Origin of the sequence: Bacillus sp. EB600, assembly GCF_024494385.1 — a bacterium.
Taxonomy (GTDB): Bacteria; Bacillota; Bacilli; order Bacillales; family Cytobacillaceae; genus JAEVLT01.
Genome location: NZ_JAEVLT010000035.1, coordinates 1 through 48,369, shown reverse-complemented (window position 1 = coordinate 48,369; position 48,369 = coordinate 1). Strand labels below are relative to the sequence as shown.

The 48,369-nt window shown below is 37.7% G+C and carries 41 protein-coding genes and 3 pseudogenes; 32 read left to right on the top strand and 12 right to left on the bottom strand.

Going from position 1 to position 48,369, the window contains the following annotated elements; genetic code table 11:
* Nucleotides 1–119 precede the first annotated feature (119 nt).
* Entirely contained in the window at nucleotides 120–713 is a 594-nt protein-coding gene (locus tag JN080_RS23160) for a prolipoprotein diacylglyceryl transferase (protein ID WP_256238346.1), read from the bottom strand.
* A 482-nt stretch (nucleotides 714–1,195) separates the two neighbouring features.
* Between JN080_RS23160 and JN080_RS23155 the strand changes: the two genes are divergently transcribed.
* The 3 genes and pseudogenes from JN080_RS23155 (at nucleotide 1,196) to JN080_RS23145 (ending at nucleotide 2,444) form a co-directional block, all read left to right on the top strand.
* Nucleotides 1,196–1,309 carry a YjcZ family sporulation protein gene (locus JN080_RS23155; protein WP_256238345.1) on the top strand — a complete coding sequence of 38 codons (114 nt, stop codon included), beginning with the start codon at nucleotides 1,196–1,198 and terminating at the stop codon, nucleotides 1,307–1,309.
* A 78-nt stretch (nucleotides 1,310–1,387) separates the two neighbouring features.
* Nucleotides 1,388–1,483, top strand: a pseudogene (locus JN080_RS23150) (YjcZ family sporulation protein); the annotation flags it as partial.
* A 562-nt stretch (nucleotides 1,484–2,045) separates the two neighbouring features.
* Complete coding sequence (locus JN080_RS23145) at nucleotides 2,046–2,444, top strand: hypothetical protein (RefSeq protein ID WP_256238343.1); 399 nt, start codon at nucleotides 2,046–2,048, stop codon at nucleotides 2,442–2,444.
* 840 nt (nucleotides 2,445–3,284) lie between these two features.
* Here the strand turns inward: JN080_RS23145 and JN080_RS23140 are convergent.
* Nucleotides 3,285–3,479, bottom strand: coding sequence for a hypothetical protein (locus JN080_RS23140; protein ID WP_256238341.1), 195 nt, complete (start codon nucleotides 3,477–3,479; stop codon nucleotides 3,285–3,287).
* Between the two features lie 686 nt (nucleotides 3,480–4,165).
* Nucleotides 4,166–4,411: a heterocycloanthracin/sonorensin family bacteriocin gene (locus JN080_RS23135; RefSeq protein WP_256238340.1), complete on the bottom strand. Its 246-nt coding sequence runs from the start codon at nucleotides 4,409–4,411 to the stop codon at nucleotides 4,166–4,168.
* Between the two features lie 540 nt (nucleotides 4,412–4,951).
* Here JN080_RS23135 and JN080_RS29525 point away from each other — a divergent pair.
* The 3 genes and pseudogenes from JN080_RS29525 to JN080_RS23125 all read left to right on the top strand — a co-directional run.
* Nucleotides 4,952–5,008 (top strand): annotated as a pseudogene (locus tag JN080_RS29525) (YjcZ family sporulation protein); the annotation flags it as partial.
* Between the two features lie 200 nt (nucleotides 5,009–5,208).
* Nucleotides 5,209–5,463, top strand: a complete 255-nt coding sequence (locus JN080_RS23130) for a hypothetical protein (protein ID WP_256238339.1) — start codon at nucleotides 5,209–5,211, stop codon at nucleotides 5,461–5,463.
* A gap of 346 nt (nucleotides 5,464–5,809) precedes the next feature.
* The gene (locus tag JN080_RS23125; RefSeq protein ID WP_256238338.1) at nucleotides 5,810–6,799 is read left to right on the top strand and encodes an FUSC family protein; all 990 of its coding nucleotides are present in this window, start codon (nucleotides 5,810–5,812) and stop codon (nucleotides 6,797–6,799) included.
* A gap of 569 nt (nucleotides 6,800–7,368) precedes the next feature.
* Here JN080_RS23125 and JN080_RS23120 read toward each other — a convergent pair.
* Entirely contained in the window at nucleotides 7,369–9,063 is a 1,695-nt protein-coding gene (locus JN080_RS23120) for a chloride channel protein (protein ID WP_256238337.1), read from the bottom strand.
* Between the two features lie 335 nt (nucleotides 9,064–9,398).
* Between JN080_RS23120 and JN080_RS23115 the strand changes: the two are divergent.
* Nucleotides 9,399–9,825: pseudogene (locus JN080_RS23115) on the top strand (MaoC family dehydratase).
* A 261-nt stretch (nucleotides 9,826–10,086) separates the two neighbouring features.
* Here the strand turns inward: JN080_RS23115 and JN080_RS23110 are convergent.
* The 3 genes from JN080_RS23110 to JN080_RS23100 form a co-directional block, all read right to left on the bottom strand.
* Nucleotides 10,087–10,539, bottom strand: a complete 453-nt coding sequence (locus tag JN080_RS23110; RefSeq protein WP_256238336.1) for an OsmC family protein — start codon at nucleotides 10,537–10,539, stop codon at nucleotides 10,087–10,089.
* 419 nt (nucleotides 10,540–10,958) lie between these two features.
* A complete protein-coding gene (locus JN080_RS23105) occupies nucleotides 10,959–11,933 on the bottom strand; it encodes a DMT family transporter (protein WP_256238335.1) in 975 nt (324 codons plus the stop codon).
* Nucleotides 11,934–12,311: 378 nt separating this feature from the next.
* Nucleotides 12,312–14,348 (bottom strand): molybdopterin-dependent oxidoreductase, encoded by a 2,037-nt coding sequence (locus JN080_RS23100; protein ID WP_256238334.1) that lies wholly within the window; start codon nucleotides 14,346–14,348, stop codon nucleotides 12,312–12,314.
* Nucleotides 14,349–14,527: 179 nt separating this feature from the next.
* On the opposite strand from JN080_RS23100, the gene JN080_RS23095 reads away from it, so the two are divergent.
* From JN080_RS23095 to pntB, 12 genes are all read left to right on the top strand, one after another.
* Nucleotides 14,528–15,082 (top strand): 4Fe-4S dicluster domain-containing protein, encoded by a 555-nt coding sequence (locus tag JN080_RS23095; RefSeq protein WP_256238333.1) that lies wholly within the window; start codon nucleotides 14,528–14,530, stop codon nucleotides 15,080–15,082.
* Nucleotides 15,083–15,091: 9 nt separating this feature from the next.
* Entirely contained in the window at nucleotides 15,092–16,588 is a 1,497-nt protein-coding gene (locus JN080_RS23090; RefSeq protein WP_256238332.1) for a PucR family transcriptional regulator, read from the top strand.
* Nucleotides 16,589–17,082: 494 nt separating this feature from the next.
* Nucleotides 17,083–19,449 carry a molybdopterin-dependent oxidoreductase gene (locus JN080_RS23085; RefSeq protein WP_256238331.1) on the top strand — a complete coding sequence of 789 codons (2,367 nt, stop codon included), beginning with the start codon at nucleotides 17,083–17,085 and terminating at the stop codon, nucleotides 19,447–19,449.
* Between the two features lie 11 nt (nucleotides 19,450–19,460).
* Complete coding sequence (gene dsrO, locus JN080_RS23080) at nucleotides 19,461–20,093, top strand: sulfate reduction electron transfer complex DsrMKJOP subunit DsrO (protein WP_256238330.1); 633 nt, start codon at nucleotides 19,461–19,463, stop codon at nucleotides 20,091–20,093.
* Between the two features lie 3 nt (nucleotides 20,094–20,096).
* Entirely contained in the window at nucleotides 20,097–21,323 is a 1,227-nt protein-coding gene (gene nrfD / locus JN080_RS23075) for an NrfD/PsrC family molybdoenzyme membrane anchor subunit (protein WP_256238329.1), read from the top strand.
* Between the two features lie 15 nt (nucleotides 21,324–21,338).
* Nucleotides 21,339–22,031 (top strand): TorD/DmsD family molecular chaperone, encoded by a 693-nt coding sequence (locus tag JN080_RS23070; RefSeq protein ID WP_256238328.1) that lies wholly within the window; start codon nucleotides 21,339–21,341, stop codon nucleotides 22,029–22,031.
* Between the two features lie 54 nt (nucleotides 22,032–22,085).
* The gene (locus JN080_RS23065) at nucleotides 22,086–22,997 is read left to right on the top strand and encodes a 4Fe-4S dicluster domain-containing protein (RefSeq protein ID WP_256238327.1); all 912 of its coding nucleotides are present in this window, start codon (nucleotides 22,086–22,088) and stop codon (nucleotides 22,995–22,997) included.
* Between the two features lie 2 nt (nucleotides 22,998–22,999).
* On the top strand, nucleotides 23,000–23,200 hold the full coding sequence (tatA, locus tag JN080_RS23060) for a twin-arginine translocase TatA/TatE family subunit (protein WP_256238326.1): 201 nt from the start codon (nucleotides 23,000–23,002) through the stop codon (nucleotides 23,198–23,200).
* A gap of 43 nt (nucleotides 23,201–23,243) precedes the next feature.
* Entirely contained in the window at nucleotides 23,244–23,450 is a 207-nt protein-coding gene (tatA, locus tag JN080_RS23055) for a twin-arginine translocase TatA/TatE family subunit (RefSeq protein ID WP_256238325.1), read from the top strand.
* 95 nt (nucleotides 23,451–23,545) lie between these two features.
* Nucleotides 23,546–24,265, top strand: a complete 720-nt coding sequence (tatC, locus tag JN080_RS23050; protein ID WP_256238324.1) for a twin-arginine translocase subunit TatC — start codon at nucleotides 23,546–23,548, stop codon at nucleotides 24,263–24,265.
* A gap of 436 nt (nucleotides 24,266–24,701) precedes the next feature.
* A complete protein-coding gene (locus tag JN080_RS23045) occupies nucleotides 24,702–26,243 on the top strand; it encodes a Re/Si-specific NAD(P)(+) transhydrogenase subunit alpha (RefSeq protein WP_256238323.1) in 1,542 nt (513 codons plus the stop codon).
* A gap of 14 nt (nucleotides 26,244–26,257) precedes the next feature.
* Nucleotides 26,258–27,652, top strand: coding sequence for a Re/Si-specific NAD(P)(+) transhydrogenase subunit beta (pntB, locus tag JN080_RS23040; protein WP_256238322.1), 1,395 nt, complete (start codon nucleotides 26,258–26,260; stop codon nucleotides 27,650–27,652).
* Between the two features lie 134 nt (nucleotides 27,653–27,786).
* Here pntB and JN080_RS23035 read toward each other — a convergent pair whose 3' ends face one another.
* A complete protein-coding gene (locus tag JN080_RS23035; protein WP_256238320.1) occupies nucleotides 27,787–28,314 on the bottom strand; it encodes a helix-turn-helix domain-containing protein in 528 nt (175 codons plus the stop codon).
* Nucleotides 28,315–28,539: 225 nt separating this feature from the next.
* Here JN080_RS23035 and JN080_RS23030 point away from each other — a divergent pair, with 225 nt between their 5' ends.
* From JN080_RS23030 to JN080_RS23005, 6 genes are all read left to right on the top strand, one after another.
* Nucleotides 28,540–29,184 carry an alpha/beta hydrolase gene (locus JN080_RS23030; protein WP_256238319.1) on the top strand — a complete coding sequence of 215 codons (645 nt, stop codon included), beginning with the start codon at nucleotides 28,540–28,542 and terminating at the stop codon, nucleotides 29,182–29,184.
* Between the two features lie 26 nt (nucleotides 29,185–29,210).
* Nucleotides 29,211–29,993 (top strand): DODA-type extradiol aromatic ring-opening family dioxygenase, encoded by a 783-nt coding sequence (locus JN080_RS23025; RefSeq protein WP_256238318.1) that lies wholly within the window; start codon nucleotides 29,211–29,213, stop codon nucleotides 29,991–29,993.
* 164 nt (nucleotides 29,994–30,157) lie between these two features.
* Nucleotides 30,158–30,574 carry a DoxX family protein gene (locus JN080_RS23020; RefSeq protein WP_256238317.1) on the top strand — a complete coding sequence of 139 codons (417 nt, stop codon included), beginning with the start codon at nucleotides 30,158–30,160 and terminating at the stop codon, nucleotides 30,572–30,574.
* A gap of 222 nt (nucleotides 30,575–30,796) precedes the next feature.
* Nucleotides 30,797–31,402 (top strand): DedA family protein, encoded by a 606-nt coding sequence (locus JN080_RS23015; RefSeq protein ID WP_256238316.1) that lies wholly within the window; start codon nucleotides 30,797–30,799, stop codon nucleotides 31,400–31,402.
* A gap of 275 nt (nucleotides 31,403–31,677) precedes the next feature.
* Nucleotides 31,678–32,187 carry a DoxX family protein gene (locus JN080_RS23010; protein WP_256238315.1) on the top strand — a complete coding sequence of 170 codons (510 nt, stop codon included), beginning with the start codon at nucleotides 31,678–31,680 and terminating at the stop codon, nucleotides 32,185–32,187.
* A 217-nt stretch (nucleotides 32,188–32,404) separates the two neighbouring features.
* Nucleotides 32,405–32,932, top strand: coding sequence for a hypothetical protein (locus JN080_RS23005; RefSeq protein WP_256238314.1), 528 nt, complete (start codon nucleotides 32,405–32,407; stop codon nucleotides 32,930–32,932).
* 107 nt (nucleotides 32,933–33,039) lie between these two features.
* On the opposite strand, the gene JN080_RS23000 is transcribed toward JN080_RS23005, so the two are convergent.
* Nucleotides 33,040–33,243 (bottom strand): hypothetical protein, encoded by a 204-nt coding sequence (locus JN080_RS23000; protein WP_256238313.1) that lies wholly within the window; start codon nucleotides 33,241–33,243, stop codon nucleotides 33,040–33,042.
* Between the two features lie 381 nt (nucleotides 33,244–33,624).
* Here JN080_RS23000 and tnpA point away from each other — a divergent pair, with 381 nt between their 5' ends.
* Nucleotides 33,625–34,080, top strand: a complete 456-nt coding sequence (tnpA, locus tag JN080_RS22995) for an IS200/IS605 family transposase (protein WP_256238312.1) — start codon at nucleotides 33,625–33,627, stop codon at nucleotides 34,078–34,080.
* A 172-nt stretch (nucleotides 34,081–34,252) separates the two neighbouring features.
* Here tnpA and JN080_RS22990 read toward each other — a convergent pair whose 3' ends face one another.
* Nucleotides 34,253–35,800 (bottom strand): DHA2 family efflux MFS transporter permease subunit, encoded by a 1,548-nt coding sequence (locus JN080_RS22990; RefSeq protein WP_256238311.1) that lies wholly within the window; start codon nucleotides 35,798–35,800, stop codon nucleotides 34,253–34,255.
* 371 nt (nucleotides 35,801–36,171) lie between these two features.
* On the bottom strand, nucleotides 36,172–37,698 hold the full coding sequence (locus JN080_RS22985) for a DHA2 family efflux MFS transporter permease subunit (RefSeq protein WP_256238310.1): 1,527 nt from the start codon (nucleotides 37,696–37,698) through the stop codon (nucleotides 36,172–36,174).
* 186 nt (nucleotides 37,699–37,884) lie between these two features.
* On the opposite strand from JN080_RS22985, the gene JN080_RS22980 reads away from it, so the two are divergent.
* Nucleotides 37,885–38,790, top strand: coding sequence for a TetR/AcrR family transcriptional regulator (locus tag JN080_RS22980; RefSeq protein WP_256238309.1), 906 nt, complete (start codon nucleotides 37,885–37,887; stop codon nucleotides 38,788–38,790).
* Nucleotides 38,791–38,917: 127 nt separating this feature from the next.
* Here the strand turns inward: JN080_RS22980 and serC are convergent, their stop codons facing one another.
* Nucleotides 38,918–40,012, bottom strand: a complete 1,095-nt coding sequence (gene serC / locus JN080_RS22975; protein WP_256238308.1) for a 3-phosphoserine/phosphohydroxythreonine transaminase — start codon at nucleotides 40,010–40,012, stop codon at nucleotides 38,918–38,920.
* A gap of 314 nt (nucleotides 40,013–40,326) precedes the next feature.
* Between serC and JN080_RS22970 the strand changes: the two genes are divergently transcribed.
* From JN080_RS22970 to purU, 5 genes are all read left to right on the top strand, one after another.
* Nucleotides 40,327–41,139, top strand: a complete 813-nt coding sequence (locus JN080_RS22970) for a LysR family transcriptional regulator (RefSeq protein ID WP_256238307.1) — start codon at nucleotides 40,327–40,329, stop codon at nucleotides 41,137–41,139.
* Between the two features lie 97 nt (nucleotides 41,140–41,236).
* Complete coding sequence (locus JN080_RS22965) at nucleotides 41,237–42,118, top strand: alkaline phosphatase family protein (protein ID WP_256238306.1); 882 nt, start codon at nucleotides 41,237–41,239, stop codon at nucleotides 42,116–42,118.
* 382 nt (nucleotides 42,119–42,500) lie between these two features.
* A complete protein-coding gene (locus JN080_RS22960) occupies nucleotides 42,501–43,967 on the top strand; it encodes a cadherin-like beta sandwich domain-containing protein (protein WP_256238305.1) in 1,467 nt (488 codons plus the stop codon).
* Nucleotides 43,968–44,425: 458 nt separating this feature from the next.
* Nucleotides 44,426–47,188 carry a phosphoenolpyruvate carboxylase gene (ppc, locus tag JN080_RS22955; RefSeq protein ID WP_256238304.1) on the top strand — a complete coding sequence of 921 codons (2,763 nt, stop codon included), beginning with the start codon at nucleotides 44,426–44,428 and terminating at the stop codon, nucleotides 47,186–47,188.
* Between the two features lie 193 nt (nucleotides 47,189–47,381).
* Complete coding sequence (gene purU / locus JN080_RS22950; RefSeq protein ID WP_256238303.1) at nucleotides 47,382–48,281, top strand: formyltetrahydrofolate deformylase; 900 nt, start codon at nucleotides 47,382–47,384, stop codon at nucleotides 48,279–48,281.
* The last annotated feature ends 88 nt before the right edge of the window (nucleotides 48,282–48,369 follow it).

Here is a 48,369-nt window from a genome sequence, read left to right as displayed (position 1 = left end):
CAGCATAAAATTTTTAAAAAAACATATCAAAAATTCTGCGAGTATGTGATTTTTTAAAATTAGGCATTATGAAATTGATTCAATTAAATAGATTATAATTTTATGAAAAGGTTCACTATTTATTTTTGTTTCAAAGTGTCTTCTTTTTGTTTATGTTTTATATCCCTTAATGTTAGATAAATCATAAATCCGAGGTCAATTATAATAATTGCAATAGCTGACCATTGGCCGCCTGTAAAATGGTAGAAACGAGGAGAGTCCCCACGGAAAAATTCTAGAATAAAACGTTCAAGGAAATAAAGAAAAACATAAAAAGAAACAATCCAACCCTTAGCAAATCGGTGGCCTGCCAGTACATGTAACATAAATAAAATGCAGAAAAGAATCATATCTCCTTGGCTTTCCCAAACTTCAGCCGGCCACAATGGTTGACTACCATAGTAATTGTAGGCATAAGAATCTTTTGGATACACAATCCCAAAATTCCCTCCTGTAGGACTTCCAAAGGCGTCCCCATTCATAAAACAAGCAATTCGACCAATACCCTGGGCCAATATCATAGCTGGTGAAAGAAAATCCGCAAATTCCAAAAAACTTATTTTATGATAACGTGAGTAAATAAATAATGTAAGAATCCCTCCTGCAATCGCCCCTTCAACTGAAATACCTCCTGTCCATATCTCAAAAATTTGAAGCGGATGATGCGAGTAGATAGTAAATGGTCTTTCTTGTTAAAGCCAGGCCAACACCAAAGCCGAGTATAATAGCTAGAAGCGAGATAACTGCATGTGTTTGAACCTCATAGCCAAAAAGGTTAAATAAATCCTTATACACTTTTATAAAACATCCCTTCAGCAAATCCTTTAATTTATTTTTATTATAAAGTGTAAACATTAAACTCAAAAGTTAGCATTCAAAAACTTTATTTATCGTATACTTTGCTCTTTTAAAGAGAAATCAGAATATGATGAAAAGGTGGGCAAACTTATGAATGAAAATAATATAACCTTGATCAAGTGAGTGCCGATTCAGGCGGTTACACCACACCTAAATGTTTTTTAAATGGGGTTTCCTGATGCTACTCCTTTAATAAAAAGCAAATAAAAAATGCAAACTCTTCGGAATTCTTAGAAAAGCCCTTACACCTTTTGAATTTAATCATATTTTGTATAGAAGATGAAAGGAGGTTTGTAATATGGATGGTGTAGGAGCTGGAGGAGGATTTGCTTTAGTGGTTGTATTGTTTATCCTTCTTATTATTATAGGAGCGTCCTTTATGGGCGGAGGATTTGGCGGGGGATTTTATTAAGAAATTAACATTTAATTGAAAAGGGGGATACACATGTACGGAGGATTTGGTGGTTTCGGTGGCTGTGGCTGCGGTGGCTATGGTTATGGAGGCGTAGGATTTGGCGGCGGTTTTGCTTTAATTGTAGTATTGTTCATTTTATTAATCATCATTGGAGCAACTTGCTTTTATTAATTAAAGGAAAAAACCCCTTAAAGGGGTTTTTTAAAGTATTTGTGCTGTATTGCAATCGAACGCAAATAAAGCAACTTAGGAGGTAATGTTTGATATATGGCTGATGGCTAACGGTTAATATTCAGCTTATGCATCAATTGATATAAAAAACCGAAAGATTAAGCCCTTATTTTTAAATATATTTTTATAAATAGGACATGGGTGTTTTTCTAATGAATAACCACCAAATATATACAAAAAGCAAAAAACTTTCTTGGGGAAAACTTTTTGAAAAAGGGATTGTCTTCATTTTTAGCAGCCAAAAGGATCGATATTTACTGTAGAAATAAGGATTTTATAGCTAATATGTAAAGAGCAGAATAGAACAACTAAGGTAGAACCACAACCGACCAAATCGCTTTGGTATTAAATATTCAATAACCATATCACCTTTGTTTTTGTCTTTGCATATAGTGAAGAGAATTTTCGCCTCCTGACGAAATTTATATTTACCTTTAAACTCTTCATTTATTGTTCAATGTGAAAATTCAATTCATACTTAAAAGAAAAGGTGAGCAAACTTATGAGTGAACATAATTTAGAAAGTAAAGACGAAATTATAAAAAGCATTGTAGATGAGGATTTAATACTAAATTTTGCTAACAATCTTATAGATAATGAAAATTACATCGATGAGAATGAAATTATTAATTGGTCAACCAATCTATTACCAAATGAACTACTTATGAATTTTGTAGAAAACCTCAGCCAATTTGTACAAAGCCCAATTATTGATTTACCTGAAAATCAGATCATGACCGAAATGACACTGTTAAAAGAACAACTGAAGGAATTGGATAATAAACTCAGTGTGGTAAAAAATGAACTAACGGATGTTAAAAAGAAAAATAATGATCTAAGTGAAATAATAGTTAATTTAGAGGGACGCCTTAAACTGAATGGAATTGAACAAGAAAAGTAGATACAGAGATTTAAAAAACGTTTATTGGAATTGGATTTGCTTTGCTTATAACTGGACTGTTATTGCTTTATTTCTTAACTTTTTAGTCTTCTGGGGTTCACTTTAATATGGATTCATAATTGTAGAAATATATAATAACAGATTACTCAAAAATTGAACTTAATTTATACGAATGTGTATATGGCCTAATGTATTAATACAGTAGCCGAATTACAAGCATATTATCTTGCCTTATTACTGCATAACTTTATATTTAGTGGAAACAATAAAGCTAAAAAACTTAACAAAAAAGCCCTTTTCAAGAGGGCTTTTTCTCCATTTATCCCTAAGGTTTTTTTCATGGATTATTCAAGGGGATTCAGACTTCAGTATCGGCAACAATTTTATCGAAGACTTTAAAACAGCAAAAACACAACCAATGCTTAGGTAAAATTCATGCTGATCGGAATAACCTTACCTATACAACAAATGCGTGATTTTAAAATGGAATAGTTTTATTATATAAGGGAAATGCTTAAGTGATTAAACATTTCCACTAACATTTGGTTTAATATCCTGATCCAAGATAGGCCCATCTACCATTTCAAAGCTATCTACAATATTATTTAGATTCCCTACATTAAGTACTAATACCATAAACACCCCCTGTATTTAAATTATATTTCCTGTTGGCATCCATTCCATTAATCATCGATTGACCTATAATGAAGACTGAACTGGGTTGGTAGAGTTTACAGTTAAAAATCCAAAATTAATGACTGAGGGCACATTGTTTTCCTCCTGTTCTTTGGTTTCCTGTAACCTATTTTATGCAATTTTGTACTTATTGTGATGAATCCTTTATTTATATCTATTCGGATTATGAATCACGGGGAACTCGTTTATCTCAGGTTTCATGGATTTTAAGCCTTCAATTGCTTTTGTGATAACTGGGTCATTTATCGAATATCCAAGCAAGAGCAATGCAAATACCATTAAAAAGGTTGAAATAAAGTTACTATAAAATGTCCCATCGGGTTCAATACGCTCTAGCATATATGTTTTTGCCCGATCTATAGCCAATGAATGAAGCTGGGTTGGTAATCCAACTAAGCTATTTATACCTTCTTCGATAGATGATAATAAAGATCACCATTCAAAGTGAATATCCCAGTCATCCTCACTATTTCTATTTGAGAATAAATCTCCAAGATCCGGACTCCGTTTCGTCTTCATATCAAATTATCTTTTCTGCCAAAATAAAAATCGGTGCCAGGTTTACTCTCCCATAAACAGAAAATTGATATTCCTAATGTTTGCATCAAAATGATCATGTAAGCATCTGTAGAAACGACTGTTTTAAATGGATATTTCCAAGATCCATTTGAAGACTGGTCCTTTATAAGCTTTTCGATTATCCACTTAATACCTGTATCAGTATTGATCGTTTAATCCGTTCCCATTAAGATCTCATCAGTTATAGATATTCATATTGTAGGTAGAGAAATCATATTGGAGGGGAAAACAATTTTATGGGGTTACTACATTACGGTGATCTCACATGGAAATGATTTTCGTACAATCGATTTGCAGATGACATCTGTGCAGTTTTTTTATTCACATCCTCCTGATTCCTAAAATCATACCTTTTCATCACTATTATTTTATGTTCTTTTATTTATCAATTATGATAGACTAAAAAAGAAATGCCCCTGGGTAGAACCATCAGGGGTGCATTCTTTTTATATAAAACCGAGACCAAATCCGAAACAACCAAATCCGAAACAGCCTCCGCATCCAAATCCGCCACATCCGAAACAACCAAATCCTAATCCAGCAAATCCGAAACAACCAAATCCGAATCCACCACATCTAAACAGGCGAGAATCTTTAAGGAATTGTCGACTATAAGGATGGATTGGAATTACCTCACCAACTTGGTAAGGGTCCATGCCCAACATTTGTAATTCATGATGAAAATTTTGCATATTTATCTCCCCATTTTCTCATTTTTAACTAAAAAACCCCATCACCCGATGTGAAAGTAGATAGAAGTAATTTGTCAGTTTTGAGTAGGCACACCAGATAAAATGTGTACTCTCTGCAACAAATTATGATTAAGATTAGGTAGCTGTTACTGATTGAGGTGCCTATTTCATCAACAGTATGCCTATTTTTCTATGAGAAACTTAGATTTGGTTTTAAAGTGAACAGGTGTAAGTGAACCCTGCCAAACATGTTAATAATCCTATTGAGAGGAAGGAGTCCGAAAATTCCTTCTTTCTTAATAATAAAAATGTCTAAAATTCAAAAGGGCTTTAAATCGTTTTGGAGGCTTACGGTGACGACTATATCTTAATAGTTGTATAACAATTCCTAATTTTTGAATCATCTAAAAATTGTTCTAATTTGCTTTAAAGACCTTTTACACCTCCGAAGAAGAAGGAACCGACCCCTTCCTTCTTCCTTCATAGTTTTCAATAATATTTCAAGGGCAACATGCCTTTTTTTACAGACATATTGTATAGCTAATCGTGGTATTGTTTATTCTTCTAATCATTGTTGGATCAAGCTATATTTATTAATATTGTAATTAGAAAAAGGCGATCGAGTCTAAGATCACTTTTTTGTGTTCAAAAGAACCAATTAAATTTTATATTAAAAACAATTTCATGCTTTAAAAGCAATTTTTTTAAATTCCTGTTCCAAAAATATTAAACTTTGCCTATACGTTAAAATTTCACAGGAATAGGATAAAGCACATATATTTGGAGGAGGTGTAAAAATGTCCGAAAAAAAGGGGAAAATAATTTATGTTGATAATTTAATTATTCATGCAAAAAACGTTGAAATTGTGGATTCAGAGAACATTAAAGTTAATCGAGATAGAAACATTGAAACTAATGAACAAGACCATGTTTCAAGGAGAGACCCTTGGGGATTTTTTTTAGGGCACCCGTCTAGAGAAGAAGGAAATGAACAAGAGAGAGAAAACAAGGAAATAAATCCTAACAATAGGTACGATCATGGACAAATTTAAGGTCTAAATCAACCATATTTACGAACAGACATTGAATCTTACCCAATGTCTGTTCCCAATCGTATAACATTAAAATAAAGTATAAGTCAATAAAGGATGGAAAGATATTAGAAACCCGTTACTTTAGTGATGGGATGTTCATATCACTGAGTTAACGACAGGTGAAATGAAATGGGTGCTGAAGAACACTTTGTTCCGAATGTGATTACAACCTTGCTTATGTTAGGTTACAGGACATGCTTGTAAGCGCGTTTGGATAAGAACTGATCTTTGAATTGCCTTTATGTATAAATAGTGGTAACAAAAAACAAACTAATCACTGATGTTTTTATCAGGAGGTAAGTTTGTGAATACAATAAAACTAACAATACAAGAAAAAATAAGCCTAATTCTCAAAATGGTCATTGGATCAGCCATTTCATGGGAATTAGCTATTTTATGTGGTTCAAAGTATCCGTATTTAGGTCCAATCTCACTTATTCTTTGTTTACAGGCGACGCTCATTAAATCCATCAGATTTGGAGTAGCCAGAATTATCGGTACGATCATTGGAGTAGCATCCGTCACCATTCTCGCATCTTCATTGCATGAGAACGGATGGTCAATCGCTGTGATTATGATGGTCAGTCTTATCATTCCGCTCCTTTTTGGGGCCAATACCACAAGCCTTCACCAAATTGCACTAAGTGTCGTGCTGGTTCTCGAATTTGAACATAAGTTGCACGGATATGGACTAGATCGAATCCGGGATTCAATTATTGGAGTAGCGGTAGCTTTGTTGCTGCATTTATTCATAAATCCGCCTAATTTCACAAAAAGAGCAATTGCACAAGTTGAAGTATTGCCCAACAAATTAGCGGATAAGCTGAAATCCATGGCAACTTGGCTGGGAGCAGGAGCACCTCAAAAAAATTATTTTATTGAAGATTTTAACCTATTACGTAAGAAGATGCTCGAAGTTGAAAAACAGATTCAAAAAGCTGAATTAAGCTTGAAATTTAACCCTGTATCCCAAAAAAGCAAAGCACTTCTAGATGAGGGAGAATTCCTTTTAAAAACCTTGCATCAAGTGAGTACGGATATTGATGGTTTGTTCAAAATAATGGACGAGTGGAACAAAACTGGATCGTTAACAAAAGAAAGCATTGATGCATGGGTACAAAATTTTTTCTTATTAGAGTCCTCACTTCGAAATTGGAATGAGGGGAAGGCAATATTAGAAGTTGTATTTAATGAAACCGGTTCAAACGAAAAATTTTACTTTCCAGCTATTTGGCATGCAAAGCATCTTATTTCTACTCTTAAACAGTATCCCAGAGTTTTCATATACTCGTAAGACATCTTAGTAAAAAAAGAAAATGTAAGAATTACTATTTAAAAACACCTTTGAAGAATTGAATCAGCACTTCAATTCTGTAGTTTTTATAATAAAACGGAATTGTTAACCTACTAGATCAATTGGGAGAGGATTTTTTTCTTGTTCTTTCTAATCATCAACCCAATGATTGGTTTGATGATTAGAAAGAACAATAAAGCTATTCTTGTATAGGTCACAGAGCTTTCGTCACTGCGGTTTTACCGAGCTGAATAACCACTTGGTTTAATTTTGTCCCATCAAGAGATCGATCATTAATATTAAGGAGATCGTGCAAGTAAGGTTATTCCGAAAAACCTTTTCAACGGCTTCACCTTCGTTTGTTTTTTTACCTATTTTTCCGTTCCTCAATTAGTTCTATAGTTACTGAAAAAGAACAAAACATATATTGAGTATAAAGATTTTAAGTCCATCTATTTAGGATGCCGTTTTGTGGGAAAGGCAGTCCAACTAAAAAAATACCATTGATAATGGTATTCTAATTTATAAATAAAATTACTTAAACCATATAAATATTTCTAGGGGATTTTCTATTCTTTATAACAACGAATAATATCCGAACTTCCAAGAACACCAATAGGTTTAAAATTATCATCAACCACCAATAGATAGTTAAGATCTAATTGATTCATCATTTTACTTGCTTCACTAAGTGTTGCTTTTGAAGGAATATGCCCAATTTTCTTTGGGAGAATACTAGTTATAATATAACTCCCATGTTTGTGTTGAAGTTCCTCCAGTACCTGGGCCCTAGAAACACTCCCTAATAAATTGCCCTCCATATCACGGACGGTTGCAAACCATTCCTCACTATTTTCAAAATTCTTATAAGCTTCATCAAGAGTCATTGTATCACGTAGACAAAGTTTTTCAGGGTGCATGACTTCTTCTACCAAAAATGAAGAAAGACGGTCCGATGCACGTTTGCGAATAATATCAAATCCTCTTTTTGCTAATTTCATGGTATAAATACTTTCTCTGTTAATTTTGGTAGAAACCGTTGTTGCTATAACGGTAGCAAGCATTAAAGGTAAAATTAGCTGATAATTTCCTGTCATTTCAAATAACATGATCATGGCTGTAATCGGGGCGTGAGCAGACCCAGCAAAAACTGTGGACATACCAACCGCTGCAAAAACGCCATCACTAATGTGCATTTGTGGTAACAATACTTTAAATACAATCCCAACAGCACCGCCAAGCATGGCCCCCTGATATAAACCTGGGGCAAAAACACCTCCAGATCCTCCCGAAGCAATCGTGATCGATGTCATTAATAATTTTAGTACCATTAAAATAAGAAGCATACTGAAATCAAAATGGGCTAACAGTGCTTTTTCTACAGAAGGATAGCCTACTCCAAGCACTTGTGGGAAAAGGTATCCAATTGCCCCAACAAAAATACCGCCAACTGCTGGTTTGAGCCATTCGGGCATGACTTTTATTTCATCCCATAAGTTTTCGAAGAATAGAAGGATCTTGCTATAGGCTACTCCATATAAACCACCGATAATACCAAGGACAGCAAATAAAAATAATATGGCTATACCAGATACCTGGTAGTGAGGAATAGGAAAAGACGCCATATTTCCAAAATAAATACGTCCTATTGCAGCAGATAGAACTGATGAAATTACAATTGCACTAACATTGGCAATAGCGAAATTCCCTAATATAACTTCAAAAGCAAAAAGTGCTCCACCAATAGGTGCGTTAAATGTGGCTGCTATTCCTGCTGCAGCTCCGCAAGCGACTAAAGTTTTTAAATGGTGCTCTCTTATTCGTAGGAGCCGTCCAAAAGTTGATCCCCAAGCAGCACCAATTTGAACAATTGGACCTTCTCTACCTACGGAACCTCCAGAACCAATACAAATAGCAGATGCAAGAGCTTTAAAAACAACTATTCGTGGACGGATTATCCCCTTTTTTTCGGTTACAGCATACATTACTTCAGGAACTCCATGTCCCTTGGCTTCCCTTGCAAAAAAATGCACCAACAGTCCTACCATTAACCCACCAATAACTGGTACAAAAAGAGTTCTAACACCATAGTAAGAAGCAAGTTCAGTTTGATTATGTTGAAAAAATAAAAAAGTAAATTCATTGATTAGAAAGCGGAAGCCAACTGCCCCATAACCACCCCCAATCCCTATAAATGCGGCATAAATAAGAAGTGTTGTTTGCTCTGAAAGGTTTTTACCTAAACGATGGTCTATTGACAACATTTGTTTAAATACCCCCAGGTATTGAGTCATTCATTTAACGTCATTATAACAATTAAAAAAATGCTTTTTGGTGAAGGTTGAATGGAGTTTTTATCAACGTTCTTTAAGAACATCGAAAGGATATGCTTATATTACTTTCCGTCTTTAAAACCAATGTTAAGAGTTTAGGGGAATGGTCCACCTTTTTGTGATGTATAGGCACATTGTATGTGAGACAAGCAGTAAATAGAACTTGTTGACCAATACGAATGGTCAGATTAGTGAAAGTAGGCTTGGACGATTATTCACCTGTTTAGTATGTGATGTTAATATAAACAAGTACTAGAGGTGTATGAATGAAGTTAGATGGGTTTACAATTGACAGGTGTTTAAAACTAAATCATACAAATTAACAAAAGAGGATATTATGAGGTTTGCAGGTGAATTTGACCCCCAATATATGCATTTGGATGAGAAAAAAGCAAATCAGGGAAGATTTAATGGAATTATTGCCTCCGGTATACAAACGTTAGCAATTTCTTTTAAGCTTTGGGTTGAAGAAGGTATCTATGGTGATGATGTCATTGCTGGAACACATATGAATAATATTAAATTTTTAAAGCCCGTATATCCTGGAGATGAATTGCATATTCCTGTTGAGGTTATTAATTAAGAAAGCAACAAAAAGTGAAACGGGTATCCTACTGTTTTGTTATCTACCTTCAATAATAGAGAAGAAAAAGTTTTTTTGAGGGTGACTTGTCCGTATTGATAAAGCGATGAAAGGTTATTGTAAAAGGTTAACTTCTTATTTACGTGGGCATTACTGGAGCAACGGTGATGCCTTTTTCTTCTTCAAGAACGAATCAGGTTAGTGTAACTACGTTATGAGCGAGATTGAAAGGGGAGAAGTCGGGGGGTCGAACCCATCACAGGTCATACTATTCGGGAGCATCCAACCCTTGGAGAACAAGGGTTGGATGCTTTTTTTATGTTTTAGGAAATTATAGATTCCCTTTAGTAAAAAACTTTACCCTTATTTTGTTAATTTGAAGCTACTTTAATAGTTGCATGTAATTCCATTTTTACATTTCCTTGAATGGCACGGCTGATCATACAGGAGCCTTCAGCTTTTTCGGCAAGTTTTTGAGCTAATTGAACGTCTTTATCTGTAGCATTTGATTTCAGTACAATCTCCGGTCGATGGATGATCTTTTTATAGGTAAATATGCCTCTTGTTACATCGACGATTCCTTCTGATTCCATGGATAACTGTTCTTTCTCCAAATGACTGCGCTCCATCATGGCAGCCAAAGTGATAATGTAGCAGGTGGCCGCGGCTCCAAGCAGCATTTCATCGGGATTGGTCCCAACACCAGGTCCATCCATTTCTGATGGAATAGAAATTTTCGTCACTAAATTTCCAACTTCTATATTACCTATATCATTCCGTAACCCAGGCCAGTTTGCTTTTAAATGAAAATGATGTTCTGCCATCTGCGATTCCTCCAACTGTTCATTTAATCTTTCGTGCAACTATCATTATATCTTAAATAAAAGATCAGATATAAAGGCAAGACGAAAATCATGTGGAAAAACTTAGGTAATGCTAGAACAGAGATAATTGGCATACAATACCGTAACAGATATCAATTGGACAAAAAAATAAACCCTGTGAAAACGAGGCCACTGAAAGACCTTCGGATTTTAAACGATATTTAAAGCAACACTTAAAATCATGGTGCTCACCCGTTTGTAATTGCTACTTTAATAAACAGAAAAAAAGAGTATAATTCCCCCAATAATAGGGTAATATACTTTTTTTCATAAACTATGTTAAAGCTCCAATTAATGATTTTGCCACCCTGTTGATTGGAGCGGAAGGTGCGAAGACTCCTGCCTCTTTACTATCAGTATTAATTAGCAGATATTTGAACTAGCTCTTTAAGATTTCCTGAAACAAAGAACGAACCTACTAATACGATTACTGTACCAATCATAAACTGGAAGCTGACTGGTATTTTGAATACGATTACACTAATGGCGAGTGCCCAAGCGGCATACGTATTGTTAAGTGCTGTACCTCTTGCCGCACCGACTATATGAATGGCTCTGTAGTATAATACGTAATTGGCGGATCCGAGAAAAGCAGCTATAAGGAACAACCAAACTGCGCCAGATCTTATGACTTGAAAGCTTAATGGGTATCCATGAATAATTGGTATGACAATTATTGCATATGCAAGTGCAGAAGCTGTTTGTCTTATGGCAACTGCAATCTCCGGATCAGCATTATCATCCTTCAATCCCCAGGCACAGATTACTCCTTCTAGTCCCCATCCTATGGTTGAACCTAAAGCAAGCAATACTCCAAATATAAAGTGATGGTTAGACCTTTCAGCAGATGGCATAAAGCTTACTATAATGACCCCGGTTATACTTAAAATAATACCTAGCCAAGTTCTAGGACCTATTCTTTCCTTTAAAAATATGAAAGCAAGAAGAGCTCCTATTCCGGGAAACAATGAACTAATACTTGCTGTAAAGGTTGCGCCAATATAATTGATACCAAGTAAGTAGCACGACATCCCAACGGGACCGCCGAATAACGCAGCTAGTGAAATAATCAATCCGTTTCTTGTTTTCATATATTTTAGTACTTCAATTATTTTACCCTTCATTGTCATTAATAAAATCATCCAAAGAGAGGAGAAAAAGTCATGAGCGAAGGAGCTTACAAATGGAGCTAATAAAATGGCTTCTTTTGTACCAATAAAAGGCGCTTTTGTTAGTATGACCCCAATGATCACTGTATTTATTCCCCAAGCGGCAGATGAGGCAACTCCTGCTGCAACCCCTTTTCTTGCCTCCAAAGTATTAGTTGCATGCATTTGCTGTGCCCCTTTTCAAATTAGTATGATCATTCAAGTACCTGCCACAAAATGCATTAAATAAATTTAAGTTTAACTGTTTAAAGTTCAAGTGATTGAGTACTAATTTGTATAGAGCAGGTTATAGAATTTCCATGTACTAATCTATTCAATTTAGTGAAGATATTTTATTATGCAACTGAAAAACTCAAAATGCTAATGTTATTCTGGTGAACAAATCCAGTGGGGAATAAAAAAAAGCTCAGAGGATAAGTTTCCGAGCCTTTTTTAGTTTCAATAAATTTCGGCAAATCAAAGTTTTAATGCTCTTTTTTAATTATGGAAGCAAAACCGCTCTATGTGTTGTTTTTTGAAATTATTGCCGGTGTCAGCTGTGAATTAAAATTTTCTAACATTCACAAACGTGTCATAGAATGGAATACTTCTCGAAGTGGATTCATTTTCCCCGATATCCGTTTGCAAGTTAGGTACTAAATCGTTACTGTTTACTTTGGAATTGGGATACCAAGCTTGATAAATCATGATAATATCTTTGGGAACTTGAGAACTATATACTGCTTTAATCTCAATGCAAGCCTGCTGATTAAATACTTTAACGACTTCTCCGTCAATAATTCCCAACTCTTTCGCCGCTTTAGGATGAATCCTTGCAACAGCTTCCTCATTATCGGATAAATGGATGAAATGAAATTGAGAATTAAGTGCGTATGGATGGTGAGGGGTAATAAGCCAAAAAGGATAATTGCTCGTTGGCCTTTTTCCCTCAACAAATGTCCCTGTCGGATAAGGTACAGTTTGTATCGCCGTATCTGAATAAAACTGGAATCTCCCCGTTTCCGTTGCAAATTGTTTGTCTTCCCACGCAATTTTCGTCTGCTTCGCACTCACTGACCTTTCTTTTAAATCAGAAACCGACTTGATCGAATAGCGTTTAAACACTCGATCGTTGAATTGGGCATTCAAATATTCCTCTTCCGACGAGTGAATTGGAAAAGAACAAAGGTTAGGAGAATGCTGATTAAGTCTTACAGCCAGCTCGTGCATAATGTTCCATTCACTTCTGCTCTCGTAATAAGGAGTAATAGCTTTTTCATTTAACGCAATTTCCTTATGCCAAAAACTCGTTACAATATCCATCTCTTCAAAATGAGTTGTAGTCGGTAAGACGAGATTAGACATAAGCGCTGTTGGTGTTAAAAATTGATCAACGGTGACAACAAAAGGAATCTCCTTGATAAGCTGCTCCAACCAAATTGAATTAGGCTCCTGTGTTAATGGATTTGCACACGACATCCACATCATTTCAACAGGTGGACTAACTTGTTTAGCAAGCTCATTGCCTTTCATGATCCGATTTTGACGATTAAAATTGAAAGGGCTTTGATTAGTAAAAATCATGGTGTCGTTACATCTCAAGAAAATGCCTCCACCTAATTTTCCGATATCCCCCCGGGCCGCAGCTAAGGCTTCAATCGAACGAATAGCTTGTCCACCGCTGGAGCCGTGTTTTTGCAGTCCTGACCCGATAACGTAAGAAACCGATTCAGCTGTCGTTAACCAATCCACTAATAAGTCTGCCGCCTCTTTCGCAACATCACAAGCAAGCAAACATTCTTCAATTGCTATCCCTTGAATTATCTGTAAAAATTCATTAAATCCAACTGTATATTTTTCCAAAAACTTATTATCTAAAGCATTCCTCGCTAACAGACCTTTTATTAAAAAGGCAGCTAACGATTCATCTGTACTTGGGCGCAGTTGAATATATAAGTCCGCAAGCTCCGCTGTTTGGGTATAAATAGGGTCGATGACGACAACTTTTGCACCTTTCATTTTTGCATCAATGATAAAAGGAATAAGATGAATGTTGGTTGCAGCGGGGTTGGCACCCCAGATTATGATGATCGAGGCTTCCTTTATAGTAGAAGGATCTGACATCCATACAGCACCAAAATCAGATTGAATCGCTTGAAATCCAATTGAAAAGGATGAAGATCCAACAATCCGTGTTGTTTCACCAATGCTTGAAAAAAACTCATCCGCTACATAATGATGCACACCTATATTTCCGGCACCTTTCCATAAAGCAAAAGGAAGAAAGCTTCCAAAGCGTTCATGAATAGTCAACATTTCATTAATTATAAGCTCAAAAGCCTTATCCCAAGTAATTTGAATAAATTTCCCCGAGCCTTTTACCTTTTGAAAGTAAGGGAATTTAAGGCGGTCACGATGACTATTTTTCTCTGGATAAGAAAATCCTTTCGCACACAGCTTTCCTCTCGTATAAGGATGTGTTGGGTTGCCAGAAAGATGAACAAGGCGATCATTTTCTACATAGGAAATCATCGTGCAGGAGCTAGGGCAGCTTCTAGGACAAACATGCTTAAATTTTCTTGTTGTGTATTGGTTATTCATGTTAGCTCACATCCAATTACTTTTCATTGAATAAAAGTGTTCACAAAATTGTAGATGAAAATTCATGAGTCTGTGATTTTGCCATCAAATTAATCTTATTAATATAGTATAAACTATTAATAGATTGTAAATTATTCTTTTTATGTGACACTTTTGGTCTGGAAGGAGGGAATTGCTTGATGGCTCAGCATTTAGTATTTTCCGTTGATTTTAATAGATGCATCAATTGCAAGACATGTGAGATGTCATGTAATGACTATTACGGTTTAATGGGTGTTCATCGCAGACATGTACTTACTTATGAGACACAGAAGGATGCACAGCCATTCCACATTTCTATGTCCTGTAACCATTGTCTGAATCCCGTTTGTGTTTATACTTGTCCGGAAAATAATTTTCAAAAACGCGGGGATGGCATTGTTGTCCACGATCCAAGTCACTGTAAGGCTTGCAGAAGATGTATTGAAGTCTGCCCTTTTCATGCTCCAAAATTAAACCCAAAAACAAATAGAGTAGATAAATGTAATTTTTGTGTAGATAGAATTGATCAAGGCCTGCGGCCCATTTGTGTTGAAAATTGCACGACAGGTGCTCTTAGCATGATTCTCGTCGATACAAATGAAATTAAATCCAGCAATTTTACTAATGCAGGTGTACCGATTGCTGGTTATACGAATCCATCTATGAAAGTCATAAAAAAACAAAAGGGACACGTCTTTTTAAGAGAAGGATGATCGGCAGCTATGAAAACTTCATTTCAGGACTTATTACTATCGATACCAATGTATCAGCTAACTTTTTTAACGCCTTTGCCAAAGGAGCGAGTGTATTACGAAACAATCGTTTCAGGCATTTCAGATCAATGGTTTCAAGATCCAACATTGCTCGTCATCCAAAATAATGAAGATTGCATGAAGTTGGACGAAAAAGACCGGATAAATCAATTGATTCAGGATTTGAATTTAATCGCAATCGTTATCTGTCTTCGAAATCATGCACCCATTCAAGAAGATAGTCTAGCACTTTACCAGCAATGTCAAGTACCGATTATTCAAGTTGATGATTCTTCTGCATTATCGGTGTTTCAAGAAAGGAATGACCCATTTTTTTTCTACAGTCAAATAAGCATGGAGCTTAATGGATTTATGAAAAAGGGGTTTATGAATATCGCTGCCAATCTATCAAAGGCTTTGGGAACACCCTTTCTCTACTTTGATGAAAATGACCAGCTTCTATGGCAAACTGAACCAGAAATAGACAAGCAACAGCTAGTGGCAGCGAAGCCCTTTGAAAAATATCCGATTAACATTGCCGGACATATTCATTTAACGCTTGCAGCCTCAGCACATCTAGTCGATTGGCAAAAGAATCTGGTCGATAAATTAATCGGATTAACGGCTCTGCTTTTTCAAACAGAGGAAATGTTTAGGGAGCAGCAAGAAAAGTTTAAAGAACATTTCGTTTACGATCTTCTCTATCATAAATTTGAATCAAAGAAGGTCATGATTACACAGGGAAAAGCTTGGGGATGGAACTTAGAAAATGCACACCATTTATTTATCATAAATGTCGACCAATTAGGCGAAATGTCAATGAATTTAGAGTGGATGGATGAGATGATCACTCATATAGAGGCTCTAATCGCACCCCTGCAGGAAACCATCATTATCTTTCCATTTCAAGATCAAATTGTTGTGATGGTGGAGGATGGAGAAAATTGCACCTTTAATGAAAGAAAAAAGTTTGTCACGAAAATAGCAAATCAGATAGAGCAAGAGCTAAAGCACAATTGGCCGCATTGTAAATTTAGTATCGGGATAGGGAAATGGTATCAGGATACGATTAATCTAAATAAAAGTTACCAGGAAGCGAAAATGGCTTTGCAATTTGGTCAAGTATGGTTTGAAAATAAACAAGTATTCCATATGAATGATCTGGGAATCCTCCACCTGCTTACCTCTATTCACAGAGAGATTCTATACGATTTTAGCCAGGAATATTTAGCATCATTAATTGATAGTGATCTCGAGCAGGGAACGGAATATGTTAAAACACTAAAGGCTTATATTCAGCATCAAGGAATTATTAGTGAAGTATCCGAAGCACTATATGTTCACCCAAATACATTAAGGAATCGGATTAAAAAAATCGAAGAAATTACGGGTATTAGTTTACAAAATTCAGTAGAATTTACGGATCTCGTGGTTGCAGTGAAAATCTATTTCTCTATGTTTCTATAATATTCTTAAAAACTGAATCAATTTCATAATTATGAGCCTGTCTTTTTCCAATAGAGGAAAATAAATTGTTTAGCTATACTATATATTCACTTTATTGTACCGTTTTCGATCGAGCTTTTTTCATTGTCATACATTATCCAAAACTTTTTTGCGAATTTGTGAAATAGTTAACAGATTACACCTCACTCGAGAAATGCAGATTATAATAACTACTTAAACAAGTTAATAACAAAGCTTTTATTAAAAAGGGGTCTTATTCATGTTCAATCATTTTTATCGTTCAAAAAATGTCCACTTTATTGGGAAACAATGAGATACCGACTGTTAAAACGGCACAATTACGATATGTAAAGTATGGAGAAACCCACACTCCTCAACACAGGTTTCTGGATTTAAAATATAACTGTAAAACAAAACAATCATCCTTCAAAAGGAATGATGAAATCCAATTCATCGTTTATAAAAGAAGAAGCTGAAATGGAAGGAGAGTCACAATGGGTATTTCTAGAAGAAATTTTATTAAGGCTGGTGCAGCCGGGACTGCAGCCATCGGATTGTCTAGTTCTCTATTTTCAAGTGAGAAATGGTTTCAGCCTGTTGAAGCAAAAGGCAACTCCCTGGAAAAGGTAGCTTTCACATATCATACAATGGATTGCGGCGGCCGCTGTGCTTTCAAATGTACCGTGCGCGACGGCAAGCTCGCTATGATTCAACCTAATATCTGGCCTGATAAGCGGTTTTCCACTGTTTGCTTAAAAGGGCTGAGCGAAATGGAACGCATCTATAGCCCGGATCGTCTGCAAACCCCTTTGAAGCGGGTTGGAAAAAGAGGAGAGGGCAAGTTTGTTCCTATTACTTGGAATGAGGCACTTACGACAATTGCTAATAAGTTAAAAGGGTATAAAGCAAAATATGGGGGCAAATCGATTTTATTCATTCTTAGCCCGTCAGTTGAATACGGATATCCATTTTTGCCAGCCTTGCTGGGAGCCCAATATGCCAATGGGAATGGCATCGATATTGGATTGGCAAATGGACTCGAAGAATGCCTCGGTACGGAAAATTATGGTTATATCCAAAATGAGCCTTCCGATTGGGTCAATTCCAGAACGATCATTTTCTTAGGCTGCAATATCCTGGAAACCACCCTTACCGATTCGAAATTCTTTTATAAAGCAAAGGAATCCGGAGCGAAAATTATTGTGATTGACCCGAACCATTCGACAACAGCGGCAAAATCCGATCAGTGGATCAGAATCAAACCGGGTACGGATGGCGCATTGCTGCTGGGAATGATCAGTACGATCCTTGATAACAATTGGTATGATCAGGATTATTTAGTTAAAAATACTTCTGCTCCATTTTTAATCAGAGCGGATAATCAAAAGTTACTCAGGAAAAATGCTTCCGAAGAGAGTGTCGAAAAGAATCCTTATCTGGTTTGGGATGAGAACAGCAATTCCCTCAAACCATTCAATGCTCCAGGTGTGAAAGCAAAATTAGAAGGTGAGTTTTCTGCCGAGGGAGTCAAGGTCAAAACCGTATTTTCGGCACTGAAAGAGAACCAGAAGCAGTATACGCTGAAATGGGCTGCAGGTAAAACAGAAATCGAAGAAAATATCATCCTCGAATTAACGAGAGACTATGCCACACGTGGTCCGGCTGTTCTTGGCTGGGGATTTGGCGGTGTCGATAAATGGGCGAATTCCGATGTTACCGGTCATGCCGGCGGGATTCTTGGCGCCTTAACCGGAAATATTGGACGGGTTGGCGGAGGAGTTGGCAATGCTTTATACCATGCTGCGTCATGGAGTGCCGAACTGGGCTCATGGGAGCTGCCATCGCAATTTGAAGTCGCCGAATCAGAAATGACAGCTCCGGATTTCCGTGACAAACCGAACTCTATAAAGGCAGTGGTTAACGTCGGAAACGGCTTGCAACAGCAATTTGCCAATTTGCATAAAACGGAAAAATGGATTGAGGAATTAGATTTCGTGGTAACGATTGACCCGTTCCATAATCCTAGTGTCGATTACTCCGACATTGTCCTGCCGGCATCTACAGCTTTTGAAAGCGAATATGATATTGTGAATCTGCAAATCAATCGATCGCATGTACTGCTTTCACAAAGAATCATTGAGCCGCTGCATCAAAGCAAGTCGGATTTTCAGATTGAAAAGGAATTGGCTGCAAAACTCGGGCTTGATCAATACCTACCGAAAACGCCTGAGGAGTATCAGAACGCACGCTTGAATTCACAAGATCCGGCATTAATAGGAATCAATGTAAAGACGCTGAAAGAACATAATTTCATTATGCGACTCAATGCACCGGAAGAACCTTATCGCAGCTTTATGGATCAAGTATATCCTACACCGTCCACTAAATTGGAGCTTTATCATGAAATCATGATTGAGGATCATCAAGCATTGCCGAACTTTGAAGCACCAAGCGAGGCATCGAAAGAGAACCCGTTAATGAAGAAATATCCGCTGAATTTCAGCTCGGCGCATACGAGGTATCGGGTCCACTCTCAATTTTCCAATGCCAAGTGGATCAATCAATATTACCCTGAGCCACGGGTGGAAATGAACCCGCAGGATGCGAAAAGCAGAGGTTTGCAAAATGACGATATTGTCGAGGTATTTAATGATCGCGGGAAATTTCGGGCCCGCTGCAGGTTCAATGAAGCTTATCGCCCTGGACAAATCAGGCTTCATGAAGGTTGGTGGCCAAAGATGATGGTTGCGGGCAATCTGCAAAATGTAACCAATGACTACCTGAACCCTCGTCAGTATAAACTCAGGTACGGTCCTGTTATTCCTTATAATGATACGTTAGTTGAAGTGAAGAAAGTTTAGGAGGTGGGCGTATGACAAAGTTAGGAATGGTTATTGATTTGAATAAATGCATCGGCTGTCAAACCTGTTCCAATGCATGTAAAATGCAAAACAACGTCCCGATGGGAATGCTGTGGAATCGGGTTTTGACGATGGATTCCGAAGAGCTGGACGGAGTCAATGGAGTGTATCCAAATGTTAAAAAGAAATATATTCCTGTTTCTTGCCAGCATTGCGAGAACGCTCCATGTGTAAAGGTTTGCCCGGTTGGTGCCACATACAAAGCAGAGGATGGACGAGTATTAATAAACTATGACCGCTGTATTGGCTGTCGATATTGTATGGCTGCTTGCCCTTATAATGTCCGCGTTTTCAATTGGGAGGAGGCCGTACGCTATCCAGGCTTTAACTACGGAGATAGTAAGGTGCCTGAACGCAAGGTGGGTGTCGTGGAAAAATGTTCGATGTGCAAAGAGAGAACAGATGATGGATTGAAGCCGATGTGTGTCGTCTGCTGTCCTGCCGAAGCGAGAACGTTTGGCGATTTGGATGACCCGAACAGTGATGTATCCCATTTGATTCGTGAGAAAAATGGCGAACAATTGTTGAAAGAAAAAGGGACTAAGCCGCAAGTCTATTATTTGGGCTTGAATGGAGGGAACTGATCGATGAATAAGAAGGCAAACCTCTATATTTGGATGGGCGCTTTAGGAATACTTACGCTAATGGGATTTGGAGCTTTAGGCTATCAGCTCGTCAAGGGTCTTGGTGTAACAGGTATGAACAACGCCGTCTCCTGGGGACTATATATTACGATGTTCATGTTCTTCGTTGGTCTATCAGCAGGTGGTCTAATCGTTTCATCATCAGCGACGGTGTTTAATATCAAATCTTTTAAAGTAGTAGCAAAGCCGGCCACAATTCTTTCCACTGCTTGTATTACGGTGGCAGGAATTTTCATCATGGTTGATATCGGGAGTCCTGAACGAGTCCTTAATCTGCTTCTGCACTCTCAATTTAAGTCGCCATTGATGTGGGATGTATGTGTTATCACACTCTATTTGTGTATTAACGTGCTTTATCTTTATTTAATGACCAGGCCAAATCCAAATCCGAAGACGATGAAAATCATGTCGAGTGTAGCCCTTCCGGTTGCGATTCTCGTTCACTCTGTTACGGCTTGGATTTTCGGTTTACAAATCGCCCGTGATGGCTGGCATAGTGCTTTAATGGCTCCTTTGTTCGTAGCTTCCGCTTTGGACTCGGGACTTGCACTGCTCATCATTGTGCTTGTTCTTTTAATAAAATACAAATTATTTATGGTTGAGAAAAAGCTCATTACCACTCTGGCAGGTCTTTTAGTCACTTGTGTGGCTGTGGATGCTTACTTTGTGTTCTCAGAAATCTTGACGATGGTTTATCCGCAGGAAGAATCAGAAATGCTGATCTTAAAAGAGATGGTGAAAGGTTCAACGGCGCCATTTTTCTGGGGTGAGATCATTTTAGGCTTTGTGATCCCGCTCGCTATTTTACTATTTAAGAAAAATAGAGAGAAAACAGGACTCGTTATCTTTTCATCTGTATTAATTGTCATCGGTGTATTCTTTAAACGGGTGTGGTTATTGTTCACCTCATTTATTTACCAGCATGCGGATGGAGCTCCTGGTATTACACTTGGAAAATATCTTCCTAATGACTCGGATGTTGTCCCGTATTTTTGGTTACGACACGGTCATTATGCACCAACACTTATTGAAATTATGATTGTCGTCGGAATGATTTCATTTGGTACACTGATCTTTATAGTACTGTCTCGCAAAATCCTTTTGGCAAAGTCCGAAAAAGCAACACCAACAAATCAACAACCGTTAGAAAAATCGGCAGCCGCGCATTGATAGGAGGAATTCATCATGGCTAATTCATGGAATGAAATATGGAATCTGCGCACATCATTGTATGGCTTTTTGGCGAACAGCTTGCTGGAGCCGATACAGGGCGAGCATGCAGTTGCTTTTTCTGAAGGTTTTTGGAAAGACTTTCCACTGGAAGCAGCTAATAGGCAAATGAAGGCAGGTTTAGAGCAATTGATAAAATGCTCATCTTACCTGGAGGGGCTTTCCAATGAAGCGGCAGTCGAGAATGTGATGGTAGAGTATACGTCTCTTTTTATCGGACCAGGGGTGCCAAAAGCCCCTCCTTGTGAATCCCTTTATCGGACGCAGGAACGAATTTTCTTTGGAAGTACGTCATTTGAGATGAAAGCTGCGCTTTACGTCCATGGTTTAGAGAGCAGACGAAAATATGAGCAGCCTGAAGACCATATAGGGCTCGAGCTCATGTTCCTTTCGATATTAAGCAACAAGCTGCCGGGCATTGAGATAAGCCAACAAATCTCGACGATAAAAGAACAGGCTGCTTTTATCGATCACCATTTACTTTCGTGGATTCCTGAGCTTTGCCAAGATGCTAAACTAAATGGAAGTGTTGGTTTTTACGGAGGATTCATTGAGCTAATTTGGGGAATTCTTCTATGGGACCGAGAACTAATCGAGGAGTTTGTGGCAAATAACGAGCAGGAAGCTGCTGTTCAAATTGTAGAGTGACTAGTTTTTAAAACGAATAGCAACTAATGTAATTTGACAAGAGGGGTGGCTTTGATGGGCTTATTAAGCAAGTGGGTAGAAAGCTTGGATTATGAATACGAAATATTACTTTCCTGCACCAGGCATCGAAGTCCTCATTCAACTTGTCAGAAATGCGTAGCTGCTTGTGAGGATCAAGCAATTTCCATTGTAAAGGGAAAGCCCGTTTTGGATCATAGCAAATGTGTCCAATGTGGAAGGTGCATGGCAGCTTGCCCTGTTCAAGCCATAGCGGGGATTTATCCACAGAGAAACATTATACAAAATCAACTTGTCATGTCAGATAAAAGTATTCCAACATCGAAGGAATTGCTTATACTCTATAAAAGGGGAATCAAGTCGATTATTTGTGAAGAGAAATCTACGATACAATTGTGGAAAGAGCCGATTGATGAAGCAAATACTAGCTTGAAAGAACTTGGAGAATCTCCTTTTTCGATTTCAAAAGTTAAGTCTGCCAGGGAAGAAGAATCCTATTCAAGAAGAGAAATTTTTTCTCTGTGGAAAACAGAAAGCAAGTCATTATTACACCAGTTTACGCCGGCCAAGTGGCGCTTTAATAACAATAGTTTTGATCTAACAAAATATTATTCGGACTATCAGTTTACAAAAGTATCGCTAAATAGTGTAAAATGTACGTTATGTGGTGTTTGTCAAAGGATATGTGAGAAAAAGTGTTTTGAAATTCAGAAAGAACATTTTGCTATTAACTTGAAAGGCTGTTCATCTTGTCAGCTTTGTGTGGATACTTGTCCCGAAAAGGCGATTAAGATCGAGGTTAAGATTTTAAAACTAGAAGAAACCTTATTCCCTGTTTACGAAAAAGTCTGTCATGTTTGCAATCATACATTTAATACGTTGCGTGAGCAGGATGATGAGTGTGTTGCTTGTAATAAGCTTAAAAGTTTTAAAAAAGGAGAGGAATGAAAATGCTATCAAATATTGGGGTTCCTGGATTAATACTAATCCTCGTTCTTGCACTAATCATTTTTGGACCTAAAAAACTTCCGGAACTTGGTCGTGCTGTCGGCCAATCATTGAAGGAATTTAAAACTTCAACGAAAGGTTTAATAGAGGATGAAAAAGAAACGATTGAAGAAATAGTAAAATCCACTGATGAGATTAAATAGCGGGAAGGATTTCTTTCCCAGTTTATTAGAGGAGTGAGTTCTTATGTTATCAAATATTGGAGTTCCTGGCTTAATTATGATTATCATTTTAGCCCTCATCATCTTTGGTCCTAAGAAGCTGCCAGAACTAGGCCGCGCTGCTGGGCAAACGCTGCGGGAATTTAAAAACTCCACGGCGGGCCTGATTGAAGAAGTAAAAGAAAATCCTTCCGAAACAGATAAATCAGAAAAAGAAACAAAATCTATTTAAAACAAGAATGAAAAAAAACCCATAAACGCAGCAAAGTTTATGAGTTTTTTTTTATTGGAAAACTGGCTTTTAATTCATAGATTGGGGGGTAAAAAATGGCTGACAAGGAACAAAATCTCGTAGGACATTTAGAGGAATTACGCAAAAGAATCATCATTGTTGGAGTAGCTTTTGTGATCTTTTTTGCGGTTGGGTTGATGTATGCAAAAGATATTTATTTATTTTTAATGACAAATTATCATGGTAAACTGCTAGTATTAGGGCCAAGTGACGTCATTAAAGTGTATTTTCAGCTTGCTTCCATTATTGCATTTGCGGGTACAATCCCAATCGCTGCCTGGCAAATCTGGTTATTTGTTAAACCGGCGTTGCACCCAAATGAAAGAAAGCTGGCATTAAGTTACATCCCTGCCTTATTTTTGCTTTTTATTGCCGGGATTACTTTTGGATACTATTTTATTTTTCCTAATATTTTACGTTTTCTCACCAACCTAGGAAAAGAAATTATGATCACGAACTTTACTGCTGATAACTACTTTAGCTTTTTAATAAATATTACGCTGCCATTTGGTATTGCTTTCGAACTGCCACTGGTCATGATGTTCCTGACATCTTTGGGAATCATCAATCCATATACCGTAGCGAGGTTAAGGAAATATGCTTATTTTATTTTGGTGATTATTGCAACACTGATTTCCCCGCCTGAATTTATTTCCCATCTTTCCGTTGCAGTGCCGCTTATTCTTATTTATGAAGTTAGCGTTTCGCTATCAAAAATTGTTTTTAAAAGAAAACAAAAATTGCTTATTGAATAAAAAAGCAAATTTACAAACATCCTTCAATTTTGCGGTTCGCTTTTTCAATTGAGTCATATTTCCTCGTATTTTGACAGGGGGGCCACTGGTTCGAGCTCTGGACAGGTCATCATAAAAAAGCCTTGGTAACGTTTAGTTATCAAGGCCTTTTCTATATATATAAGTGTTTTACAACCACTTACGTCATCCTTCCATTTACAAACTATACTTTATCTATCATATTTCCTCGGATTTTTACATTTCCTCCATATAATTACAAAACATTGCTATAAACGAAATAGTATTGTATACTTATACTAATTGGAATATTTAGATATTTCATTACTTTTTAGCCCTTGAATATGTGAATACCATCACATTGCAAATAGTACTTTTTGTTTCTATCTTGCGGATTGGGTTTTGTTGGAAAATACTACGAGGAGAAAGGGGCATAAAAATGAGAATAGGTATACCGAAAGAGAGTGTTGCTGGTGAAACTCGCGTTGCGGCAACTCCTAGCACTGTCGAGAAATTACGAAAACTCGGCTTTGATGTGGCAGTTGAGTCTGGCGCCGGTGAGAAGGCAAGCTTTACGGATGAGCTGTATCGTACGGCTGGAGCAGTTATTGTAAATGGTACAGACGTTTGGCAATCCGACATGATTTACAAAGTAAATCCTCCAAATGAGGAAGAAATCCCAAGGATTAAAGAAGGGGCAACCTTGGTTAGCTTCCTATATCCAGGGCAGAATCCTGAATTGGTTACTAAGCTTTCCGGAAAAAACATCAATGTATTGGCAATGGATATGGTGCCGAGAATTTCCCGCGCCCAGTCAATGGATGCACTGTCTTCAATGGCGAATATTGGCGGGTACCGGGCTGTCGTGGAGGCCGCGCATCATTTCGGACGTTTCTTTACAGGACAGATTACGGCAGCCGGTAAAGTACCGCCTGCGAAGGTTTTAGTTATTGGTGCAGGGGTAGCCGGGTTAGCTGCGATTGGAACCGGCAAATCGCTCGGAGCTATTGTTCGGGCATTTGACACCCGTCTTGAAGTGGCAGAACAAATCGAATCAATGGGCGGAGAATTTTTAAAGCTAAACTTCGATGGTGACGAAGATGGTTCTACTTCCGGCGGTTATGCAAAGGTTATGTCAGATGAGTTTATTAAAGCGGAAATGGCGTTATTTGCTGAGCAGGCAAAAGAGGTAGATATCATCATTACAACCGCACTTATTCCTGGGAAACCAGCACCTAAGCTAATTACCAAAGCCATGGTTGACAGCATGAAGCCGGGGTCAGTCATCGTGGATATGGCAGCTGCTACAGGTGGTAACTGCGAATATACAGTTCCAGGTGAATTGTATGTTACTGATTCTGGAGTGAAGGTTATCGGTTATACTGATCTTCCTGGTCGTTTGCCAGCCCAATCTTCTGAAATGTATGCTACCAATCTGGTAAACTTAGCGAAATTACTTTGTAAAGAAAAAGACGGCAATATTCATATTGATTTTGAAGATGTAGTCTTACGGAACATGAGTGTTATTCATGCTGGAAAAATCACTTTCCCGCCGCCAGCCATTAGTGTGTCTGCTGCTCCGGTAAAGAAGGAAGCCGATAAGACAGAAGCACAGGCTAAAGTGGAGAAAAAACCTTCAAAACTAAAATACGTGCTGGCCGCAGCCGCGGTCGTACTGTTCGGGTGGCTCGGTCATGTTTCACCTCCTGAGTTTTTATCGCACTTTACCGTTTTTGCCCTTGCTTGTGTCGTAGGCTATTATGTGGTTTGGAATGTTACCCACTCTTTACATACACCACTTATGTCGGTTACGAATGCGATTTCAGGTATTATTCTAGTAGGTGCATTATTACAGATCAGCAGTTCAATCACTGCGGTCAAGATACTATCATTTCTTGGTATATTAATAGCCACTATTAATATTGTAGGTGGTTTTACGGTTACACAACGGATGTTAAAAATGTTTAATAAAGAGCAGTAGGGAGGTGCAGCTATATGTCTAACGGTTTAATTACAGCAGCATACATTGTTGCAGCAATCATGTTTATTTTAAGTTTAGCTGGTTTATCAAAACAAGAGACGGCTAAAAATGGGAACAAGTTCGGTATTATTGGGATGATCATAGCGTTGGTAGCTACGATTGTCAAAGTGGACGTTCAAAGTATCGTCTATATTTTAGTTGCCATGCTGATCGGAAGCTTAATTGGCTCTCGCTTGGCATTAAAGGTACAAATGACAGAGATGCCGGAATTAGTTGCCATCCTGCATAGCTTTGTCGGCTTGGCCGCTGTTTTGGTTGGCTATAATAGCTTTATTTCTATATACAATGGAGTTCATGTGCCTGAAAGCAGTACACTCTTAAATATTGAATTGACAGAAATATTCCTTGGTATTTTTATCGGTGCCATTACCTTTACGGGTTCGATTGTGGCATATGGAAAGCTTCATGGCCTAATTAAATCAAAGGCACTTTCATTGCCATTCAAGAATGGACTTAATTTATTGGCTCTTATTGCAGTAGTTGTGCTAATGTTTTTATTTATCTTTGCCGGTGGTTCACTGCTTTATCTTGCGATTATGACTGCAATTGCCTTGCTTTTTGGTTGGCACCTAGTTGCGTCAATCGGCGGAGCAGATATGCCGGTCGTTATCTCGATGTTAAACTCTTATTCAGGATGGGCAGCAGCAGCAGCTGGGTTTATGCTTTCAAATGACTTATTAATTGTAACAGGGGCTTTAGTCGGATCATCCGGTGCGATTTTGTCCTACATCATGTGTAAAGCGATGAACCGATCCTTCATTTCCGTTATTGCCGGTGGCTTTGGCAATAAAGTAGCAAGTGCGGGAGATGATTCAGAAGAAATGGGTGAATACCGGGAAATGAGTCCCGAGGATGTCGCCGGTCTATTAAAACAATCAAGCTCGGTCATCATTACACCAGGCTATGGGATGGCTGTGGCTCAGGCTCAATACCCAGTAGCAGAGATTACCAAGAAACTCCGTGACAAGGGTGTCAATGTCCGCTTTGGTATTCACCCCGTGGCAGGCCGTCTGCCGGGTCATATGAATGTCCTTTTAGCTGAAGCAAAAGTACCCTATGACATTGTTTTAGAAATGGATGAAATCAACGATGATTTTTCGGAAACGGATACCGTCCTTGTCATTGGGGCGAATGATACAGTGAATCCTTCCGCACAGGAAAATCCATCCAGTCCAATTGCTGGGATGCCGGTACTTGAAGTATGGAAGGCACAAAATGTCATCGCCTTTAAACGCTCCATGAGCACTGGTTATGCCGGCGTGCAAAACCCGTTGTTTTTTAAAGAAAATACCCATATGTGCTTCGGGGATGCTAAAGCTACAGTACAGGCGATCCTTAATTCACTATAGTACGTAATGGATGATAAAAAAACAGTACTGAATTTTTTAGCATAAAAATTCAGTACTGTTTTTATTTTTAGTGTTAAATATATAATCGTCACCGGAGCTCGTCCCAATTATTATAATGAAAATTGGAATGACTACTATATTTCGGTGTATATTGCAATTAAAACAACAGCAGTCTCATTCCCAATATTTTTTACAAAGTGGGGAACACTGGCACACCAACTAAACGTATCACCCTCTTCAAGAATAAACGAGTCTTCTCCTTGTTCGGCGAGAATTTTCCCTTTAAGGACTAAATGGCACTCCTCACCTTCATGAGCTTTTCTCTCTCCTGTAGAAGCTCCTGGTGGAAATTCAACTGTTCTCAGGCTTAAACCGCCTCTTGCTGCTAAATGCTCTACCTTTAAATCTGCGCCTTTTGAGACGGTATACTCTCTTTCATTTTTTCTGATGACACTCATCTGCTGATCTTTTTCTAACAATAAATAAGGTAAAGGAACTTTTAAAAAGCTGGCAATCGTATGCAATGTACTGATTGATGGAGAGGTGTTGTTGTTTTCGACATTGCTGATAAATCCCTTTGAAAGACCAGTTCCTTCACACATTTGTGCAATCGTTATTTTTTTTCTATTTCTAATTGCTCGAATTTTGGAGCCAATATTCATGCTTTTCACCTCAAAAGTTTACTAATAGAAAACTTAATTATATATTAGCATTAAAACAGTTGACTTGCTATTCCCTAATTGATATTATATAGAAAACAAATATTCATATTGAAATACAAAATTTTTTGCCGACGTGTTTCTAAATATGAAACATTTGTTTTTATAAATAAAAAATTATATTTTAGCTAAAAATACATTTGTTGAATAGTAAAGGAGGATTATATTATGGAAGCCCCAATGATTTTTGAACTTCGCCGTCCAAAGAATGTTGTACCTGATAAGAAATACCCTGCGTTGTTTGTTATGCATGGCATTGGCAGTAATGAACAAAATATGCTCTCATTGGTAGAAGGATTAGAGGAATCTTTTTATATCTTTAGTATTAGAGGACATATTTCCCAAGGACCTGGGTTTGCCTTCTTTACGATTGAAGGCTATGGCAAACCACATCGGGATGTATTTGATGATGGAATTCAGCGCTTAACGAACACTATTGATTATGCATGTGAAGAGTATCCGCTGGATTTAAGCAAATTATACCTGCTGGGATTTAGTCAGGGAGCGATTCTTTCGATGACATTAGCGCTGACACTTGGAAGTAAAATAAAGGGGATAGTAGCACTTAGCGGCTATATTCCTATGTTTGTTAAAGAAGAATACACGATTAATCCTGGCAATGATTTAGCTGCGTTTATATCACATGGCGAATACGATCAAGTTCTCCCATTTGAATGGGGCAAAGAAAACGTCGAATATTTTACGAAGTTAGGTATTCCGGTTACCTTTAAAACCTATCCGGAGGGGCATTCTGTTTCATTAACCAATTTTCAAGATTTCCGTAAGTGGATTGAGAATGATTTACAAAGATAAATACAAGAAAAAGGGAGGAAGCTAAGATGATGCCGTCTTTATTTATTGCTCATGGCGCACCGCTAATTGCCATTGAGAATAATGAATATACACAGTTTTTAACGCAGCTTGGGCAGACTTTACCTCGGCCAAAAGCAGTTGTCATATTTTCGGCTCATTGGGAGTCCAACACCCAAAAGGTAAGTGAAGTCGATCAATATAGTACGATTTATGATTTTGGCGGATTTGATCCCGAGCTATATAGGATTCAATATCCGGCTCAAGGCAAACTAGAAATTTCACAGGAAATAGAGGATCTTTTCACAAAAAGTGGAATCCCATTTGGAGTTGAAACACAACGCGGTTTGGATCATGGTGCATGGGTTGTCCTCCGCCTGCTTTATCCAGATGCCGATATTCCGGTCATTGCGATGTCGGTCAATTCACAACTGGCTCCAGAAGAGCATTATAAAATCGGCAAAGCTTTATCGGTGTTAAGGGCTAATGACATTTTAGTTATTGGAAGCGGTGGAACAGTTCATAACCTTAGAGCAGTAAAATGGGAAGACAATGGAGAGGTTGATCCATGGGCGCTTGAATTTGACGACTGGTTGGCCCATCATTTAACTAATTGGGATTTACCATCACTATTTAAATACGAAACTCTGGCACCAAATGCACAATATGCAGTACCCCCTTATGGGAAAGAGCATTTTATTCCCATCTTTTACGCGATGGGTGCGGCAGATGATCGGCAAAAAGCAACGTTACTTCACCGCAGTTTTCGCTATGGAAACCTGAGTCACAGTGTATGGCAGTTCGGCTCATAACAAATAAGCGGTTAGAAATGTTCATATGAATACAAAATTGACATTCGAACGAGGTCGTTCCATATAAAACGATCTCGCCTAATTATACTGAATCACAAATAATTAAAATCAAGATTAAATTAGTGGAAAACGAAATCATACTAAATTTATAGGAGGAAAAATTAATGCAAATTAAAAACGATATTGGAACAGTTATTTTACGCGTCATCCTAGGAGCAATCTTTTTTATTCATGGATTTGTGAAATTTCAAGGTGGAATTGAAAATATAGCAGGTTGGTTTGGCAGTCTTGGATTGCCAGGCTTTATGGCTTACGTGGTTGCAACTATTGAATTAGTTGGCGGTTTTGCTTTAATTATTGGATTAGGAACTCGGATTGTATCAGCATTATTTGTTTTATTAATGATTGGATCAATCGTGAAGGTGAAGCTTGCTGTTGGTTTCTTAGGTAATGGTCAAATGGCTGGATATGAATTAGACCTTGCGTACATGGCAATGGCATTATTCCTTGCAATTAATGGAAGCAAGCAGTTCTCAGTTGGACAAATGTTTGGAAAAAACGAATCATCTCAGTCTTTGTAATTAATAAGTGATAGTTATAAAACAACGAAAAAACAACGACTAACCTCGTTGTTTTTTTGTATATATTGTGGGTGGATTTCTTGAGTATTATTTACAGTTCATAAAAGTATCTTCTTTTGAAAAAGCTACAATTAAGAACCTAGTACAATTAGCGGATTGTACTTTTTAATAAAAATAATATTTAGTAAAAGGTTGCTTATAATTTTAAGGTGGAATGAATAAGTGCAAAATCATATTGATTTTCTATTAGGACATTTTGGGTACTTAGGAATAATAATAGCGTTAATCGGTGGTATTATTGGACTCCCCATACCTGACGAGGTTCTTCTTACCTATGTTGGCTATAATGTGTTTCAAGGTAAATTATCATACATATTTTCTTTAATAAGTGCTTTTATTGGGGCAATGGGAGGAATTACCTTTAGCTATTTTATTGGGAATAAATTCGGGTTACCCTTATTAAAGAAGATAGGACCTAAAATTCACTTAACTGAAGAAAAAGTCAATCGAACAGAAAAACTATTTTCAAAATTTGGACCTTCACTTTTGTTAATCGGCTATTTTATTCCTGGCGTACGCCATCTTGCCGCTTATTTAGCTTCGATCAATCGCTATCCATTTAGGAAATTTACTATATATGCATATACGGGTGCATTAATATGGAGTTTTACCTTTATTACGTTAGGCAGAATGCTTGGAGAAGACTGGGTTTATGTTGAAAGGTATTTCTCAAAATACAGTATTTATCTTATTTTGGTCGCCTTTTTACTAGGCATATTTATTTATCTTTTTTGGAAAAAGAAAAGGCAGGTCAGAAAAGTAATGTAAGCTTGATCATCTAATTAGGAAAAGGGCTCAGGTATTGAGTCCTTTTTTCGATTTGTTTATTTTACGGTGGTAGCAGTTGTTGATTCTATGTTGGTTTGCACTGATTTTTTATGCTGTATAAAGAAGAAAGAGGGGGATTTTTGTGCACTTCAATATTTTGTCAATTTATTGTTACTATTTAGTGAATATTCCCATTTGTTCCTCTTTTTTAACTTATAATACGCTATATTGTAAGTGTAATCATTTATAAATAATTTGAAAGGAAGCGATTTTCCATGTTTACAAACTGGTTAAGAAAAAGTAAAATTTCTTCAGGTATTTTAGTAGTTTTTCGGTTGATTCTTGGTTATACATTTATAACAGCTGGATATCACAAGTTAACAGGTGGATTTGATGCATCAGGATTTTTAAAGGGGGCGATTGCAAATCCTGTAAAAGGCCCTGAAGGAGACGTCCTTTACGGTTGGTATGTTTCATTTTTAAAAGGATTTGCTTTACCGAATGTTGACATCTTTAACACGATTGTCCCAATTGGAGAGTTTTTAATTGGCTTAGGATTAATTCTTGGCTGTTTAACGACAGCAGCAGCATTCTTCGGACTGGTAATGAATTTTTCCTTCTTTTTAGCTGGTACTGTTTCTTCAAACCCACAGGACATTTTTTTAGGAGGAATCATCTTATTCTCTGGATACAATGCTGGAAGGTATGGCTTAGATCGCTGGGTTATCCCTTTCATTCGCAAAACTATTCTTCGACAAAAGGCTGCCACCGACTCGCAAAGGTAGATTAAGAAACTAATCCCCTATAGACTGTTTAAGGCTCTATGAGCAATAGTCTATAGGGGATTTTTTTTGTTTTAATTACATAATTGTCCAGCAATAATCTGCGTTGAAAGTCTATTCAATTTCAGTCCAATGACTCGAGATTAGTTTTTTTAGATCCTAGTTGTTAAATGTTACGGCCTATGTAAGAAATATATTAAAATAAAAAAGGGGGGAATGAATGGAAAAAAGAGAAATTCAATCTAAAAAAGGATTATACTCAATCATTTCGCTTATTATTCTCGTCTTTATTGGTATAGGATCCTATTTTTTTCTGTTATCTTTAAACCCGGGAGTCAAACACATTGGAACAAAGCCCAAGTACTTAAACCAGGTGGGCCTTTCACCAAATTCGTTAAAATCACTTGTGAGTTTGGAGGGGCCTGTTAATCTTACGGAATTCTTGCAAAGAATGGGAGGCTATAAAAAGGTCTTTGGAAATGATAAAAAAGTGTGGGTTGAAGCATCCCCTGAAACCTATGCTGCTAATAAACAATTGCCACCAATGTTACTAGTCACCAGGAGAAAAAGCACTATTGCTGCTTTTGTGGATAAGACAAGAATCGCTGGAAATACAGCAAATATCTTTGAATGTAAGACGCTTTCTCATAGTGAAGTAACCCAGTTGATAGGATCTACTAAAGGAACAGAGGAAGCGAAGAAAATGACAAAAGCAGTTGCTGAATTTTTTAAAAAATATAATTTGTAAATTAAATCCCCCTAGTTTGCTTTTTTCTAGGAACAAACAAGGGGGATTAGGAACTATGAACTTGATGTAATATCATTTAATCTACCTGCCATTTATAAGAAGTTTTTTTAAACAAGGACTACTTCTCTTTTTTCGTTTAGCATTTCTTTGTCGGCTATTTCTCCAAGGAGATTTCCACGAGATGTCATTGTATACGTAAATGTATCACTAGATAGCCGATTTAATCCCACCATTAAAACATTCTCAAACACACTCTCCATTTCCCAATCACTGCAAATTCCATAAATATCATTAAAATCAGCAAGTGACATGATTGCCACCTCCCTTCTCAATGTAAGGGGATTTTTACTACTTCCCTTTGGTTCTATTATATGGCCTAATCTAAATAATAAAGGATACTTTTGTGACAATATTTTGAATATTTTAATAATTATTTCGAAAAAGTATCCTTGATTACTTTCAAAATAATTCAAAGATCAAACAAACATTAGTAAAAACCTCCTGTGTTTACTCAGTACATCACAGGAGGTTTTTTGTTATGACTTTAGTCGGTTGAGCTCGCGATAGCGTGCGAAACAAAAAACCACCTGCTATGCGGGTGGGGGATAAGTGGTTAGACCAAACAAAAAACTCACTTTTTTCTATAATAGAGATTGTTCAAGCCTCTAAAATTAGAAAGGAAAGTGAGTTAATTGGCAAATAAAGCAAATAGTTTGGCACATACGAAGTGGTTATGTAAGTACCATGTTGTGTTCACTCCAAAGTATAGACGAAAAATAATTTACAATCAATACAGAAGGAGTATAGGTGAAATGTTACGAACACTTTGTAACTATAAAGGTGTAGAGATAATAGAAGGTCACCTCATGCCAGACCACGTTCATATGTTAGTTAGTATTCCGCCAAAAATATCTGTTTCCAGTTTCATGGGATATTTAAAAGGAAAAAGCGCATTAATGATATTCGACAAGCATGCAAATTTAAAATATAAATTCGGAAATCGGCATTTTTGGGCTGAGGGATATTATGTGAGCACAGTAGGATTAAATGAAGCTACAATCAAAAAATATATTCAGGATCAAGAAAAACACGATATTGCACTAGATAAATTAAGTGTAAAAGAATATACAGACCCTTTCAAAGGGTAGCAAGTAATACAAATACCCTTTAAGGGGTGGCGAAAGTGGCAAAGGCAATAGAGGCTTGAATTAAAATGAAAGCCAGCGCCTTTAGACGCTGGCCGGTAATAGAGGCTTATAGCCGTTGTTCAAACCACCCGTTGGACGGGTGGTCATGATTTTTCAATAATATTGATCAGTATTACTCCCTTGCCAATTTCACTGCTATCTTTTTATCAGCAGCTTTTCTTTCTTCAATAGGTTCTTCAGCTTGCTTTGCCCGTTTGATAAAGAAAGCAAGCACAAGTGCCACTGCAGAAATAAAGGTAGCAACTAAGAATGCGTCATTAATACCTTCTAACATCGCTTTTGTTGCAATTTGTTGTTTCATTGCAGCAAGGGCAGCTGCTGTTGGCTGTTGACCTGCTCCAGCGGCATGTTTCATCGCAGCTGCAGCTAAATCAGCCGCATGTGTTTTCGTTCGGATGGACATAACCGTGACCAATAGCGCTGTTCCTGTCGCACCGGATACTTGCGTTAAAGTATTGTTCATTGCTGTCCCGTGTGGATAATAACGTGCAGGTAACTGGTTTAAGCCATTGGTCTGCACCGGCATCATGACCATCGACATCCCAAAGAAACGAATGGAGAACAAAATCATTAAATAAGTATAGCTCGTCGTAAGTGATAATTTACTGAAATAATAGGTCGTTACCGTCATAATAATTAAGCCAAAAATGGCTAATATTCTTCCACCGATCTTGTCAAATAATTTACCGGTGATAGGTGACATAAAGGCGTTCACGAGTGCCCCCGGGAGCATCAATAGCCCTGCATTAATTGGCGTTATTCCGCGAATCGTTTGCGTATAAATTGGCAGAAGAAGCATACCGGCAAATAAGGCCATCGTAACAACTAGGTTAATAACGGATGAAAGAGCAAACATCGGATATTGAAAAACTTTAAAGTTAAGCATCGGACTTTCTAGCGTATTCTGCCGCCAAACAAATGTAATCAAGGCAATGATACCAATGATAATCGTTCCATATACTTCAGGACTGCTCCAGCCTTTATTACCTGCAGAACTAAATCCATACAGCAAACCGCCAAAGGCCAAAGTAGATAACAATAATGAAAAGAAATCAAGATGGATATCCACTTTATCTTTTTTGTCTTTAAGTAAGAAAAGTCCAATCAAAAGAACGACAATTGCAATTGGTGTTACAAAGTGAAAAAGCATTCTCCAATCGTAATTTTCGATAATCCAGCCCGATAAAGTCGGACCAATAGCAGGTGCAAACATGATAATTAAACCAAAAACACCCATTGCTGCTCCCCGTTTTTCCACTGGAAAGCTAACAAGCATAACATTCATTAATAACGGCATCATAATCGCCGATCCTGAAGCTTGAAGCATCCGGCCTGCTAATAAAATTGGAAATACATGAGCGGTGCCAGCTAGAATTGTTCCTGCTGTAAATAATAACATTGCTGATAAAAATAAGCGTCTTACTGAATACTTTTGAATTAAAAAAGCAGTAGTTGGAATCATAATTCCGTTTACTAACATAAAGCCGGTTGCTAGCCATTGAACGGTCGCTGCTTCAATTTTCAAGTCCTTCATGATAGAAGGCAATGCGATATTAAGTAATGTACTATTTAAAAATGAAATAAAAGCCCCTACCATCAAGACGGCAATAATACCGTATGGCGGACGATCAGTCTTTTTCATGGAATGCTCTACATCCATCTAAGTTCCCCCTTATAAACATTACGCTATTTATTCTATCCTAAAAGTTCATGCAGAAATTATCATATACTATGAGTTCAAATTTTGCAAATGAAAAACACCTTGTGTATATTGATCTCATGAAAGCGCTAAAAAAATAGTAACGATTATTTGTACAGTGTGTCCAATAAAGAATATGGTGATATAAATGAACGAAACAGTGGTTCTGTTTTTCTTCAAAAATCGAATTTCTAATCGAAAATTTTAAATCAGACCTTTTAGTGCTGAAAAGAACAAAGCCCGTCACCATCTTACTATTGATGGGTCGGGCTTTGTTTTAGTATTTTTTCGGTTTATAGACTTCAAGAAATTTCAAACAAAACAATAGATGATTAGTTCTCAGCGAGATTAGTTGCCATCTTGTTTCCTGGCTTTCCACCGGTAGAATCTTCCACCGCTTTAGCATGTTTTATAAAGAAAGCAAGAACAAGTGCAACAACAATTACGATCGCACTTATGAAAAATGTAAAGTTAATTCCCTCCAATAAAGCTTTTGTGGCAATTTGCTGTTTCATCTCAGCAAGAGCAGCAGGAGTAGGTTGACCTGTCATTTTGCGCATAGCAGATGCTGCAAGTTCCTTCCCATATGATTCCGTACGATTGGACATAATTGTAATTAGTAGTGCGGTCCCAATCGCTGCAGATACCTGATTCAAGGTATTGTTCATTGCTGTACCATGTGGATATAAGCTTCTTGGTAATTGATTTAACCCATTCGTCGAAACTGGCATCATGACCATCGACATACCAAACATTCTTATAGCATGTAAAAGCATTAAGTAGCTATAGGCAGTATCAAGTGTTAATTGACCAAAGAGATAGGTTGTTATCGTCATAATCGTTAAGCCGGTGACTACCAATATGCGCCCACCGAATTTATCAAATAGCTTTCCCGTAATCGGTGACATGACAGCCATTACAGTTGCCCCAGGCAGCAGCATTAACCCTGAATCCATCGGCGATATTCCACGGATCGTTTGAACATAGATTGGCAATAGCAAAAAGCCGGAAAACATCGCCATGTACACAACCATGGAAATAATGGATGATAAGGTAAACATTTCGTATTTATAGACCTTGAAATTTAGCATTGGATGTTCTAATTTTGATTGACGTAAAATAAACCACAACAACGAAATGACCCCAACAATGATCGTCACATAGACATGAGGGCTGTCCCATCCCTTATTCCCCGCAGAACTAAATCCATAGAGCAACCCGCCAAAGCCGACACTTGACAGTAATAAGGAAAATAAATCCAGTTGAAGGTCTATTTTACCCTTTTTGTCTTTAAGTAAGAAAAAGCCAATTAACAGAATGATAATCGCAATGGGTGTGACAAAGTGGAAAAGCATTCTCCAGTCATAATGTTCAACAATCCAGCCTGATAAAGTTGGACCAATCGCTGGGGCAAACATTAAAATTAACCCAAAGACTCCCATGGCTGTTCCTCTTTTTTCTATCGGGAAGCTAACTAACATGACATTCATTAGCAGTGGCATCATGATAGCTGAGCCTGATGCTTGAATCATCCGACCTGCTAATAAGATTGGAAAGACATGAGCAAAGCCTGCAAGAATGGTCCCGGTTGTAAACAACCCCATAGCTGTTAAAAATAAACGTCGAACCGAATATTTTTGAATTAAAAATGCAGTCGTAGGAATCAAAATTCCACTTACTAGCATAAAGCCAGTGGTTAACCATTGTACAGTTGCAGTATTAACCTGTAAGTCCTTCATAATGGAAGGCAATGCGACATTTAATAATGTATTATTTAAGAAAGAAATAAAAGCACCGATCATCAGGACAGCTATGATGCCGTACGGTGGACGATCAGACTTTTTTATGGATTCATTCATTATTTATTCCCCCTATAAACGTGAAGTCTATTTTTTTATACTCTGATTTCACGCAAGGAATATGATATACTATCAGTCCAAGTTTTGCAAATGAAAAACATACGCATTTATAAGGTTTGTGCAATCAGTATAAATAAGTTACAATGGCTTTATACAGCAAGTCCAATAAAATATAAGGTGGAAGAAATGAACGACAGAAAACAACAGGTTATGAAAAAGGCCTATAGGCTTTTTATTGAAAAAGGTTTTCAGGCGACGTCGATACAGGATATTTTAGATTACAGTGGTATCTCTAAAGGAACATTTTATAATTATTTTTCTTCTAAAAATGAATTGTTAATTGTCATTTTTAAAACGATAGTTAAAAAACTAGAAAATGAACGAAATGCCCTACTCGTTGGCCAAAATCCCTCAAGTATCGAGATTTTTATAAAGCAAATTGAATTACAATTGAAGGAAAATGAAAAAAATAAGATATTCCCTCTTTTTGAAGAAATAATCGTCTCGAATGATCCAGACCTAAAACAATTAATGAAACATGGGCAATTAAGGATGATTAAATGGCTGTATAGCAGATTTATTGATATTTTCGGGGAAAGTAAAAAACCATATTTGTTGGATTGTGCCATTATGTTCTTGGGAATTTTATACATGAATAGTAAATATTATGCAATGGCATATAACTCAACTGTTAGTATTCATCAAATGGTCCGGTATAGTGTAACGCGTTTGGTTAAAATTGCTGAGGAAGTAGCAGATGCTGATGATCAACTGATTAAACCTGAGCTGTTAACTAGCTGGTTGCCTGACTTCGAGAAAACTGACAAAGCTTTTAAACAAGAGCTCTATTATGCAGTTTTGGCGTTAAAAAAGGAAATGAGTCACAGCAAGGAACAGGAAAAATACTTGGAGCTTGTAGACTTTGTTTTCGATGAATTGGTGCATACAAAAAATCCGCGCAAATATCTTATTGAAAGTGCGCTGTTATCGATGAAGGCGGATCAATCCATTGTGGGGAAGGATGAGGTCCAAAAGCTTCATCAATTAGTTAAAAACTATTTTACGGAGAAAGAAAACGATGCAAATTTATGAATCATTTCTATATTGTAATGTATGGATGGTAAATTAAAGAGAAAAATAGCTTGGGGCTTCCCAAGCTATTTTTCTATACATCATAAAATTTACCTGCAAAATTAATCGGGCGCTTGCGCTTCTCTTTTTACCCGTTAACTTTTTGGAATTGAAGCATGAATTCGCTGAATGCTTTGCAGGCTTCATATGGAACGGCATTGTAGATAGATGCGCGGCAGCCGCCAACAGAACGGTGGCCATTTACGCCGACAAAGCCTTCTTGTTTTGCATCAGCTAAGAATTTTTTCTCTAATTCTTCCCCTTTAACACGGAAAGTAAGATTCATAAGCGAACGGCTTTCCTTTTCGGCATGTCCAATAAAGAAGCCATTGCTTTCGTCAATTGCATCATAAATCAATTTTGCTTTTTCCTCATTCCGCTTAGCGATCTCAGTGATCCCACCTAAGTCCTTTGCCCATTTTAAAACTTCACCGAGCATGTAAATGCCGAAGGTTGGCGGTGTGTTATACAAGGAGTTGTTTTTTGCATGTGTGCTGTATTTTAACATCGTCGGAACAGTAGGATTTGCTTTTTCAATTAAATCCTTACGAATGATCACAACTGTCACACCAGAAGGACCTAGGTTTTTCTGGGCACCAGCATAGATTAAAGAAAATTTGCTAACATCAACTGGTTTTGAAAGAATGTCGCTTGACATGTCAGCAATCAGTGGAACATTCACAGTAGGGAATTCCTTCCATCCAGTACCGTAAATGGTATTGTTCGATGTAAGATGTAAATAAGCATCATCTTGATTGTATTGCAATTCATCAAGCTGAGGAATCCGGCGATAATTACTGTCCTTCGTGCTTGCCGCTTCATAAGGGTTTCCGAATAATTGGGCTTCCTTGAAGGCTTTTTCTGACCAAGAACCAGTCATAATATATCCAGCTTTCTGCGCTGGCTGCAAGAAATTCATTGGAATCATTGAAAATTGCAGACTCGCGCCACCCTGAACAAACAATATTTCATAATCATCTGAAATCGAAAGTAATTCTTTTAAATTTGCCTTCGCCTGATTATGAACCTCTTCATATGCTGCACTTCGGTGGCTTAACTCCATAACAGACATACCTGTACCGCGAAAATCAACTAGCTCCTGTTGGGCCTTTTCCAAAACCTCTAAAGGAAGAGCTGATGGACCGGCATTAAAATTGTAAGCACGTTTAACTTGTAAATTCATTTCTTTCACTCCCATTTGTACGTTTTACACTACATAAATATATAACACAATTGAGGAAAAACATATTTTAAAAATTGAAAATCTTACGAGTAGTCGGTATTTTCTCTTTAACGGAAAAATCAGAAAAAACCGTTCTTAGATGCGTTCCTTCATTAATTGTTAACTTTTTTGAATTCCGCAAGGTTGATTTTTATTACAATAGTTCACGAAATTATTCTTTCGATGTCTCTATATTGACACGAAATAAAGTATAATACAAATATAATTATTGTTATGTAATCATAATAAAAAGATTATACATAGAGGAGAATAGTATGAATACGAAGCATTTAGCACTATTTGCACAGGTTGTGAAAACAGGAAATATTACGCAGGTGGCAAAGAATCTTCATGTCAGCCAGCCGGCTATTTCCATGCAGCTTAAACGATTGGAACAGGAAGTGGGGGTTCTACTGTTTACCATCGTTGGCAGGAATATTTCTGTAACAGATGCAGGGCTGACCTTTTTAGAATATGCAGAGTCAATTTTATCTTTGGAAGGGCAAATATATCGATCAATGGAAGAGTTCCGCATCGGTAATCGCGGCGAAATTGTGATAGGAGCATCTCCAGTTGCTGGGACTTACTTATTACCAAAGCTTTTACTCTCCTTTACCAAGACATACCCTGATATTTTAGTGGAGATAGAAACGGGTACAGATGAGGAAATTGAACGATCGGTCCGAGTGGGAAATATTGATGTAGGACTTACCTTAAAAGAACCAGAAGATCATTTAGCATTTCGGGTTACGAGATATTCACAGGAACGCCTGATTGGAATACAACCTTCTTCTGAATTTACTAGCCGGATGATTTTAGTACCAGGTGATGTTACCGTTCCATTAAGTGTTGAGCTTGATTTAGATATTATGAGGCTGGATTCGACTGAAGCTGTTAAACAGTTTGTAATGGAAGGAATGGGCTACGGGGTTGTTTTAGAATCAGCTGCGAAACTGGAGGTCACTAACGGGAAACTATTATATTGGAGGGAATATGCCCCATATCCAGTGGCAGCGAATGTGATAACACGTCCAGCAGAACGTTTATCCAAAAGTGTCTGGTTTTTCATTAATCACTTGGGAAAATAATTTAAATTATAAAAAAACTAGTCAAAATTCTCTCGTGATACCCTTCAATTGATGATATCCTTTTTGTAGAAAATGGAAGGAAAGGAAGTAGAGAGTTTTGATAAAAAAATGGCAGCTTTTACTTGTAGGAATGACGCTCCTATTAAGTGCTTGTACACAAAGTGAACCAAAAGAAAAGACTTCTCCAGCTAAGACAATAAATAAGCAGGCAGAAAAAGCGGGCATGCAGAAAATTGACCATGTCGTAATTGTTATCGAGGAAAATCACTCGAAAAGTAAAATTACCAATAATCCGTCAGCACCATACATGAATTCCCTAATGAAACAGGGCGCAAATTTTACAAACTATCATGCGATTGAACACCCTAGTCAGCCAAATTATTTGGATATTTTTTCAGGATCCAACCATGGGGTAAAAGATGATAAGCAGCCGATTTCAAAATTTTCTTCGAAAAACTTAGCAAGTGAATTAATTGAAAAAAATTACTCATTTGCAGGCTATTCGGAGGATCAACCTTCAGTAGGCTATGATGAAAAGCTTGCGGGAAATGGTTACGTACGCAAGCACAATCCTTGGACAAATTTCACAAATGTTCCGAAAGAAGCAAATCAACCATTGGAAAGTTTTCCAGAAGATTTTACTAAACTGCCGACAGTCTCATTTGTTATTCCAAACCAACAAAATAATATGCATGACGGGACCATAAAGGAAGCAGATCAGTGGTTAAAGGAACATCTTGATTCGTATGTCCATTGGGCTAAGACACATAACAGTTTATTGATTGTCACGTGGGATGAAGATGAAGGTTCAAAGGAGAATACCATTCCAACTTTTTTTGTAGGATCAATGGTAAAAACAGGTCAATATGATGAAAACTTTAATCACTTTAACTTGTTACGGACGATTGAGGATATTTACGGATTGTCCCATGCAGGTGCTGCTCAAAGCAGTCAACCTATTATGAGTATTTGGAAGTGAGCAGGAGGTTATGCTATGTTTTTGACGTTGTTCGGACTTAAATCATAGCTAAGGACCCAACAGCAGTTGAATTCAAAGCCAGAGTAGTGAATAAGCCCAAACAACTTTTTTTGCCAATCAGCATTTAACTAAATTCTGACCGCGCAAATGTGCAACTACGCCGTAGTCTTCGCCTAAAAGGGCTTTCCATGGCGAGTTTTCATTGTCACGATTAATAGTTTATACTTATTTTTTTAAAAAACAACGACAAAATTATTAATAATTTATAACGAAAATTAAAATTGAATTTCAGCAAAAATAAGGTGGAAATTAAGAAAAAGTTAAGCAATCTTTGTTATCCTTAGTACCAATTTCGATTGAATATGAAATGGGGTAGGATAAGATGGGTACAAAAGTTTCGATTGCTAAAGGAGTAAGTGCGGTTCTTGTTGTTTCTATGATTGGTCTAGGGGCGGCCCCGTCTATTCCTTCAGTATTTGCAGATGAACTCTCTACAACCGTAACATCAACTGGACAAAATACATCTAATTCGCTTGAAATCAACCTTTCTTCTTTGGAAAAAGATGGGTATTCAGTAAAAAATAGTATTAACAGTATCACCTTAGATGGTGTAGATCCTAATGCCAAAATAACGGTTACGGATAACAACACAAGTTATACTGATATCTCCCAAGGAATACCTTTGCAAACAGGTGATAATAATTACGTTATTTCGGTTTCCGATGGTACAACCCCGGATAATACCCAAACTTATAACTTTACGGTAACGCGTGAAAAGAGCAGCAATGACTCTCTTCAAGATATTAAGTTGTCTGCTGGTCAGTTGAAATTTGATCCTGCAGCTGATCCTGTAACACCCTACAACGTTCAAGTGGAGAATAATGTTGATTCCTTAACCATTACACCGGTGCTTGCAGATACGACCGCCACTGTTAAAGTCGATCCATCAACGGCTACGGATCAAGGGTTTACGGTCCAGGTTCCTCCGGTGGGGAAAACTACTGAAATTACAATAACTGTAACAGCTGAAAATGGCAAAGACCAGAAAACCTATAAACTTGAGGTTACAAGAGCAGATCAAACACCAGGCTCCCAAACTTCCGGAACAGGTAGTACTCAAACTTCCGGAACAGGTAGTACTCAAACATCAGGGGCAGGTAGTACACAAACTTCCGGAACAGGTAATTCTCATCCTGGAGGATCTTCTATGTCCAATTCAAAACCAGGTTCAACTGGACTTAACGGGACACATAGTATGACTGGAGCTCGAAATACCAGTACAGCAAACCATAAGAATGCAGGTACGTTTGATAAGAGTAATGCCGGTGCAACAAGCGAGCAGCAAAACTCACAGCAATTTGGCGGGGTCGTACAAAAACCAAGTACAGCCACTTTGTCATTCTTATCGGTAACAGCAGGAACCTGGAACAAGACGTTTGCATCAGATACGTTTACTTATCATGTTGCACTTCCCAATGATGTTGACTCGGTTACCATAAGTGCAACACCTGCCTATAGTGGGGCAGCAGTAGTAATTGCAGACGGTACAACGAGGACGATCTCGATAGGAGATCAAAAGAAAACAATCGTTTCAGTCGTTATAACAAATGGTACTGATAAAAAAACATATGTTCTTGTATTTGATAAAGCTGAACCAGATCCTGTGACAACAACAGCTGCCGGTCAACAGGTTAGCAGCACTACTGAAAATTTATCAACTGACTCAATTACAAAAAGCTCCAATGCTTCAACATCAACTAACAAATGGAATGCGGGACAAAATAACGCTCCTACATCCTTTTGGAGCCGTCTTGTCGATAGTATCCGCTCGTTTTTTAGTAAGCTGTAGTAAACTATAGTTCTAAGAAGAAAACCTGTCATTGGCAGGTTTTTTAATTAACTAAAAAGGACGTAGAAGCACTCTAGGTTACCTCGATCCTTTTTTTAGCCTTATTCGGTCACGTAGAGGCTCTCTAGGTTACCTTGATCCTTTTTTTTAAGCCTTATTCGGTCACGTAGAGGCTCTCTAGGTTACCTTGATCCCTCTTTTCAAGCTCCTTCGGTCACGTAGAAGCACTCTAGGTTACCTTGATCCCTCTTTTCAAGCTTCTTCGGTCACGTAGAAGCACTCTAGGTTACCCTGATCCCTCTTTTCAAGCTCCTTCGGTCACATAGAGGCTCTCTAGGTTACCCTGATCCTTCTTTTCAAGCTCTTTAGGTCGAACTTCAAGATAGTAATTTTTTTGAATTATTATGTTATATTAAAAAGTAATTTTATAAATATTTTTGGTAAGGGAAGGTGAATCCATGGCAGTAGAAGTAAAAATAAATGACAGCAGTTTTCCATTACGACAAGACATCAGAATGCTTGGACAAATGCTTGGAGAAATCTTAGTCAATCAAGGCGGGGACGCGCTTTTTGACAAGGTAGAAAAGATTCGAATCATGTGCATATCGCTTCGAGACCAGTTTACTGAAGAAATATATAGGGTTTTAAAAGAAGAAATTTCAGGGATGAGTTCTCCGATGAGAATGCAGGTTATTCGAGCATTTTCGATCTATTTCCATCTCATTAATGTTGCAGAACTCAATCATCGAATTCGCCGCAGGCGGGAGTACCAGCTTCAAGAAAACAATTATGGCCAGCCAGGGTCAATCGAAAGTGCAGTTCTTTCACTGAAAGAGAACCAAGTTGCTGAGGTTACGATCCAAAGCGTCTTGAATGCTTTGTCACTTGAGTTGGTGATTACAGCACATCCAACAGAAGCGACCAAACGCTCCATTCTTGAAATTCAAAAACGGATTGCAAATATATTGAAAAACCTCGACAATCCAATATTGACAAAAATAGAACGCAAGCACCTTGAAGAAAGTTTATTCAATGAAATTACAATTCTATGGCAGACGGATGAACTGCGACATAATAAACCAACTGTGCTTGATGAGGTTCGAAATGGCTTGTATTATTTTGACCAAACACTTTTCGAAGTATTGCCGGAAATCCACCAGGAGATCGAGGAATGCTTAGAAAACTATTATCCAAACTACAATTGGCAAGTGCCTAACTTCCTTCACTTTGGATCATGGATTGGTGGTGACAGGGATGGCAATCCGAATGTAACTCCTGAAGTGACATGGGAAACTCTTAATAAACAGCGAAGACTTGTATTAAAAAAATATCGGAATGTTTTAAATGATCTAATGCGACGCTACAGCCACTCCACGACAAGAATTGAAGTTAGTGAGGAATTACTTCATTCTCTGGAGCAGGAAGAGGACAAGTACGTAACAGCTGATAAGAGATGGCCGGTTGCAGCCGAGGTTTATCGCCGCAAGTTTGCGATTATGATTGAACGGCTTAAACAGGTTGGTAGGTCTGATCTTGGTTATAAAAGTGCAGAAGCTTTGTTAGCAGATTTAGTAATGGTCAGCAGGAGCTTAAGTAAGCATCATCCGATGGCGCATGAACTGAAGGCAATTAAAAAATTAATCCGTCAGGTTCAGTTGTTCGGGTTCCACTTGGCAACGTTGGATATTCGTAATCACAGCGGTGAGCATGAAGCGGCCATTACTGAAATATTAAGGAAGGTGCGGATTACTGATGATTACGCCTCACTTTCTGAAGATGATAAGGTGAATATCTTACAAACAATTTTACAGGACCCCCGTCCGGTACTTTTATTAAACGAAGATTATTCTACAGAAACTCAAGAAATTATTAACGTATTTCATATGATTAGAAAAGCACATGAGGAATTCGGCAAACGCTCGATTTCAGTTTATCTAATTAGTATGACGAAATCGGTAAGTGACTTGCTTGAGGTGCTTGTGCTGGCAAAAGAAGCAGGGATTAATCGTCTTCATGCGGATGGAACAATGGAAAGTCATTTAAATGTAGCACCCTTACTTGAAACGATCGATGATTTAACCGCAGGTCCAAAAATTATGGAGAGCTTGTTCCAAATGCCCGTTTACCGCAATCATTTAAAAAATATGGGCGACCAGCAGGAAATTATGCTTGGTTACTCAGATGGAAGCAAAGATGGCGGTACATTAACGGCAAACTGGAAGCTGTATCGGGCACAACTTGAAATTCACGAAATGGCTAAAAAATATCAAATTCGTCTGAAATTTTTCCACGGCCGCGGAGGATCATTAGGCCGTGGAGGCGGGACCTTACGACAAAGCATTTTATCGCAGCCTGCTGAAACGCTGGGGGATGGTGTCAAAATAACCGAACAGGGCGAAGTGTTATCTTCTCGGTACTTACTTGAGGATATTGCTTACCGGAGCTTAGAACAAGCAACATCGACATTGCTAAAGGCTTCCACACGCGTATCAAAGGAGGCAGAGCAAGGGCGTGTTCTTGTTGATGCATGGGAAAACGCGTTTGATGAGATTTCAAAAAAGGCGTTGGAAAAATATCAGTCACTGGTTTTTGAGGATCCAGATTTCCTTACTTATTTTAACGAAGCCACCCCATTGAGAGAAGTAGGCGATCTAAATATTGGTTCAAGGCCAATGAGCCGGAAAAATAGAGGGAGATTTGAAGACTTACGAGCGATTCCGTGGGTATTCGCATGGACACAAAGCCGACAGCTGATTCCTGCTTGGTATGCTGCAGGAACAGGACTTTCTAGCTTTGCTGAAAAGGGTGAACAGCAGTTAGAAGTGCTAAAGGAAATGTATGAAAAATGGCCATTCTTCCGGTCTACGATCGATAATTTACAAATGGCCTTAATGAAAGCAGATATAACAACTGCGAAAGAATACACCTCGCTTGTGGAGGATGAAACAATTGCGAAACGAATTTTTGAAAATATTGTTGAGGAGTATCAAAAAACCAAAGAGATCCTCCTAATCATAACCGGAGATCAAGAATTGCTTGATCATAAACCGAATATTCAAGAATCAGTTTACCGCAGAAATCCTTATGTTGATCCATTAAACTTCCTGCAGGTAGAATTAATGAAGCAGCTTAGAGAAGAGGATGAACCAAATGAAGAACTGTTAACAGAGGTTTTGCTCACAATCAGCGGTATCGCAGCGGGGCTTAGAAATACAGGTTGAGGCAAATGTAAGCTAGCTTATCTATTAAGCTAGCTTTTTCTATGTCATTGGAGAATAATGAAGATGATTCTGTGAATTGAAGCTGGAAGTACTTGATTACGATCGATTAAGTGACCATAATCTCTTGCGTTATTGAACAATCCTATGCAAAATAGATTTAATATTAAAAATATAATGAATGAGGAGAAAAAATATGATCGGTTATATGGAGGAACGGCTGCGGAAATTTCAGGAACAATATCAAAATAGGGGGCGGTTATTGATTAATTGCCCCGACGCACCTGGAATTGTGGCCACTGTTTCCAAGTTTTTATTTGAGCAAGGCGCAAATATTATTGAGTCCAGCCAATATTCAACTAATCCACAAAGCGGAAATTTCTTTATAAGAATTGAGTTTGAATGTCCCAATTTAAAAGAAAAGGCAGAAGAAATTGAGAATAGCTTTGTAGTGATAGCCAACACATTTTCAATGGAATGGAAATTCACCTATGCATCTGTAATAAAGAAGACAGCTATTTTTGTTTCGAAGGAGCTTCATTGCCTGCGGGAGCTATTATGGGCCTGGCAAAGCGGAGATTTAGTAACGGATATTTGTCTAATCATCAGTAACCATGAGGATGCACGTGTGGAAGCAGAATTGTTAAATATTCCGTTTTATCATGTTCCAGCTAATAAGGATAACCGCTCAAGTGCGGAGCAAAAACATTATCAGCTTTTAGAAGAGTATGATATTGATTTAATCGTCCTTGCACGTTATATGCAAATTTTAACTCCAAACTTTGTTAGGCGGTATTCAAATAAAATTATTAATATTCACCATTCTTTCCTGCCGGCATTTGTTGGTGCAAAACCTTACGAACGTGCTTACCACCGCGGGGTTAAACTGATTGGGGCAACCTCTCACTATGTGACGAACGATCTTGACGAAGGACCGATTATTGAACAGGACATCCACCGGGTAGATCATCGTGATAATGTCGAGGACCTAAAGAAAATTGGGCGGACCGTTGAGCGTAACGTTCTCGGCCGGGCAGTCAAATGGCATTTAGAGGATCGTATTATCATCCATGGGAATAAAACGATTGTATTTTAATGTATAACGATGCGACGATCACTTACAATCGTGTCCATGATCCCTTTATTTTGTAACTAGCTTCTAAATATAAAAAAACCTATTCGGG

Coding starts and splice junctions, on each gene's coding strand:
- JN080_RS23155 (WP_256238345.1), top strand. CDS start 1,196: ATGGATGGTGTAGGAGCTGGAGGAGGATTTGCTTTAGTGGTTGTATTG.
- JN080_RS23145 (WP_256238343.1), top strand. CDS start 2,046: ATGAGTGAACATAATTTAGAAAGTAAAGACGAAATTATAAAAAGCATT.
- JN080_RS23140 (WP_256238341.1), bottom strand. CDS start 3,479: ATGCTAGAGCGTATTGAACCCGATGGGACATTTTATAGTAACTTTATT.
- JN080_RS23135 (WP_256238340.1), bottom strand. CDS start 4,411: ATGCAAAATTTTCATCATGAATTACAAATGTTGGGCATGGACCCTTAC.
- JN080_RS23130 (WP_256238339.1), top strand. CDS start 5,209: ATGTCCGAAAAAAAGGGGAAAATAATTTATGTTGATAATTTAATTATT.
- JN080_RS23120 (WP_256238337.1), bottom strand. CDS start 9,063: ATGTTGTCAATAGACCATCGTTTAGGTAAAAACCTTTCAGAGCAAACA.
- JN080_RS23110 (WP_256238336.1), bottom strand. CDS start 10,539: ATGGCAGAACATCATTTTCATTTAAAAGCAAACTGGCCTGGGTTACGG.
- JN080_RS23105 (WP_256238335.1), bottom strand. CDS start 11,933: ATGCATGCAACTAATACTTTGGAGGCAAGAAAAGGGGTTGCAGCAGGA.
- JN080_RS23100 (WP_256238334.1), bottom strand. CDS start 14,348: ATGAATAACCAATACACAACAAGAAAATTTAAGCATGTTTGTCCTAGA.
- JN080_RS23095 (WP_256238333.1), top strand. CDS start 14,528: ATGGCTCAGCATTTAGTATTTTCCGTTGATTTTAATAGATGCATCAAT.
- JN080_RS23090 (WP_256238332.1), top strand. CDS start 15,092: ATGAAAACTTCATTTCAGGACTTATTACTATCGATACCAATGTATCAG.
- JN080_RS23085 (WP_256238331.1), top strand. CDS start 17,083: ATGGGTATTTCTAGAAGAAATTTTATTAAGGCTGGTGCAGCCGGGACT.
- dsrO (WP_256238330.1), top strand. CDS start 19,461: ATGACAAAGTTAGGAATGGTTATTGATTTGAATAAATGCATCGGCTGT.
- nrfD (WP_256238329.1), top strand. CDS start 20,097: ATGAATAAGAAGGCAAACCTCTATATTTGGATGGGCGCTTTAGGAATA.
- JN080_RS23070 (WP_256238328.1), top strand. CDS start 21,339: ATGGCTAATTCATGGAATGAAATATGGAATCTGCGCACATCATTGTAT.
- JN080_RS23065 (WP_256238327.1), top strand. CDS start 22,086: ATGGGCTTATTAAGCAAGTGGGTAGAAAGCTTGGATTATGAATACGAA.
- tatA (WP_256238326.1), top strand. CDS start 23,000: ATGCTATCAAATATTGGGGTTCCTGGATTAATACTAATCCTCGTTCTT.
- tatA (WP_256238325.1), top strand. CDS start 23,244: ATGTTATCAAATATTGGAGTTCCTGGCTTAATTATGATTATCATTTTA.
- tatC (WP_256238324.1), top strand. CDS start 23,546: ATGGCTGACAAGGAACAAAATCTCGTAGGACATTTAGAGGAATTACGC.
- JN080_RS23045 (WP_256238323.1), top strand. CDS start 24,702: ATGAGAATAGGTATACCGAAAGAGAGTGTTGCTGGTGAAACTCGCGTT.
- pntB (WP_256238322.1), top strand. CDS start 26,258: ATGTCTAACGGTTTAATTACAGCAGCATACATTGTTGCAGCAATCATG.
- JN080_RS23035 (WP_256238320.1), bottom strand. CDS start 28,314: ATGAATATTGGCTCCAAAATTCGAGCAATTAGAAATAGAAAAAAAATA.
- JN080_RS23030 (WP_256238319.1), top strand. CDS start 28,540: ATGGAAGCCCCAATGATTTTTGAACTTCGCCGTCCAAAGAATGTTGTA.
- JN080_RS23025 (WP_256238318.1), top strand. CDS start 29,211: ATGATGCCGTCTTTATTTATTGCTCATGGCGCACCGCTAATTGCCATT.
- JN080_RS23020 (WP_256238317.1), top strand. CDS start 30,158: ATGCAAATTAAAAACGATATTGGAACAGTTATTTTACGCGTCATCCTA.
- JN080_RS23010 (WP_256238315.1), top strand. CDS start 31,678: ATGTTTACAAACTGGTTAAGAAAAAGTAAAATTTCTTCAGGTATTTTA.
- JN080_RS23005 (WP_256238314.1), top strand. CDS start 32,405: ATGGAAAAAAGAGAAATTCAATCTAAAAAAGGATTATACTCAATCATT.
- JN080_RS23000 (WP_256238313.1), bottom strand. CDS start 33,243: ATGTCACTTGCTGATTTTAATGATATTTATGGAATTTGCAGTGATTGG.
- JN080_RS22990 (WP_256238311.1), bottom strand. CDS start 35,800: ATGGATGTAGAGCATTCCATGAAAAAGACTGATCGTCCGCCATACGGT.
- JN080_RS22985 (WP_256238310.1), bottom strand. CDS start 37,698: ATGAATGAATCCATAAAAAAGTCTGATCGTCCACCGTACGGCATCATA.
- JN080_RS22980 (WP_256238309.1), top strand. CDS start 37,885: ATGAACGACAGAAAACAACAGGTTATGAAAAAGGCCTATAGGCTTTTT.
- serC (WP_256238308.1), bottom strand. CDS start 40,012: ATGAATTTACAAGTTAAACGTGCTTACAATTTTAATGCCGGTCCATCA.
- JN080_RS22970 (WP_256238307.1), top strand. CDS start 40,327: ATGAATACGAAGCATTTAGCACTATTTGCACAGGTTGTGAAAACAGGA.
- JN080_RS22960 (WP_256238305.1), top strand. CDS start 42,501: ATGGGTACAAAAGTTTCGATTGCTAAAGGAGTAAGTGCGGTTCTTGTT.
- ppc (WP_256238304.1), top strand. CDS start 44,426: ATGGCAGTAGAAGTAAAAATAAATGACAGCAGTTTTCCATTACGACAA.
- purU (WP_256238303.1), top strand. CDS start 47,382: ATGATCGGTTATATGGAGGAACGGCTGCGGAAATTTCAGGAACAATAT.